Annotated in this window: 44 protein-coding genes and 4 pseudogenes (1 of these 48 running past the window's edge); 21 read left to right on the top strand and 27 right to left on the bottom strand. The window is 69.7% G+C overall.

The features are described 5' to 3' along the window. Positions 1-288 precede the first annotated feature (288 nt). Positions 289-1,680 (top strand): condensation domain-containing protein, encoded by a 1,392-nt coding sequence (locus AB0D57_RS28210; RefSeq protein WP_362078796.1) that lies wholly within the window; start codon positions 289-291, stop codon positions 1,678-1,680. 342 nt (positions 1,681-2,022) lie between these two features. On the opposite strand, the gene AB0D57_RS28215 is transcribed toward AB0D57_RS28210, so the two are convergent. Further along, positions 2,023-3,432, bottom strand: coding sequence for an APC family permease (locus AB0D57_RS28215; RefSeq protein ID WP_362078799.1), 1,410 nt, complete (start codon positions 3,430-3,432; stop codon positions 2,023-2,025). 409 nt (positions 3,433-3,841) lie between these two features. Here AB0D57_RS28215 and AB0D57_RS28220 point away from each other — a divergent pair, with 409 nt between their 5' ends. After that, complete coding sequence (locus AB0D57_RS28220) at positions 3,842-4,690, top strand: hypothetical protein (protein WP_362078802.1); 849 nt, start codon at positions 3,842-3,844, stop codon at positions 4,688-4,690. Between the two features lie 56 nt (positions 4,691-4,746). Here the strand turns inward: AB0D57_RS28220 and mmsA are convergent, their stop codons facing one another. Genes mmsA through iolC form a run of 5 tightly spaced genes read right to left on the bottom strand, consistent with a single transcriptional unit; the run spans position 4,747 to position 10,861 of the window. Next, a complete protein-coding gene (gene mmsA / locus AB0D57_RS28225; protein ID WP_362078805.1) occupies positions 4,747-6,249 on the bottom strand; it encodes a CoA-acylating methylmalonate-semialdehyde dehydrogenase in 1,503 nt (500 codons plus the stop codon). Positions 6,250-6,263: 14 nt separating this feature from the next. Continuing rightward, complete coding sequence (gene iolD / locus AB0D57_RS28230) at positions 6,264-8,147, bottom strand: 3D-(3,5/4)-trihydroxycyclohexane-1,2-dione acylhydrolase (decyclizing) (protein WP_362078809.1); 1,884 nt, start codon at positions 8,145-8,147, stop codon at positions 6,264-6,266. Then, positions 8,144-8,977, bottom strand: coding sequence for a 5-deoxy-glucuronate isomerase (iolB, locus tag AB0D57_RS28235; RefSeq protein ID WP_362078812.1), 834 nt, complete (start codon positions 8,975-8,977; stop codon positions 8,144-8,146). Before iolB ends, iolD begins: the two co-directional genes overlap by 4 nt. A 7-nt stretch (positions 8,978-8,984) precedes the next feature. Further along, the gene (locus AB0D57_RS28240; RefSeq protein ID WP_362078815.1) at positions 8,985-9,914 is read right to left on the bottom strand and encodes a deoxyribose-phosphate aldolase; all 930 of its coding nucleotides are present in this window, start codon (positions 9,912-9,914) and stop codon (positions 8,985-8,987) included. Further along, a complete protein-coding gene (gene iolC, locus AB0D57_RS28245) occupies positions 9,911-10,861 on the bottom strand; it encodes a 5-dehydro-2-deoxygluconokinase (RefSeq protein WP_362078929.1) in 951 nt (316 codons plus the stop codon). Before iolC ends, AB0D57_RS28240 begins: the two co-directional genes overlap by 4 nt. 122 nt (positions 10,862-10,983) lie before the next feature. Here iolC and AB0D57_RS28250 point away from each other — a divergent pair, with 122 nt between their 5' ends. The 3 genes from AB0D57_RS28250 (at position 10,984) to AB0D57_RS28260 (ending at position 13,041) form a co-directional block, all read left to right on the top strand. Then, on the top strand, positions 10,984-11,913 hold the full coding sequence (locus tag AB0D57_RS28250; RefSeq protein ID WP_362078818.1) for a sugar phosphate isomerase/epimerase: 930 nt from the start codon (positions 10,984-10,986) through the stop codon (positions 11,911-11,913). Between the two features lie 258 nt (positions 11,914-12,171). After that, on the top strand, positions 12,172-12,369 hold the full coding sequence (locus tag AB0D57_RS28255; protein WP_362078821.1) for a MerR family transcriptional regulator: 198 nt from the start codon (positions 12,172-12,174) through the stop codon (positions 12,367-12,369). Positions 12,370-12,441: 72 nt separating this feature from the next. Next, complete coding sequence (locus AB0D57_RS28260) at positions 12,442-13,041, top strand: GNAT family protein (RefSeq protein ID WP_362078824.1); 600 nt, start codon at positions 12,442-12,444, stop codon at positions 13,039-13,041. On the opposite strand, the gene AB0D57_RS28265 is transcribed toward AB0D57_RS28260, so the two are convergent. Continuing rightward, positions 13,022-14,056, bottom strand: coding sequence for a zinc-dependent alcohol dehydrogenase family protein (locus tag AB0D57_RS28265; protein ID WP_362078827.1), 1,035 nt, complete (start codon positions 14,054-14,056; stop codon positions 13,022-13,024). The two genes, AB0D57_RS28260 and AB0D57_RS28265, sit on opposite strands and share 20 nt — an antisense overlap. 284 nt (positions 14,057-14,340) lie before the next feature. Here AB0D57_RS28265 and AB0D57_RS28270 point away from each other — a divergent pair, with 284 nt between their 5' ends. Both AB0D57_RS28270 and AB0D57_RS28275 read left to right on the top strand, forming a co-directional pair. Next, positions 14,341-14,580, top strand: a complete 240-nt coding sequence (locus AB0D57_RS28270) for a cation transporter (protein WP_362078830.1) — start codon at positions 14,341-14,343, stop codon at positions 14,578-14,580. 119 nt (positions 14,581-14,699) lie between these two features. After that, complete coding sequence (locus tag AB0D57_RS28275; protein ID WP_362078932.1) at positions 14,700-17,036, top strand: heavy metal translocating P-type ATPase; 2,337 nt, start codon at positions 14,700-14,702, stop codon at positions 17,034-17,036. Positions 17,037-17,653: 617 nt separating this feature from the next. On the opposite strand, the gene AB0D57_RS28280 is transcribed toward AB0D57_RS28275, so the two are convergent. Continuing rightward, a complete protein-coding gene (locus tag AB0D57_RS28280) occupies positions 17,654-18,943 on the bottom strand; it encodes a citrate synthase (RefSeq protein ID WP_362078833.1) in 1,290 nt (429 codons plus the stop codon). A gap of 262 nt (positions 18,944-19,205) precedes the next feature. Continuing rightward, positions 19,206-21,452: an ATP-dependent RecD-like DNA helicase gene (locus AB0D57_RS28285; protein ID WP_362078836.1), complete on the bottom strand. Its 2,247-nt coding sequence runs from the start codon at positions 21,450-21,452 to the stop codon at positions 19,206-19,208. Positions 21,453-21,690: 238 nt separating this feature from the next. Between AB0D57_RS28285 and AB0D57_RS28290 the strand changes: the two genes are divergently transcribed. From AB0D57_RS28290 to rbsD, 5 genes are all read left to right on the top strand, one after another. Beyond that, positions 21,691-22,737 (top strand): LacI family DNA-binding transcriptional regulator, encoded by a 1,047-nt coding sequence (locus AB0D57_RS28290; RefSeq protein ID WP_362078839.1) that lies wholly within the window; start codon positions 21,691-21,693, stop codon positions 22,735-22,737. Continuing rightward, positions 22,734-24,293: a sugar ABC transporter ATP-binding protein gene (locus AB0D57_RS28295; RefSeq protein ID WP_362078842.1), complete on the top strand. Its 1,560-nt coding sequence runs from the start codon at positions 22,734-22,736 to the stop codon at positions 24,291-24,293. The genes AB0D57_RS28290 and AB0D57_RS28295 overlap by 4 nt, the downstream gene beginning before the upstream one ends. Next, positions 24,283-26,232, top strand: a complete 1,950-nt coding sequence (locus tag AB0D57_RS28300) for a substrate-binding domain-containing protein (protein WP_362078845.1) — start codon at positions 24,283-24,285, stop codon at positions 26,230-26,232. Before AB0D57_RS28295 ends, AB0D57_RS28300 begins: the two co-directional genes overlap by 11 nt. A gap of 67 nt (positions 26,233-26,299) precedes the next feature. Continuing rightward, positions 26,300-27,199 carry a ribokinase gene (locus AB0D57_RS28305; protein ID WP_362078848.1) on the top strand — a complete coding sequence of 300 codons (900 nt, stop codon included), beginning with the start codon at positions 26,300-26,302 and terminating at the stop codon, positions 27,197-27,199. Further along, positions 27,196-27,585 (top strand): D-ribose pyranase, encoded by a 390-nt coding sequence (gene rbsD / locus AB0D57_RS28310; protein ID WP_362078851.1) that lies wholly within the window; start codon positions 27,196-27,198, stop codon positions 27,583-27,585. The genes AB0D57_RS28305 and rbsD overlap by 4 nt, the downstream gene beginning before the upstream one ends. A 627-nt stretch (positions 27,586-28,212) precedes the next feature. On the opposite strand, the gene AB0D57_RS28315 is transcribed toward rbsD, so the two are convergent. Genes AB0D57_RS28315 through AB0D57_RS28325 form a run of 3 tightly spaced genes read right to left on the bottom strand, consistent with a single transcriptional unit; the run spans position 28,213 to position 31,348 of the window. After that, complete coding sequence (locus tag AB0D57_RS28315; protein ID WP_362078854.1) at positions 28,213-29,049, bottom strand: sugar phosphate isomerase/epimerase family protein; 837 nt, start codon at positions 29,047-29,049, stop codon at positions 28,213-28,215. After that, complete coding sequence (locus AB0D57_RS28320) at positions 29,046-30,200, bottom strand: dihydrodipicolinate synthase family protein (protein ID WP_362078857.1); 1,155 nt, start codon at positions 30,198-30,200, stop codon at positions 29,046-29,048. The genes AB0D57_RS28315 and AB0D57_RS28320 overlap by 4 nt, the downstream gene beginning before the upstream one ends. Then, positions 30,197-31,348, bottom strand: coding sequence for a Gfo/Idh/MocA family oxidoreductase (locus tag AB0D57_RS28325; protein ID WP_362078860.1), 1,152 nt, complete (start codon positions 31,346-31,348; stop codon positions 30,197-30,199). Before AB0D57_RS28325 ends, AB0D57_RS28320 begins: the two co-directional genes overlap by 4 nt. A gap of 355 nt (positions 31,349-31,703) precedes the next feature. Between AB0D57_RS28325 and AB0D57_RS28330 the strand changes: the two genes are divergently transcribed. From AB0D57_RS28330 to AB0D57_RS28350, 5 genes are all read left to right on the top strand, one after another. Beyond that, positions 31,704-32,753, top strand: a complete 1,050-nt coding sequence (locus tag AB0D57_RS28330) for a LacI family DNA-binding transcriptional regulator (RefSeq protein ID WP_362078863.1) — start codon at positions 31,704-31,706, stop codon at positions 32,751-32,753. A gap of 380 nt (positions 32,754-33,133) precedes the next feature. Further along, entirely contained in the window at positions 33,134-33,808 is a 675-nt protein-coding gene (locus tag AB0D57_RS28335; RefSeq protein ID WP_362078865.1) for an SUMF1/EgtB/PvdO family nonheme iron enzyme, read from the top strand. Positions 33,809-33,946: 138 nt separating this feature from the next. Further along, complete coding sequence (locus tag AB0D57_RS28340) at positions 33,947-34,879, top strand: bifunctional helix-turn-helix transcriptional regulator/GNAT family N-acetyltransferase (RefSeq protein ID WP_362078868.1); 933 nt, start codon at positions 33,947-33,949, stop codon at positions 34,877-34,879. 24 nt (positions 34,880-34,903) lie between these two features. Further along, a complete protein-coding gene (locus AB0D57_RS28345; protein ID WP_362078871.1) occupies positions 34,904-35,704 on the top strand; it encodes a sugar phosphate isomerase/epimerase family protein in 801 nt (266 codons plus the stop codon). Between the two features lie 92 nt (positions 35,705-35,796). Beyond that, positions 35,797-37,095, top strand: coding sequence for an MFS transporter (locus AB0D57_RS28350; protein ID WP_362078874.1), 1,299 nt, complete (start codon positions 35,797-35,799; stop codon positions 37,093-37,095). Positions 37,096-37,159: 64 nt separating this feature from the next. Here AB0D57_RS28350 and AB0D57_RS28355 read toward each other — a convergent pair whose 3' ends face one another. The 3 genes and pseudogenes from AB0D57_RS28355 to AB0D57_RS28365 all read right to left on the bottom strand — a co-directional run. Then, positions 37,160-37,735: a GNAT family protein gene (locus AB0D57_RS28355; protein ID WP_362078877.1), complete on the bottom strand. Its 576-nt coding sequence runs from the start codon at positions 37,733-37,735 to the stop codon at positions 37,160-37,162. 287 nt (positions 37,736-38,022) lie between these two features. After that, positions 38,023-39,261: a 3-phosphoshikimate 1-carboxyvinyltransferase gene (gene aroA, locus AB0D57_RS28360; RefSeq protein WP_362078880.1), complete on the bottom strand. Its 1,239-nt coding sequence runs from the start codon at positions 39,259-39,261 to the stop codon at positions 38,023-38,025. Positions 39,262-39,265: 4 nt separating this feature from the next. After that, a pseudogene (locus AB0D57_RS28365) lies at positions 39,266-39,451 on the bottom strand (EamA family transporter); the annotation flags it as partial. Between the two features lie 336 nt (positions 39,452-39,787). On the opposite strand from AB0D57_RS28365, the gene AB0D57_RS28370 reads away from it, so the two are divergent. Both AB0D57_RS28370 and AB0D57_RS28375 read left to right on the top strand, forming a co-directional pair. Next, positions 39,788-41,623: a glycoside hydrolase family 3 protein gene (locus tag AB0D57_RS28370; protein WP_362078883.1), complete on the top strand. Its 1,836-nt coding sequence runs from the start codon at positions 39,788-39,790 to the stop codon at positions 41,621-41,623. Between the two features lie 165 nt (positions 41,624-41,788). Then, on the top strand, positions 41,789-42,364 hold the full coding sequence (locus AB0D57_RS28375; RefSeq protein WP_362078886.1) for a hypothetical protein: 576 nt from the start codon (positions 41,789-41,791) through the stop codon (positions 42,362-42,364). Between the two features lie 87 nt (positions 42,365-42,451). Here AB0D57_RS28375 and AB0D57_RS28380 read toward each other — a convergent pair whose 3' ends face one another. The 6 genes from AB0D57_RS28380 to AB0D57_RS28405 form a co-directional block, all read right to left on the bottom strand. Further along, on the bottom strand, positions 42,452-43,891 hold the full coding sequence (locus tag AB0D57_RS28380; protein WP_362078889.1) for a S28 family serine protease: 1,440 nt from the start codon (positions 43,889-43,891) through the stop codon (positions 42,452-42,454). Positions 43,892-43,988: 97 nt separating this feature from the next. Then, positions 43,989-44,378, bottom strand: a complete 390-nt coding sequence (locus tag AB0D57_RS28385; RefSeq protein ID WP_362078892.1) for a hypothetical protein — start codon at positions 44,376-44,378, stop codon at positions 43,989-43,991. Positions 44,379-44,459: 81 nt separating this feature from the next. After that, positions 44,460-48,191, bottom strand: coding sequence for an ABC transporter ATP-binding protein (locus AB0D57_RS28390; RefSeq protein WP_362078895.1), 3,732 nt, complete (start codon positions 48,189-48,191; stop codon positions 44,460-44,462). A gap of 119 nt (positions 48,192-48,310) precedes the next feature. After that, on the bottom strand, positions 48,311-49,165 hold the full coding sequence (locus tag AB0D57_RS28395; protein ID WP_362078898.1) for a serine hydrolase: 855 nt from the start codon (positions 49,163-49,165) through the stop codon (positions 48,311-48,313). 251 nt (positions 49,166-49,416) lie between these two features. Continuing rightward, entirely contained in the window at positions 49,417-49,752 is a 336-nt protein-coding gene (locus AB0D57_RS28400; RefSeq protein WP_362078901.1) for a hypothetical protein, read from the bottom strand. Next, positions 49,749-50,072, bottom strand: a complete 324-nt coding sequence (locus AB0D57_RS28405) for a hypothetical protein (RefSeq protein WP_362078904.1) — start codon at positions 50,070-50,072, stop codon at positions 49,749-49,751. The genes AB0D57_RS28400 and AB0D57_RS28405 overlap by 4 nt, the downstream gene beginning before the upstream one ends. 341 nt (positions 50,073-50,413) lie before the next feature. On the opposite strand from AB0D57_RS28405, the gene AB0D57_RS28410 reads away from it, so the two are divergent. Both AB0D57_RS28410 and AB0D57_RS28415 read left to right on the top strand, forming a co-directional pair. After that, a complete protein-coding gene (locus AB0D57_RS28410; protein WP_362078907.1) occupies positions 50,414-52,045 on the top strand; it encodes an IS200/IS605 family accessory protein TnpB-related protein in 1,632 nt (543 codons plus the stop codon). A 44-nt stretch (positions 52,046-52,089) separates the two neighbouring features. After that, positions 52,090-52,617, top strand: a pseudogene (locus tag AB0D57_RS28415) (helix-turn-helix transcriptional regulator); the annotation flags it as partial. A 146-nt stretch (positions 52,618-52,763) separates the two neighbouring features. Here AB0D57_RS28415 and AB0D57_RS28420 read toward each other — a convergent pair. The 6 genes and pseudogenes from AB0D57_RS28420 to AB0D57_RS28445 all read right to left on the bottom strand — a co-directional run. Beyond that, positions 52,764-53,129: a hypothetical protein gene (locus AB0D57_RS28420; RefSeq protein ID WP_362078910.1), complete on the bottom strand. Its 366-nt coding sequence runs from the start codon at positions 53,127-53,129 to the stop codon at positions 52,764-52,766. 550 nt (positions 53,130-53,679) lie between these two features. Then, positions 53,680-53,895: pseudogene (locus AB0D57_RS28425) on the bottom strand (helix-turn-helix transcriptional regulator); the annotation flags it as partial. A gap of 35 nt (positions 53,896-53,930) precedes the next feature. Then, on the bottom strand, positions 53,931-54,269 hold the full coding sequence (locus tag AB0D57_RS28430) for a helix-turn-helix transcriptional regulator (protein ID WP_362078913.1): 339 nt from the start codon (positions 54,267-54,269) through the stop codon (positions 53,931-53,933). Further along, a pseudogene (locus AB0D57_RS28435) lies at positions 54,266-54,653 on the bottom strand (type II toxin-antitoxin system RelE/ParE family toxin). Before AB0D57_RS28435 ends, AB0D57_RS28430 begins: the two are co-directional and overlap by 4 nt. Positions 54,654-55,425: 772 nt before the next feature. Continuing rightward, entirely contained in the window at positions 55,426-55,884 is a 459-nt protein-coding gene (locus tag AB0D57_RS28440; RefSeq protein ID WP_362078916.1) for a hypothetical protein, read from the bottom strand. Between the two features lie 34 nt (positions 55,885-55,918). Further along, a protein-coding gene (locus AB0D57_RS28445; protein ID WP_362078923.1) for a polymorphic toxin-type HINT domain-containing protein crosses the window boundary here: on the bottom strand, positions 55,919-57,671 show its 3' end. The gene runs 5,090 nt beyond the window's last position; only the last 1,753 of its 6,843 coding nucleotides appear in the window; its start codon lies beyond the right edge, outside the window; the stop codon is at positions 55,919-55,921.

The raw sequence follows: 57,671 nt of genomic DNA on the forward strand, positions 1-57,671 counted from the left end.
GCAGCTGCAAGGCGGAGGAGGGAGTGATGGCGGAGCCATCGCGACCGACGACAACGCGGCAGATGTGCGTGCCGGACCCCGCGACGCCGCCCTCCCATTGCCGGTCGGTCCAAGGCGGCGGAACGGCCCGGAGCGGCCTCGACGTCACGCACGATGCGCCGAGCACCGTTGTTCGAGACGCCACTCGATCCACTGAAAACCGGGACACCGCAGGTGAATGGCGTGCGTCGGCCGCACACTGGGCGTTCTCTTGACCGGGTCCGATCCCATCTGCGAACGGAAACGCCCGTGCGAATGACCGACATCCAGCGCTGTGAGGTCCGGCCCGGGCGGCTCGTCGAGTGGGGGCTCTCGCCGGCGACCGTCGGAGCGGCGGCGGGCCTGTCGGAGGACTCGCGGCCACCGGCATACGTCCAGGAATCGCACATCAGAACGGCCCGCTCCGTACGCGAGGACGGCCTGTTCGTACCGACCTGGAGCGGCACGGCCTTCGACATCCCGGGCCGGGTCGACCTCGACGCGTTGCAGGACGCGCTGCACAGCTGGACGCTGCGCCACGAGACTCTGCGCAGCGGTTTCCGCTGGTCGGGAGCCGAGATGCACCGGTTCACGCTCGACGCCGAGGATGTGTCACTGCACCGCGAAGTGATCGGCGACTTCGCCGACGCGGCGGAACTCGTCCAGCATCTCCAGTACCGCTTCGACATCGCGGCGGACGCGCTCGGCTGGCCGAACTTCCTCTACACGGCGGTGGTCCGGGACGACGGCGCGAGCGTGTACATGGCCTTCGACCACAGCAACGTCGACTCCTACTCCATCCAGCGCATCCCCGCCGAGATCGACGAGTTCTACACGGCTGGCATCGAGGGCCGCACCGTGGCAAAGACGCCGGTCGCCAGTTACGTCGACTTCTGCGAGAGCGAGCGGGCGGCCGCGGACCGGATCGACGACACCCACGAGATCGTCGCCCGCTGGCGGGGGTTCATCGACCGGTGCGGCGGGCAACTGCCGAACTTCCCCGTCGACCTCGGCCTGGAGCCCGACGGGGACCTGCCCACCCAGAAACTCATGCGCGAGATGCTCGTGGGCGCGGACGACGCCGCCGCGTTCGAGGCGTACTGCCGTCCCTTCGGCGGGAGCCTGGTCGGTGTCCTGGCCGCCACGAGCCTCATCGCCCACGAGATCGGTGGAGAGCCCGTCTACCGCGCGATCGTCCCGTTCCACACCCGGGTGAAGTCCCAGTGGTCGGACTCCGTGGGCTGGTACGTCGGCGGCGCGCCGATCGAGGTGCCCGTCGCGCAGGACCCCGACTTCCGCAGCACCCTGGAAGCCGTGCGCACCACGCTGCGGACCAACAGGACGATGGCCCGCATGCCCCTCGCCCGTGTCCTGCGCCTGCTCGGCTCGGACTTCCGCCCCACCTCGCCCGACCTGTACTCGATCGTCTCCTTCACCGACGCCCGGTGCATCCCCGGCTCCGATCGCTGGGCCGACCAGAAGGCGTACGGACTGATCAGGGTCTCGTACGGCGACAAGGCGTGCGTCTGGTTCAACCGGCTCCACGAGGGCCTGTGGTTCGGCTGCCGCTACCCGGACACCGAAATCGCGTACAAGAACATGCGGCTGTACGCCGAGCGCCTGCGGGACCTCATCACCTCGGTGCCCCGAGTGAAGGGATGACTGCTGCCGCACGCCGGCTCGTGATCAATACACCTGGCCCGCGAGCTCGGCTGCTACCGAACGCTTGCCCAGTGCTCCACCCTTCAGAGTGAAGGTGTGGGGCATCCTCGCCCTAGCGGCCCGGAGGGCCGGCGCGGACCCGTGAAGCAGGAACCCAAGGTGGTATCGCGAAGCGGTACGGACCGGAATTTCCAGCCCTCGGGCTGGAGAGGACGTCAAGGCATGTGGGTGCTGATCGACACCGAAGCACGTCCCGTCGCCCTCGCCACCTATCGCAGCGCGGGCGGCAAGGACGACGGGACGTGCTCGGTGATGACGTGGGACTTCACGGAGTGAAGTCGCTTACGCCTGCGCGTCCTCCGGGATCGTCACCAGCCACCGGGTCTCGCGGCGCGGCCGCAGGTAGAAGGCCCAGTAGAGGGTGGCGACGGCCGTGATGCCTCCGGTCCACAGCAGGTAGGTCGCCTCCTGCCGGCTCAGGATGTACGCGAGGACGGCGATCAGCAGGAGCGGCATCGCGGGCCACAGCGGCATGCGCCAGGCGGGCGTGTGGGCGTGCTTGCCGCGTCGGGCGAGCAGCGCGGCGACCGCGACCAGCAGGTACATGCCCGTCACCGACACACCGGTCACGCCGTACAGGGTGTCCAGGTTGACGAAGCAGAGGAGGGCGCCGGGGACGCCGACGAGGAGCGTGGCGACCCAGGGGGAGCCGAAGCGGCCGAGCCGCGAGAGGCCCTTGTTGACCGGCTCGGGCCACGCCTTGTCGCGGGCCGAGGCGAACAGCACCCGCGAGTTCTGGATGACCATGACGATGCCCGCGTTGATGATCGCGAGGGCCACGCAGAGGCTGACGAAGGTGCCGACGGCGGAGCTCGACCAGGCCGTGACCATGCCGCTGATGTCGCCGCCGGTCAGGGTCGACAGGTCCGGGGCGCCCAGGGTGATCGCGACGACCGGGACCAGGATGATCACGGACGAGATGGCGAGCGTGGCAAGGACCGTACGGGCCACGTTGCGGCGCGGGTTCTCCAGTTCCTCGGAGAGGTAGACCGCGGTCGAGAAGCCCTGGGTGATGAAGAGGGCGATCGCGAGCCCCGAGACGATCAGCATGGCCGTCACGGTGTCCGTGTTGCCCGCCGAGCCCGCCACCTGCATCGACACCAGGCTCCCGGTGCCGCGCTCGCCGTGCGCGAATCCCAGGACCGCCACGACGGCCGCCGCGATGACCTCCAGGACCAGGAAGACGCCGGTGATCCAGGCGTTGGCCCGCAGGTCGAGCAGGCCCGCGAGAGTGGCGAGCAGCATGACGCCCGCGCCCGCCAGTGACGGGTCGAGGTGCACGATCGGCGCCAGGTAGTCCGCCGTGCCCATCGCGATCACCGGCGGCACGATCATGACGACCAACAGGGAGAGCACGAAGACGAGCCAGCCCGCGAGCCGTCCGGCCAGCGTCGACACCATGGCGTACTCGCCGCCCGCGCTGGGGATGAGGGTGCCCAGCTCCGAGTAGCAGAGCGCCACGGCGATACAGAGCAGCGAGCCGATCGCGATGGTCAGCGCGGTCGCCGTGCCGAGCGAGCCGAACAGGTCGGGCACGACCACGAAGAGCGTGGAGGCGGGCGTCACGCAGGAGAGCGTGAGCAGGGTGCCGCCGACGATGCCGATGGAGCGCTTGAGCTTTTGGGGGCTGCCCGACGCCGTGGCGGCGGCGTCCAGGGCGGCGGTCTCGACAGGGCGGAGCGTGTCGGCCATGAAGCGGTTCCGATCGACTCGGGCGTCAGGTGTTCCGGGCGGGAGCGTTATCGCCTCCGGCGGCTCACGTGGTACGTCTCTTCGTCCGCTCCCGGCGCTGATGGAACCTTGACGGAAACCGTTGCGTCAATGGCTGTTTGCCTACGGAATCCGCAATAGCGGAGCGACACAAGTCACATCGCTTTCGCAGGTCCTTACGCCCCTATATGACAATCACCAGAATTTCACAGACTGTGACCTTGCTTTCTAAGGTCGCAGCGGAAAGTTGCCTGCGCTACCCGTTTCATCACCTCATGACGAGAACCGCAGCCGAGGCCTCGAAATTCACCGAGATTGGTCCGCACTCCGGACGTCTACCGAACGGTAGAGTCCTGCGTCCACAGAAGAAGCACAGCTAGGGGTGGGGCACATGAAGCACATACGGATCGCGGTCTGGGCGGGGGTGGCCGCGGCGGCGCTGGCGGGGACGACCGCGTGCAGCGCCGAGGCCACGAAGAAGACGGCCGAGGCGGTCAGTCACGCCGACACGATCATGGCGGCGCTCACGCGGGCGACGGACCGGACCGAGCAGCTCGGCTCGGCCGAGGTCAAGATGACCACCGAGCTGAACGGCGGCACCCCCATCGCCATGGAGGGCACCTACTCCTGGGGCGACGGCTTCGCGTACGACGTCGAGATGGACACCAAGGCCGCGAAGATGGAGACGCTGACGGACGACCCGTCGATCCGCATGCTGCTCGTGGACGGCGCCTACTACTACGACACCGACCCTCAGCCCTCCGGTCCGCTCAAGGGCAAGGAGTGGATGAAGGTCGACGCGTCAGCCATGTTCGGCGAAAAGGGTGCCCAGGCGCTCAGCGGGAACTCCGGCGCCGGCAGCCCGGCGACCACCATGAAGGGCCTCAAGTACGCGAACGACGTCGAGGACCTCGGCAAGGAGACCCTCGACGGGAAGAGCACGACCCACTACCGGGCCGTGATCGACAAGGACCACATGGGCAAGTTCAAGGACGCCTACGGGTCCGGGAACCAGGACACCCTCTTCAACTCCATGACCGGCGGCTCCGAGTCGATCACCATGGACGTCTGGGTCGGCGCCAAGGACCTGCCGGTGCGCCTGAAGGAGGCGTTCGGCACTGTGACGGTCACCATGGACTTTGAGAAGTTCGGTGCCACCGCCGACGTGAAGGCCCCGCCCGCGGCACAGACCGGTGACGTGACCGAGCTGATGAAGAAGGCTGCCGAGCAGCAGGGCTGAACACGACGGTGCCCCGCCCCTCGTGCGAGGGGCGGGGCACCAGTGGTCGTACGGCCTCAGTGGTTGCGCGGGAAGCCCAGGTCGACGCCGGTCGGGGCGTCGGCCGGGTCCGGCCAGCGGGTGGTGACGACCTTGCCTCGGGTGTAGAAGTGCGTGCCGTCGTTGCCGTAGATGTGGTGGTCCCCGAAGAGGGAGTCCTTCCAGCCGCCGAAGGAGTGGTAGCCGACGGGCACCGGGATCGGTACGTTCACGCCGACCATGCCCGCCTCGATCTCCAGCTGGAAGCGACGGGCGGCGCCGCCGTCCCGGGTGAAGATCGCGGTGCCGTTGCCGAACGGCGAGGCGTTGATCAACGCCACGCCCTCCTCGTACGTGTCGACGCGCAGCACGCACAGCACCGGGCCGAAGATCTCGTCCTTGTACGCGTCCGAGGTCACCGGGACGCGGTCCAGCAGCGAGAGGCCGATCCAGTGACCGTCCTCGTAGCCCTCCACCGTGTAGCCGGTGCCGTCGAGGACGACCTCGGAGCCCTGCGCCGCCGCGCCCGCCACGTAGGACGCCACCTTGTCGCGGTGCGCGGCCGTGATCAGCGGGCCCATCTCGGAGGTCGGGTCGTTGCCGGGGCCGATCTTGATCTTCTCGGCGCGCTCGCGGATCTTGTCGACCAGCGCGTCGCCGATCGAGCCGACGGCCACGACGGCGGAGATCGCCATGCAGCGCTCGCCGGCCGAACCGTAGGCCGCGGACACGGCCGCGTCCGCCGCCGCGTCCAGGTCCGCGTCCGGGAGGACCAGCATGTGGTTCTTGGCACCGCCCAGGGCCTGGACGCGCTTGTGGTTCGCGGCGGCGGTGGTGTGGATGTAGCGGGCGATGGGCGTGGAACCGACGAAGGACACGGCCTTCACGTCCGGGTGCTCGAGCAGGCGGTCGACGGCCACCTTGTCCCCGTGGACGACGTTGAACACGCCGTCCGGCAGACCCGCCTCGGCCAGCAGCTCGGCGACCTTCATCGCCGCCGACGGGTCCTTTTCCGACGGCTTCAGTACGAAGGTGTTGCCGCACGCGATGGCGATCGGGAACATCCACATCGGCACCATGGCCGGGAAGTTGAACGGCGTGATGCCCGCGACGACGCCCAGCGGCTGCCGGATCGAGGCCACGTCGACCTTGGAGGCCACCTCGGTCGACAGCTCGCCCTTCAGCTGCACGGTGATCCCGCACGCCAGGTCGACGATCTCCAGGCCGCGCGCGACCTCGCCGAGCGCGTCCGAGTGCACCTTGCCGTGCTCGGCGGTGATCAGCTCGGCGATCTCGTCGCGGTGGGCGTCGAGCAGCGCGCGGAACTTGAACAGGATCGTGGACCGCTTGGCCAGCGAGGACTGGCCCCAGGTCGCGTAGGCGTCCTTCGCGGCGGCGACCGCGGCGTCCACCTCGTCGACCGTCGCGAAGGCGACCTTCGTGGTGACCGCGCCGGTCGCCGGGTCGGTGACCGGCCCGTACGTACCCGACGCGCCGTCGACGGTCTTGCCGCCGATCCAGTGGTTGACGATCTTCGTCATGACCAAGAACTCCTTCACAGATGGCGGCGTCGGGCGGCGACGTGCCGGTCGTACTCCTCGCGCGCCTTGACCGCCGACGATCGGGTCGCGGTCTCGGCCACAGGTACATCCCACCAGGCCTGGGCCGGGGGCGCCCCCGACACTGTGTCTGCCGTTTCGGTCTCCACGTAGACACATGTGGGAGTGTCCGCGGCGCGCGCCTCGGCAAGGGCCGCCCGCAGGTCACGCACCGTCTTCGCGCGCAGCACCCGCATGCCGAGGCTGGCCGCGTTGGCGGCGAGGTCGACGGGCAGCGGCGCCCCCGTGTACGTACGGTCCTCGGAGCGGTAACGGTACGCGGTGCCGTACCGCTCGCCGCCCACGGACTCGGAGAGGCCGCCGATGGAGGCGTACCCGTGGTTCTGGAGTATGAGGACCTTGATGGCGATCCCCTCCTGCACGGCGGTGACGATCTCCGTCGGCATCATCAGATACGTGCCGTCGCCGACCAGCGCCCACACGGGACGGTCGGGGGCCGCCATCCGCACGCCGATCGCGGCCGGGATCTCATAGCCCATGCACGAGTAGCCGTACTCGACGTGGTACTGGTCGCGTGAGCGCGTCCGCCACAGTTTGTGCAGGTCACCGGGGAGCGAACCGGCCGCGTTGATCAGGATGTCGTCCTCGGTGACCAACTCGTCGAGAACGCCGAGGACCTGTGGCTGGGTGGGCCGAATGTCCGGGTCCTCGGACTCGTAGGCCGCGTCGACCCGGTACTCCCAGCGCTCCTTGTCGTCCGTGTACTCGGTGACATAGGCGGGCTCGGCGCGGTGGTCGTGCAGCATGAGCGCCTCGGTGAGCTCCTCGAGCCCTACGCGCGCGTCCGCGATCAGCGTCTGTCCGGACAGCTTGTGACCGTCGTACGGCGCGATGTTCAGGTTCAGGAAGCGGACGCCCGAGGCGTTGAAGAGGGTGCCGGAGGCGGTGGTGAAGTCGCTGTAGCGGGTGCCGACGCCGATCACCAGGTCGGCGGTGCGGGCGAGTTCGTCGGCGGTCGCCGTGCCGGTGTGGCCGATGCCGCCGACGTCCTGGGGGTGGTCCCAGCTCAGGACCCCCTTGCCCGCCTGGGTGGAAGCGACGGGGATGCGGGTGGCGGTGGCGAGTTCGGCGAGCGCCTCCTCTGCGCGGCTGTGGTGGACACCGCCGCCCGCGACGATGAGGGGACGCCGGGCCTCGCGGATCGTGTGTACGGCGGCGGCCAGCTCGGACGCGTCGGGCGCGGGGCGGCGCACGGACCACGTCCGCTCCGCGAAGAACTCCTCCGGCCAGTCGTACGCCTCCGCCTGCACGTCCTGCGGCAGCGCGAGCGTGACGGCGCCGGTCTCGACCGGGTCGGTCAGCACCCGCATGGCCTGGAGGGCGGCCGGGATGAGCGCCTCGGGACGGGTGACGCGGTCGAAGTACTTCGACACCGGGCGCAGACAGTCATTGACCGACACATCGCCCGCGTACGGGAGTTCGAGCTGCTGGAGCACCGGGTCGGCCGGGCGGGTCGCGAAGGTGTCGCCGGGGAGCAGCAGCACCGGGAGGTGGTTGATCGTCGCGAGGGCGGCGCCGGTGACGAGGTTCGTCGCGCCGGGGCCGATGGAGGTGGTCACGGCGTGCGTCGACAGCCGGTTGGACTGGCGGGCATAGCCGACCGCCGCGTGCACCATGGACTGTTCGTTGCGCCCTTGGTGGTACGGCATGTCGTCCGCGTACTCGATGAGCGCCTGGCCGATCCCGGCGACGTTGCCGTGGCCGAAGATGCCCCAGGTGGCGCCGATCAGCCGCTGCCGTTCGCCGTCCCGTTCGGTGTACTGGGCGGCCAGGAAGCGCACCAGCGCCTGTGCGACCGTCAGCCTCGTCGTTGAGGTCATCGGTATCCCTCTGTGCTTGCAGTGTTGTCTACGTGTTCCGGGTGGAAGCAGATCCGCCATTCCCGCTCCTCGCCCGGTCCCGCCATCACGTTCAGGTAGTACATGGTGTGCCCGGGCGCCGCAATGGACGGGCCGTGCCAGCCGTCGGGGACCAGCACTGCGTCGCCGGTGCGGACTTCGGCGAGGACGTCGCTGCCGCCGTCTCGGGAAGGGAATACGCGTTGATAGCCGAATCCGTTCGGCCCGTCGATCTCGAAGTAGTAGATCTCCTCGAGTTCCGACTCGATTCCGGGCCGGTGCTCGTCGTGCTTGTGCGGCGGATAGGAGGACCAGTTGCCGCCGGGGGTGATGACCTCGACGGCGATGAGCCTGTCGCAGTCGAAGGCGTCGGCGGAGGCGAAGTTGCGCACCTGGCGGGCGCAGGTGCCGCTGCCGCGGTCTTCGACGGGAACCTCCGGCGCGGGGCCGTAGCGGGCGGGGAGTTGGCGCTCGCACTTCGCTCCTGCCAGGGCGAAGCGGCCTCCCGCGCCGGAGGTGATCTGTGCCCGGGCGTCACGGGGTACGTACGCGAAGTCGGTGACCCCCGCGAACACACTGTCCCTGCCCAGGATTTGGAACTCTTTGTCCTCTATGCGAACGGTACAGCCGCCGCTCAGCGGAAGCACGATCCACTCGCTGTCGCCGGTGGTGAACGTGTGTGTGCCGCCCGGCCCGAGCTCCACCACGCGCAGACTGCTGTGGGTCCAGCCGGCGCGCTCGGGGTCGATGTCGAGCGTGTAGTTCGCGTCGGCGGCGGCGCCCTTGGGGACGTACAGCTGGTGGCTGGTCATCGGGTCCTCACAGCAGTCCTACGGCGGTGTCCACGGCGGCGGTCACGTCCCCGTCGGCCGGGTAGAGCAGCGAGCGGCCGACGACCAGTCCCTGCACGGTGGGGAGTTGCAGCGCGCCGCGCCACTTCTCGTACGCGCCCTCCTGGTCCTCGCCGACGTCGCCGCCCAGCAGTACGGCGGGCAGGGTGGAGGTCTCCATGACGCGGGCCATGTCGTCGGGGTTCTCGGTGACGGGCACCTTCAGCCAGGTGTAGGCCGAACTGCCGCCCAGGCCGCTGGCGATGGCGATGGACTTGATGACGGCCTCGGCGCTCAGGTCATTGACCAGCTTGCCTTCGGGGGTGCGGCGGCTGAGGAACGGCTCGACGAAGACCGGGAGCCGACGCTGCGCCATCTCGTCGACGGCTCGGGCGGTGGACTCCAGGGTGCGCAGCGAGCCCGGATCGTCGTAGTCGATGCGCAGCAGCAGTTTGCCCGCGTCGAAGTTGAGCCGCTCGATGTCCTGGGGGCGGTGGCCGGTGAAGCGGTCGTCCAGTTCGAAGGAGGCGCCCGCCAGGCCGCCGCGGTTCATCGAGCCGAGGATCACCTTGTGGTCGAGGGCACCGAGGAGCAGCAGGTCGTCGAGGATGTCGGCGGTGGCGAGCACACCGTCGACGCCGGGGCGGGAGAGGGCCAGGCAGAGCCGCTCCAGGAGGTCGGCACGGTTCGCCATGGCGAACTTCCGGTCACCGACGGAGAGGGCCCCACGGGCCGGGTGGTCCGCCGCGACGATCATCAGCCGGCCGGTGTCGTCGACGAGCGGGCGGCGGGGGCGACGGGCGGCGGCTTCGGCGACGGCCTCGGGGTGATGGGTGCGCAGACGGACGAGCTCGGCGATGTCGATGCCGCCGTGTCTTGCGTACGAGGAGGGGGCGCCCCCTTCGTGTCCCGCCTTCATCGGACCACTCCTGCCGTGAGCGCGTCCTCGACCTCTTCGGGGGTCGGCATCGCGGAGGAGCACTCCAGGCGGGAGGCGACGATGGCGCCCGCGGCGTTCGCGTGCCGCATGATCCGCTCCAGGTCCCAGCCGGCGAGCAGGCCGTGGCAGAGGGAGCCGCCGAACGCGTCGCCGGCACCGAGCCCGTTGAGGACCGTCACCGGGAGGGGCGGGACCTCGGCGGAGGTGCCGTCGCGGTGGACGGCGAGGACGCCCTTGGGGCCCTGCTTGACGACGGCGAGTTCCACACCGGCTTCGAGGAGGGCGGTCGCCGCCGCGTGCGGTTCGCGCTCGCCGGTGGCGATCTCGACCTCGTCGATGTTGCCGACGGCGACGGTGGTGTGGCGCAGGGCCTCGGCGTAGAAAGGCCGGGCCGAGTCGGGGTCCTTCCAGAACATGGGCCGCCAGTCGAGGTCGAAGACCGTCGTACCGGACTTGGCCCGGTGGGCGAGCGCGGCGAGTGTCGCCGTACGGCTGGGCTCCTCGCTCAGGCCGGTCCCCGTCATCCAGAAGATGCGCGCCTCGTGGACGGCGTCCAGGTCGAGTTCGTGCGCGTCGATCTCCAGGTCCGGGGCCTTGGGCCGCCGGTAGAAATACAGCGGGAAGTCGTCCGGCGGGAACACCTCGCAGAACGTGACCGGGGTCGGCAGGCCCGCCACCGGGGTGACCCAGCGGTCGTCGACGCCGAAGCCGCGCAGTGCCTCGTGGAGGTACACGCCGAAGGGATCGTCACCCGTACGCGTGATCACCGCGGTACGCCGTCCCAGCCGGGCCGCGGCCACCGCGACGTTCGTCGCCGATCCGCCGAGGAACTTCCCGAAGGACGAGACCTGCGCCAGCGGGACCCCCGTCTGCAACGGATAGAGGTCCACGCCTATCCGCCCCATGGTGATCAGGTCGTACGCCATCGAGTTCCCTTCGCTTCGGCTGTCCACAGGTCTAGTCCCGCACGGGGAGCCCTGTCAACAGTTTGTCCAGACATTCGGACCAGGCCTTGACACCTCCCCCGGGTCGTCGGAAGCTGACGCCCATGACGTCGTTGTCACCGCAGGCTTCACCTCAGTCCTCACTGTCCCGCATCCGGATCGGTTCGGCGCCCGACTCCTGGGGCGTCTGGTTCCCCGACGACCCCCAGCAGGTCCCCTGGCAGCGCTTCCTCGACGAGGTCTCGCAGTCCGGGTACGAGTGGATCGAGCTGGGCCCGTACGGCTATCTGCCCACCGATCCGGCCGTCCTCAAGGAGGAGACCGCGCGGCGCGGGCTCACCGTGTCGGCCGGCACCGTCTTCACCGGGCTGCACCGGGGTCCCGAGGTGTGGGACGCCACCTGGGCGCACGTCTCGGACATCGCGGCGCTCACCCAGGCGATGGGCGCCGAGCACCTCGTCGTCATCCCGGCCTTCTGGCGGGACGACAAGACCGGCGAGGTGCTGGAGGACAGCACGCTCACGCCGGCACAGTGGCGCGATCTCACCACGCAGACCGAGCGGCTCGGCCGGGAGGTGCGGGAGCGCTACGGGCTGAGCATCGTCGTCCACCCGCACGCCGACACGCACATCGACAGCGAGGAGAACGTCACGCGTTTCCTCGACGCGACCGACTCGTCGCTGGTGTCGCTGTGCCTCGACACGGGCCACTACGCCTACTGCGGCGGCGACAACGTCAAGCTCATCGAGACGTACGGGGAGCGCATCGGGTACCTCCACCTCAAGCAGGTGGATCCGGAGATCCTGGCCGAGGTGCGGGCGAACGAGGTGCCGTTCGGGCCGGCCGTCGCCCGTGGCGTGATGTGCGAACCGCCGTCCGGCGTCCCGGCGCTGGAGCCGGTGCTCGCGGCGGCCCGGAAGCTCGACGTCGACCTCTTCGCGATCGTCGAGCAGGACATGTACCCGTGCCCGCCGGACAAGCCACTGCCGATCGCTCAGCGGACCCGGGCGTTCTTGCGGTCGTGCGGGGCGTAGGGGCTTTGCCTTGAGGCGTTGAGGTGCTGAGGTGCTGAGCCCTTGAGGCCTAATGCGTCACGCGTGTCACAAAAAACACCTCCCTGTCACGCATGTCGCGAGTACGCGGGTCTTCGGTCACACCCAGTCGACAGGCACTTCCCAGCGATCACGCTGCGTCGTTCACGGGGCACAGGCTTTGTGATCGCCAGCGCAGCGCTCGGCTCCCCCGACGGCCGCCCCCGGCCGCCGCCGCGGTGCGCGCAGGGAGGTGCCACCATGACCGACCGTAGGCTCTGGTCGTACAAGGAGATCGCGGCGCACATCAAGGTGCAGCCGGACACCGTACGGTCGTACCGCAAGCACGGGCTGCTGCCCCCGCCCGACCACGTGGAGAACGGAAAGCCCTACTGGTACCCGGAGACCGTCAGACTCTGGGTCGCCTCCCGCCCGGGAAACCGCGGCCGCAGAGACTGAAGCCACAGGCACTCAACCCGCACCCCGTCCCCGCCCAGTGCGCCGGGACGGGGCACGCGGTTCAATCTCGGGATGAGCCCCGCCGACTTCTCCCTCAAACCCGTCCTCACCGGCCAGAAGACCGTTCTGCACCCCTTCACCGAGGACGACGCGATCGGCATCGCGGAGATCCTCAAGGACCCGGAGGTCATCCGCTTCACCTTCGAACCGTCCACCGAAATCACCCCGCAGCGGCTGCGCTCCTGGTACGGCTCCCGCGCCGCCCAGGCCGACCGGCTGGACCTGGCCGTCACCGACCGTGGCACCGGCGAACTCGTGGGCGAGGTCGTCCTCCACGACTGGAATCCGGCCGATCGCAGTTGCACCTTCCGCACGCTCATCGGGCCCCGCGGGCGGGGGAAGGGGATCGGTACGGAGGCCACCCGGCTCATCGTCGGCCACGGCTTCGAGCGACTGGGCCTGCACCGGATCTCGTTGGAGGCGTACACCCACAACCATCGTGCCCGCCGCGTCTACGAGAAGGTCGGGTTCGTGGAGGTAGGCGTGCGGCGGCAGGCTCAGCTGCGGGACGGTGTGTGGGTGGACGAAACGCTCATGGCGATTCTCGCCGACGAGTGGGCGGTCCACCGGGGGCACCCCGAGGGTGGGGCGGTCAGCTCCACGGCTCGATGACCGTCACTCCGGCTCCCGGTGCCGTGCCCATCGCGGCCAGCGCGGCCGGGGCCGTGTCCAGCGGGATGGTGGAGGTGACCAGGAGGTCGGGCCGGAGTACCCCGGCGCGCACCAGCTCCAGCATCCGCGGGTAGGCGTGCGCCGGCATGCCGTGGCTGCCCAGGAGTTCCAGTTCGAGGCCGATCACGCGGCCCATCGGGACCTCGGGGTCCTGGGGCAGCAGGCCGACCTGGACATGACGCCCGCGCCGGCGCAGCCCCCGCACCGAGGCCGCGCAGATGGCCGGGGAGCCGAGCGCGTCGAGGGAGAGGTGGGCGCCGCCGCCCGTCAGCTCGCGCACCGCCTCCGCCGTGTCGCCGACCCGCGAGCCGTCCACCACCTCCGCCGCCCCGAACTTCCGTGCCAGGTCCAGGGCCCGGGGCGAGAGGTCGACGGCGACGACCCGTGCGCCGCAGGCCGCCGCGATCATCACGGCCGACAGTCCCACGCCGCCGCAGCCGTGCACCGCGACCCACTCCCCCGCCGCCACCCGGCCCTGCGCGACCACCGCGCGAAACGCCGTGGCGAACCGGCAGCCCAGGGAGGCCGCCGTAGCGAAGGACAGCTCGTCCGGCACCGCGACCAGGTTCACGTCGGCGTGGTCGAGTGCCACGTACTGCGCGAAGGATCCCCAGTGCGTAAATCCCGGCTGGGTCTGCCGCTCGCACACCTGCTGGTCGCCCGCCGCGCAGGACGGACAGCTGCCGCAGGCGCAGATGAACGGAACGGTGACCCGGTCGCCCGGGCGCCAGCCTGTCACCCGGGCGCCCACCGCCTCGACGACTCCGGCGAGTTCGTGGCCCGGCACATGGGGCAGCCTGATGTCCGGGTCGTGCCCCATCCAGCCGTGCCAGTCGCTCCGGCACAGCCCGGTGGACTCGACCCGCACCACCACCCCGTGATCCGCGGGCGCCGGGTCCGCCACCTCACGTACCTCGGCAGGCTCCTCGTACCGCTCGAACACCACTGCCCGCATCCGTCTCGCCCCTCCACCCGGAGATCACCGTTCCGGGGCGAACGCTAGCTGCGAGCCTCGGGCTTGCCCTGTTCCGGCACCGTGCGAGCGCGGTGCCGGTGAGGGCCGTGCCGCCGCGGCCGGAATGAGCGGCCGGGACGGCGACGGCGGACAAGCGTCACAAGGTTCGGACAAATCGGCTGCATGTGCTCACCGGCGCGGCGTGCCCCTACTTGGAGAAGTACCCCCTAGGGGTATACTTTGGAGTCACCCGAGCCCCACACGCCTCGACGAGGAGCAACGCCATGACCGCGCAGACCGACGCCCCGGGTTCCATCACGACCGTCTACCAGGTGAGCGGTATGAGCTGCGGACACTGTGAAGGCTCCGTCTCCGGTGAGCTCTCCCAGATCGCCGGCGTCAGCTCGGTGACGGCCGTGGCGGCCACCGGCGAGGTCACCGTGGTCTCCGCCGTACCGCTCGACGCGGAGGCCGTGCGCGCCGCCGTCGACGAGGCGGGCTTCGAGCTCGCCGACAAGGCTTGAGCACTCTCCCTGCACATGCCTCTCCACACCGGGCCGTACCGACCAGCTGATACTGGCTCCGTACGGCCCGGCTCAGTCAATGGAGCCCGACCATGACCATCGCAGCACCCGACTCATCCATAGCGGATACGTCAGCGGAGACCTCAGCGGAAACGTCGGCGGCGACGTCACCCACAACGGAGATCGAGCTGAGTATCGGCGGCATGACCTGCGCCTCCTGCGCGGCCCGCGTCGAGAAGAAGCTCAACCGCATGGACGGCGTCACCGCCACGGTCAACTTCGCGACGGAGAGAGCGAAGGTCTCGTACCCGGAGGGGATACGGGTCGCCGATCTGATCGCCACCGTCACGAAGACGGGCTACACGGCCGAGGAGCCCCCGCCTCCCACGCCCTCTCTTGAGGAAACGGCGCCCGCCGAGGACCCCGAACTGGCCTCCCTGCGCGGACGCCTCGTCGTATCCGCCCTCCTCGCGTTCCCCGTCGTCCTGCTGTCGATGGTCCCGGCCCTCCAGTTCGACAACTGGCAGTGGCTCTCCCTGACGCTCGCCGCGCCCGCCGTCGTCTGGGGCGGGCTGCCCTTCCACCGGGCCGCGCTGACGAACGCGCGGCACGGCGCGGCCACCATGGACACGCTCGTCTCGGTCGGCACGCTCGCCGCCTTCGGCTGGTCCCTGTGGGCGCTGTTCTGGGGGCACGCGGGGATGCCGGGCATGCGGCACGGCTTCGACCTCACCGTCTCGCGTACGGACGGGTCGTCGACGATCTACCTCGAAGTCGCCGCGGGTGTCGTCGCTCTCATCCTGCTCGGCCGCTACCTGGAGGCCCGTTCCAAGCGGCGCGCCGGAGCCGCCCTCAGGGCGCTGTTCGAACTGGGCGCCAAGGACGTCGCCGTACTGCGGGACGGTCGTGAGGTCCGGATCCCCGTCGCACAACTCGAGGTGGGCGACCGCTTCGTCGTACGGCCCGGCGAGAAAATAGCCACCGACGGCACCGTCGTCGAGGGCGCCTCCGCGGTCGACGCGTCCATGCTGACCGGCGAGTCGGTACCCGTCGACGTCGCCGTCGGCTCCGTGGTGGCCGGCGCGACCGTGAACGCCGGCGGGCGGCTCGTCGTCGAGGCGACCCGGGTCGGCGCGGACACGCAGCTCGCGCGGATGGCACGGCTCGTCGAGGACGCGCAGAACGGCAAGGCCGAGGTACAGCGCCTCGCCGACCGGGTCTCCGGGATCTTCGTGCCCGTGGTGCTGCTGATCGCGCTCGGCACCTTCGGGGTCTGGCTCGGCGTCACGGGTGACACGGTCGCCGCCTTCACCGCGGCCGTCGCGGTGCTGATCATCGCCTGCCCCTGCGCCCTCGGTCTCGCGACCCCGACCGCCCTGATGGTCGGCACCGGGCGGGGCGCCCAGCTCGGCATCCTCATCAAGGGCCCCGAGGTCCTGGAGTCCACGCGCCGCGTCGACACCGTCGTCCTGGACAAGACCGGGACGGTGACGACGGGACAGATGACACTCCAGGAGGTGTACGTCGCCGCGGGCACCGACGAGGAGGGGCTCCTGCGGCTCGCCGGCGCCCTGGAACACGCCTCCGAGCATCCGGTGGCCCGGGCGATCGCCGCGGGCGCTCAGAAGCGCGCTGGGACGCTTCCCCCGGTGGAGGACTTCGAGAACGTCCCGGGGCTCGGCGTACGCGGGCGGGTGGAGGGCTACGACGTCCGGGTGGGACGGTTCCATGAGGGCGCGCTCCATGCGGGCGCAGGTCACGAGGGGGCGCGTCATGAGGGCGTACGTCATGACGGCGTACTCGCCCAGGTCGCGCTTCCCCAGGAGTTGGCCCGCGCCAAGGCAGAGGCCGAGGCGGCGGGGCGGACGGCCGTCGTGGTCACCCGGGACGGGGTCGCACTCGGCGTCCTGACCGTCGCCGACGCGATCAAGGAGACCAGCGCGCAGGCCGTGCGCGAACTGCGCGCCCTGGGGCTCACGCCCGTCCTGCTGACCGGCGACAACCGGGCGGTCGCGGAGTCGGTGGCGCGTGCCGTCGGCATCGATCGCGCGGATGTGATCGCCGAGGTACTGCCCGAGGAGAAGGTCCACGTCGTCGAGCGGCTGCGGGCCGAGGGGCGGACCGTCGCGATGGTCGGGGACGGGGTGAACGACGCGGCGGCCCTCGCCACCGCCGACCTGGGCCTGGCCATGGGCACAGGCACGGACGCGGCGATCGAGGCGAGCGATCTGACGCTGGTCCGTGGGGATCTGCGGGTGGCGGCCGACGCGATCCGGCTGTCGCGCAGGACCCTGTCCACGATCAAGGGAAATCTGGTCTGGGCCTTCGGCTACAACGTGGCGGCGCTGCCGCTCGCCGCGGCGGGACTCCTCAACCCCATGATCGCAGGGGCCGCGATGGCCTTCTCGTCGGTCTTCGTGGTGACGAACAGTCTTCGTCTCAGGGCATTCTCATGACGACGGAGTAAGAGTCCCCCTAGAGTCCAACGGAAGCCTCACATAAGCTCTTCACAAGGCTCGCGCATCATCCTTACGCTTGGCCCCGGTTGCCTTTTGGGGGCTCTTGCGCATCTTCAGGACATATGCAAGAGACGCAGATCACAGTGATGTGAACGTAACCAACGAAGGGGTTCGTGAGTCTAAGTTGGCGATGCCGGCGACGTCTTGGGGGGCGTTTCTGGCATCGGGGGATGTCTTGGGGGACGTTCCCGGAATTGCGTTGCCGGGGCACGTGCAGCGGGGAGCTTTGAGCGGCCCTCCCGTCGGTACGGGTCCCGGCAGACCGCACCGCAGTACCTAGAGTTTTGCTCGTTTTGCTCACGGCAGCCCCGGAGCAAGCCGCCGGCAAGCTCGCAGCGATTCAGGCGCTGTCCACAGACGCCCGGCCGGATCCCGTGGGGGGAATCCGCACCGGGACAAGGAAAGCGCCCTGACTTCCGGCCCGTGGGGGGACCGGTAGCAGGGCGCTTTCCGTATTTTTTGGGGCTCGGTTCGCCTCCGGCGCGCCCCTTCGGCTCACTCGCCGTAGGGCACCGTCGTTTGGGGTGCCGTAGAAGAACCGCAGGTAACCGGGGTCAGCGGGCCTCGACCGGGACGAAGTCGCGCTCGACCACACCCGTGTAGATCTGGCGCGGGCGGCCGATGCGGGAGCCGGGCTCCTTGATCATCTCGTGCCACTGAGCGATCCAGCCCGGGAGGCGGCCGAGGGCGAACAGGACCGTGAACATCTCGGTCGGGAAGCCCATGGCGCGGTAGATCAGGCCGGTGTAGAAGTCCACGTTCGGGTAGAGACTGCGCGAGACGAAGTAGTCGTCGGAGAGCGCGTGCTCCTCGAGCTTGAGCGCGATGTCCAGCAGCTCGTCGGACTTGCCGAGCGCCGAGAGGACATCGTGCGCGGCCGCCTTGATGATCTTCGCGCGGGGGTCGAAGTTCTTGTAGACGCGGTGGCCGAAGCCCATCAGGCGGACGCCGTCCTCCTTGTTCTTCACCTTGCGGATGAAGGAGTCGACGTCGCCGCCGGAGGCCTGGATGCCCTCCAGCATCTCCAGCACGGACTGGTTGGCGCCGCCGTGCAGCGGGCCCCAGAGCGCCGAGATACCGGCCGAGATCGAGGCGAACATGTTCGCCTGCGACGAGCCCACCAGACGCACGGTGGAGGTCGAACAGTTCTGCTCGTGGTCAGCGTGCAGGATGAGCAGCTTGTCGAGCGCGGAGACGACGACCGGGTCGAGCTCGTACTCCTGGGCGGGGACCGAGAAGGTCATGCGCAGGAAGTTCTCGACGTACCCGAGGTCGTTGCGCGGGTAGACGAAGGGGTGGCCGATCGACTTCTTGTACGCGTACGCCGCGATCGTCGGAAGCTTGGCGAGAAGGCGGATCGTCGAGAGGTGACGCTGCTTCTCGTCGAACGGGTTGTGGCTGTCCTGGTAGAACGTCGACAGGGCACTGACCACCGACGACAGCATCGCCATCGGGTGGGCGTCGCGCGGGAAGCCCTGGAAGAAGCGCTTGACGTCCTCGTGCAGCAGAGTGTGCTGCGTGATCTCGTTCTTGAAGGTGGAGAGCTCGTCCACGTTCGGCAGCTCGCCGTTGATCAGCAGAGAGGCCACCTCAAGGAAGGTGGAGCGCTCGGCCAGCTGCTCGATCGGGTAGCCGCGGTACCGAAGGATTCCCTGCTCGCCATCGAGATAGGTGATCGCGGATTTATAGGCGGCGGTGTTCCCGTAACCGCTGTCCAGCGTCACCAGCCCGGTCTGGGCGCGGAGCTTCCCGATGTCGAAGCCCTTGTCGCCGACGGTGCTGTCGATCACCGGGTAGGTGTACTCGCCATCGCCGTACCGCAGTACTACAGAGTTGTCGCTCACGTCATCCCTCACCGACGTTGTGCCTCTTCTTCGAGGTGCCCTGACTGTCTCTACCATCCCCCATTTGGCCCTGGAGAGTGCACTCGGGGTCGACCATTGGGCCTATTGGCGGCACTGAGTGCCTCCAGCCTGCTCATCCTGCCCCCCTTCGCCCTGGTTCCGGAAGTGCTGTGTGACCTTTACGACGAATTTGATCGATCATTTTTGCCGAAGGGGGCGTCAAGGGGAGGCTGGGGCTCCATCGAGGGGCGGTGGAGCCCCATCAGCCGTGTGAGAGCCGGAAGTCCAGGGCCGTGCAGCGCCTGCCGGCCGACACCGTGCGTACCGCCTGGCCGATCGCCTTGCGGGAGCCGACGAGGACGACCAGCTTCTTGGCGCGGGTGACCGCCGTGTAGAGCAGATTGCGCTGAAGCATCATCCAGGCGCCCGTGGTGACCGGGATCACCACCGCCGGGTACTCACTGCCCTGGGAGCGGTGGATCGTCACCGCGTACGCGTGGGCCAGCTCGTCGAGTTCGTCGAAGTCGTACGGCACTTCCTCGTCCTCGTCGGTCAGCACGGTCAGACGCTGCTCCTCGGCGTCCAGGGCGGTGACCACGCCGACGGTGCCGTTGAAGACGCCGTTCTCGCCCTTCTCGTAGTTGTTGCGGATCTGGGTGACCTTGTCGCCGACGCGGAAGACGCGGCCGCCGAAGCGCTTCTCGGGGAGGTCGGGGCGGGCGGGCGTGATGGCCTGCTGGAGCAGGCCGTTCAGATTGCCCGCGCCCGCCGGGCCCCGGTGCATCGGGGCCAGCACCTGCACATCCCGGCGCGGATCGAGCCCGAACTTGGCCGGAATCCGCCGTGCCGCCACGTCCACCGTGAGCCGGCCGGCCTCCTCGGTGTCGTCCTCGACGAAGAGGAAGAAGTCCTTCATGCCGTCGGTGACCGGGTGCTGTCCCGAGTTGATCCGGTGCGCGTTGGTCACCACGCCGGACTGCTGGGCCTGGCGGAAGACCCTGGTGAGCCGGACGGCCGGGACCGGGCTGTGGTCGGCGAGCAGATCCCGCAGGACCTCTCCCGCGCCGACGCTGGGGAGTTGGTCCACGTCTCCCACGAACAGCAGATGTGCGCCCGGAGGCACCGCCTTGGCCAGCTTGTTGGCGAGCAGCAGGTCGAGCATGGAGGCCTCGTCGACGACCACCAGGTCGGCGTCCAGCGGCCGGTCCTTGTCGTATGCCGCGTCCCCGCCCGGCTTCAGCTCCAGCAGCCGGTGCACGGTGGAGGCCTCGGCCCCGGTCAGCTCGGCGAGCCGCTTGGCCGCGCGGCCGGTGGGCGCGGCGAGGACGACCTTGGCCCCCTTCGCGCGCGCCAGCTCCACGATCGAACGGACCGTGAACGACTTGCCGCAGCCGGGGCCGCCGGTGAGCACCGCGACCTTCTTGGTCAGCGCGAGACGGACGGCCTCCTCCTGCTCGGGCGCCAACTCCGCGCCCGTACGCCCCTTCAGCCACGTCAGTGCCTTGTCCCAGGCCACGTCGTGGAAGCCGGGCATCCGGTCCTGGCCGGTGCGCAGGAGGCGCAACAGCTGGGCGGAGAGGGAGAGTTCGGCGCGGTGGAAGGGGACCAGGTAGATGGCCGTCACGGGCTCCCCGCCGTCGGGGCCGGGGACTTTCTCCCGTACGACACCGGGGTCCTCGCCGTCCTCGGCCGGCGCCGCCAGTTCGGCCAGGCACTCGATGACCAGGCCGGTGTCCACCTGGAGCAGCTTCACCGCGTCCGCGATCAGGCGCTCCTCGGGGAGATAGCAGTGGCCCTGGTCGGTGGACTGCGAAAGGGCGTACTGGAGGCCCGCCTTGACGCGCTCCGGGCTGTCGTGCGGGATGCCGACGGACTGGGCGATCTTGTCGGCGGTGAGGAAGCCGATGCCCCAGACGTCGGAGGCCAGGCGGTAGGGCTGGTTCTTGACGACGGAGATGGAGGCGTCGCCGTACTTCTTGTAGATGCGCACGGCGATCGACGTCGACACCTCGACGGTCTGGAGGAAGAGCATGACCTCCTTGATCGCCTTCTGCTCCTCCCAGGCGTCGGCGATCTTCTTGGTGCGCTTGGGTCCGAGGCCGGGGACCTCGATGAGCCGCTTCGGCTCCTCCTCGATGATCTGGAGGGTGTCCAGGCCGAAGTGCTGGGTGATGCGGTCGGCGAAGACGGGGCCGATCCCCTTGACCAGACCCGAGCCCAGGTAGCGGCGGATGCCCTGGACGGTGGCCGGGAGGACGGTCGTGTAGTTCTCCACCGTGAACTGCTTGCCGTACTGCGGGTGGGAGCCCCAGAGGCCCTCCATCCGGAGCGACTCGCCGACCTGGGCACCGAGCAGCGCGCCGACGACCGTGAGGAGGTCGCCGCCGCCTCTGCCGGTGTCGACGCGGGCGACCGTGTACCCGTTCTCCTCGTTGGCGTACGTGATTCGCTCAAGGACGCCTTCCAGCACGGCAAGCTGCCGCACCCCGTTCCCCGCCTGCTTGGACATGAGCCGACGGTATCGGGTCCGACTGACAGCACCCCGGGCGGAAGGGGGAGCGATCCCGGGGCGGAATGGGAGGCGATCCGGAAAGCGATCAGCGCCCCCGGCCGGAGCTCACGCCTGCGCTCATCCGAGCGCGGTTAATCACGATCTGGTCACGGGGGGCCTTTCGGCTCTTGCCAATTCCCCGTGTAATCGATTCCAATCCTTCGTGTAATCGATTCCACGAGGAGGTGGGGCGATCATGGCGAGCATCAAAGATGTCGCCTTGGAGGCGGGTGTGTCCGTCGCCACGGTGTCCCGCGTGCTGAACGACCATCCGTCGGTCAGCCCGGACGCACGGGCCCGTGTGCTGGCCGCTGTACAGACCCTGGGCTATCGCCCCAACGCCGTCGCCCGCTCCCTGCGCACCGACCAGACCCGCACCCTCGGCCTGGTCATCAGCGACGTACTCAACCCGTACTTCACCAAGCTGGCCCGCTCCGTCGAGGAGGAGGCCCGCGCGCTGGGCTACAGCGTCATCATCGGCAACGCCGACGAACGGCCCGACCTGCAGGACCACCACGTACGGACCCTGCTCGACCGGCGCATCGACGGCCTGCTGGTCTCCCCCACCGACGGCGGCTCCCCCGGCATGCTGGACGCCGCGCGCACCGGGACCCCGATGGTCTTCGTGGACCGCTGGATCCCGGGCGTCGAGGTCCCCGTCGTACGGGCGGACGGGCGTCCGGCCGTGCGTGACCTGGTCGCCCATCTGCACGGTCTCGGACACCGGCGGCTCGCCATCATCACGGGCCCGACGGCGACCACGACCGGCAGCGAGCGCGTGGAGGCGTTCCGCCAGGCGCTGGGCGAGTACGGCATCGAGCTCCCCGAGGCCTACATAGGTCAGGGCGACTTCCAGGCCGACAGCGGGCGCCGGGCCACCGAGCGGTTCCTCGACCTGGCCGAGCCGCCCGAGGTCGTCTTCGCCGCCGACAACCTGATGGCGCTCGGCGCACTGGACGCCATCCGCGCGCGCGGCCTGCGGATTCCCGAGGACATCGCGCTCGCGGCCTTCGACGACATCCCGTGGTTCGTGCACACCGATCCGCCGATCACCGCGATCGCCCAGCCGACGGGCGCGCTGGGCCGGGCCGCCGTACGCGCCCTGGTCGACCGGATCGAGGGACGGACCCCGCAGTCCGTCACTCTCCCCGCCCGTCTCGTCGTACGCCGCTCGTGCGGCGAATCGATCCCGATCCCGACCCCAACCCCGCACTCCCCCGCAACGAACAGGAGTAAGTCGTGAGCAACCAGGACGAGTTGCTGCGCATCGAGGGCATACGCAAGACCTTCCCGGGCGTGGTCGCGCTCGACAGCGTCGACTTCGATCTGCGCCGCAGTGAGGTACACGTGCTGCTCGGCGAGAACGGCGCGGGCAAGAGCACGCTCATCAAGATGCTCTCCGGCGCCTATCACCCCGACTCCGGGCGCGTCCTCGTGGACGGCAAGGAGGTCCGTATCCAGGGGGCGCAGGACTCCGAGCGTCTCGGGATCGCGACCATCTACCAGGAGTTCAACCTCGTTCCCGATCTGACGGTCGCCGAGAACATCTTCCTGGGGCGGCAGCCGCGCCGCTTCGGGATGATCGACCGGAAGACGATGGAGGCCGACGCCGCCGAACTGCTCAAGCGGGTGGGTGTCGACGTGTCCCCCCGCGCGCGGGTGCGGGAACTCGGTATCGCACGCCTGCAGATGGTCGAGATCGCCAAGGCGCTCAGCCTGAAGGCGCGCGTCCTGATCATGGACGAGCCGACCGCGGTGCTCACCTCCGAAGAGGTCGAGAAGCTCTTCACCATCGTGCGCCAGCTGCGCGAGGACGGTGTCGGCATCGTCTTCATCACGCACCACCTGGAGGAGATCGCCGCCCTGGGCGACCGGGTCACGGTCATCCGGGACGGCAAGAGCGTCGGCCAGGTGCCCGCGTCCACGCCCGAGGACGAGCTCGTACGCCTCATGGTGGGCCGGTCCATCGAGCAGCAGTATCCGCGCGAACGCGGGGATTCCGGGGCCGCGTTGCTGACCGTCGAGGGGCTGACCCGTGACGGTGTCTTCCACGATGTGAGCTTCGAGGTGCGGGCCGGTGAGGTCGTCGGCATCGCCGGGCTCGTGGGGGCCGGGCGTACGGAGGTCGTCCGGGCCGTCTTCGGGGCCGATCCCTACGACAAGGGTGCCGTGAAGGTCGCCGGCGCCGCGTTGCGCCGTCATGACGTGAACGCCGCGATGGAGGCCGGCATCGGCCTCGTACCCGAGGACCGCAAGGGCCAGGGGCTTCTCCTGGACGCCTCCGTCGAGGAGAACCTCGGCCTGGTCACCCTGCGTGCGGCGACCCACGGCGGACTCGTCGACCTCAAGGGGCAGCGGGAGGCCGCCGCGCGGATCGCCGAGCAGCTCGGCGTCCGGATGGCCGGGCTCGGCCAGCATGTGCGCACCCTCTCCGGCGGCAACCAGCAGAAGGTCGTCATCGGCAAGTGGCTGCTCGCCGACACCAAGGTGCTGATCCTCGACGAGCCGACCCGCGGCATCGACGTCGGCGCCAAGGTCGAGATCTACCAGCTGATCAACGAACTGACGGCCGCCGGCGCCGCGGTCCTGATGATCTCCAGCGATCTGCCCGAGGTGCTCGGTATGAGCGACCGGGTGCTGGTGATGGCCCAGGGGCGGATCGCGGGCGAACTCGCCGCCGCCGAAGCCACCCAGGACACCGTCATGGCCCTCGCCGTCAGCACGAACACCACCAGCACCATCAGCACTACCAGCACCAGCACCACCAGCACTGAGAAGGAGGCCCCCCGTGGCCACTGACACGCTCAAGAAACCAACGGGCGCGAGTGGCGCCTCGGCGGTCCGCCGACTCCTGCTCGACAACGGCGCGCTCACCGCGCTCATCGGCCTCGTCATCGTGATGGCAGCGCTGTCCGGCGACTTCATGACGACGGACAACCTGCTCAACATCGGCGTCCAGGCGGCCGTGACCGCCATCCTCGCCTTCGGCGTCACCTTCGTGATCGTCTCGGCGGGCATCGACCTCTCGGTCGGTTCCGTCGCCGCGCTCTCCGCCACCGTCCTGGCCTGGATGGCCACTTCGGAAGGCGTCCCGGTCTGGATCGCGGTGCTCCTCGCGATCGCCACCGGCATCGCCTGCGGCCTGGTCAACGGCGTGCTGATCGCGTACGGGAAGCTGCCGCCGTTCATCGCGACGCTCGCGATGCTCTCGGTGGGCCGTGGTCTGTCCCTCGTCATCTCGCAGGGCTCGCCGATCGCCTTCCCCGACTCCATCTCGCACCTCGGTGACACCCTCGGCGGCTGGCTGCCGGTGCCGGTGCTGGTCATGGTCGTGATGGGGCTCATCACCGCGGTGATCCTCGGCCGTACCTACATCGGCCGCTCGATGTACGCGATCGGCGGCAACGAGGAGGCGGCCCGCCTCTCCGGCCTCCGCGTGAAGAAGCAGAAGCTCGCGATCTACGCCCTGTCCGGCCTCTTCGCGGCCGCCGCGGGCATCGTGCTCGCCTCCCGCCTCTCCTCCGCGCAGCCGCAGGCCGCGCAGGGCTACGAGCTGGATGCCATCGCCGCGGTCGTCATCGGCGGCGCCTCCCTCGCGGGCGGCACCGGCAAGGCGTCCGGGACGCTCATCGGCGCGCTGATACTCGCGGTGCTGCGCAACGGTCTGAATCTGCTGTCGGTCTCCGCCTTCTGGCAGCAGGTCGTCATCGGTGTCGTCATCGCCCTCGCCGTCCTGCTCGACACCGTACGGCGCAAGGCCGGGGCCACCCCGGTCGCGGCCGGTGCTTCGGGTGGTGGCAAGGGCAAGCAGGCGGCGACGTATGTGATCGCGGCCGTGGTCGCGGCGGCGATCGTCGGCGCGATGTCCTTCCTGCACACCGGTTCGTCCTCGTCGACGACGCAGAAGGTGGGCCTGTCCCTCTCCACCCTGAACAACCCCTTCTTCGTGCAGATCAAGAAGGGTGCGCAGGAGGAGGCGAAGAAGCTCGGCGTGGACCTGACCGTCACGGACGCGCAGAACGACGCCTCGCAGCAGGCCAACCAGCTGCAGAACTTCACCAGCTCGGGCCTCGGTTCGATCATCGTCAACCCCGTCGACTCGGACGCGGCGGGCCCGGCGGTGCGCTCCGCGAACAAGGCCGACATCCCCGTCGTCGGCGTGGACCGGGGCGTGAACAAGGCCGACACGGCCGCGCTCGTCGCCTCCGACAACGTCGCGGGCGGCAAGCAGGGCGCCCAGGCCCTGGCCGAGAAGCTCGGCGGCAAGGGCAAGATCGTGATCCTGCAGGGCCTGGCCGGTACGTCCGCGAGCCGCGAGCGCGGCGCGGGCTTCGCCGAGGGTCTGAAGGACTACCCCGGCATCAAGGTCGTCGCCCGGCAGCCCGCGGACTTCGACCGCACCAAGGGTCTCGACGTCATGACGAACCTGCTCCAGGCGCACCCGGACATCCAGGGCGTGTTCGCCGAGAACGACGAGATGGCGCTCGGCGCGGTCAAGGCGCTCGGCTCCAAGGCGGGCAAGTCGGTCTCGGTCATCGGCTTCGACGGCACCCCGGACGGTCTGAAGGCGGTCAAGGACGGCACGATGTACGCCTCCGTGGCCCAGCAGCCGTCGGAACTCGGCCGGATCGCGGTCGAGAACGCGCTGAAGGCCGCTGAAGGCGACAAGGTCGAGAAGACGGTGATGGTCCCGGTGAAGGTGGTCACGGCGAAGAACGTGGCCGAATTCACCGGATGACACCGGGGACGGCCGGGCCGCGTATGCCGCCCGGCCGTCCCGTCGTTCTGCTTTAGGGAGACAGTTCATGTACGACTACGACCTCCTGGTCGTGGGTTCGGCCAACGCGGACCTGGTGATCGGGGTCGAGCGGCGGCCCGCGGCCGGGGAGACGGTGCTCGGCTCCGACCTCGCCGTCCACCCGGGCGGCAAGGGCGCCAACCAGGCGGTCGCCGCCGCTCGCCTCGGGGCCCGTACGGCCCTGTTGGCCCGGGTCGGCGACGACGCCCACGGCCGGCTGCTGCTCGACTCGCAGCGGGCAGCCGGTGTCGACACGGCCGGCGTCCTGGTCGGCGGGGCGCCCACCGGGGTCGCGCTGATCACGGTGGACCCGTCCGGGGACAACAGCATCGTGGTCTCGCCGGGCGCGAACGGCCGTCTGGCACCGGAGGACGTCCGCGCGGCCGTCGGCCTCTTCCACACGTCCCGGGTGGTCTCGGCGCAGCTGGAGATCCCGTTGGAGACGGTCGTGGAGGTCGTACGGAATCTCGCTCCCGGCGGCCGCTTCGTACTGAACCCGTCACCGCCGCGCGCTCTTCCCGCCGAGGTCCTCGCGGCCTGCGACCCGCTGATCGTGAACGAGCACGAGGCGCGGGTGATCGTCGGCACGGACCTGGGTGACTCGCCGGAGGACTGGGCGACGGCGCTGCTCGCGCTCGGGCCCCGTTCGGTGGTCATCACGCTGGGCTCGGAGGGCGCGCTGGTGGCCGATTCCGCGGGAGCCGTGCGAGTGCCGTCCATGAAGGTGGAGGCGGTGGACACGACCGGGGCGGGTGACGCGTTCACGGCGGCGCTGGCCTGGCGGCTGGGGCTGGACGAGCCGCTGCCCGTCGCCGCCGCGTACGCGGCCCGGGTCGGGGCGGCCGCCGTCACGCGGCCCGGGGCGCAGATATCCTTCCCGACCGCCGAGGAGGTCGCGTCGCTATGAAGAAGGCCGGAATTCTGAACCGCCATCTGTCGGGCGCGCTGGCCGAACTGGGCCATGGGGACGGGGTGCTGGTGTGCGACGCGGGCATGCCCATACCGCACGGTCCGCGCGTCGTGGACCTGGCCTTCCGGGCCGGGGTGCCGTCCTTCGCCGAGGTGCTTGACGGGCTGCTGGCGGAGCTGGTGGTGGAGGGCGCCACGGCCGCGAGCGAGGTCCGCGAGGCGAACCCGGAGGCGGCGGCGCTGCTGGACGCGCACTTTCCCGCGCTGTGGACGGTCCCGCACGAGGAGCTGAAGTCACTGTCGGCGGGCGCGAGACTGATCGTCCGTACGGGGGAGGCGCGGCCGTACGCGAATGTGCTGCTGCGGTGTGGGGTGTTCTTCTAGGGCCGCACTTTCCAGTGTGGTCGGAAGACTTCGAGGGGCCCGGTCCGTCGACCGGGCCCCTCGGCTTTCCCCTCCCCGACATCAGAACCCCCGCGATCCCCCCGGATCCCCCTCCAGAAGTCCTGATGCCATGTACGACCCACGTGGTGCGGGAAGGGTTGCACGGTCTTCTGAGATTTTTTTCGGCGTGCCGACGAAACGGGGCGGACTTGACGTCCTCTCCAGCCCGAGGGCTGGAGATTCCGGTCCGTACCGCTTCGCGGTACCACCTTGGGTTCCTGCTTCACGGGTCCGCGCCGGTCCGTGAGGACCGGTCTTACCAGACCTCCACAGGCCTGACTTCCCGCCCGTCCGGCGGTAGGTCCGACAACTGCGTTGTCGGACAAGGCGATAGTGCCATGGTTCTGCGGCCCTCCGGGCCGCCAGGGCGAGGATGCCCTGCACCTCCCACCCTGAAGGGTGGAGCACTGGGCAAGTGTTCGGTAGCGTTCCTGCTGGGGACGGATGCTGACGAAGCGGGCGGCGAAGAAGAAATAGGCGAAAAGAAATAACGGCACTGCCCCACCCTGGAACATCCGGGGTGGGGCAGTGCGCGAGCGCGGTGCCGGCTGTCGACGTGCGTCAGCTTCACCGCATCGCGTGCTCCACGAACCGCGCCGCCGTCTCCGCCAGGACCTCGCGGCCGTCCCGCGCCCACAGCCCCTCGTTGAACAGCTCGACCTCGATGGGGCCGGTGTAACCGGCGGCCTCGACGTACGAGCGCCACTCCCGCATGTCGATCGCACCGTCGCCGATCTGGCCCCGGCCGTTCAGGACGCCCTCCGGCAACGGAGTGGTCCAGTCGGCGAGCTGGAAGGTGTGGATACGCCCGCCCGCGCCCGCCCGGGCGATCTGCGCGGGGGCGTTGTCGTCCCACCAGATGTGGTACGTGTCGACGGTGACGCCCACCTGGTCCGCGGGGAAGCGTTCCGCGAGGTCCAGGGCCTGGGTGAGGGTGGAGACGACACAGCGGTCGGAGGCGTACATGGGGTGGAGGGGTTCGATGGCGAGCCGGACGCCGTGCTCCGCGGCGTACGGGCCCAACTCCCCCAGCGCGTCCGCGATGCGCTCGCGCGCTCCGTGCAGGTCCTTGCTGCCCGCCGGCAGGCCGCCGGAGACGAGCACCAGTGTGTCCGTACCCAGCGTCGCCGCCTCGTCGATCGCCGCCCGGTTGTCGTCCAGGGCCCGCGCCCGCTCCTGCGGGTCTATCGCCGTGAAAAAGCCGCCGCGGCACAACGTCGTGACGGACAGGCCCGCGTCGCGGACGAGTTTGGCCGTGGCCTCGACGCCGTACGACTGGACCGGCTCGCGCCACAGGCCGATGCCCGGGACACCGAACTCCAGGCACGCATCGACCAGTTCGGGCATCGACAGCTGCTTGACCGTCATCTGGTTGATGCTGAAACGCTCAAGGGCATTGCTCACTGGGCCACTCCGTACAGTGCGAGCAGGTTCTTCATCCGGGCCTGGGCGAGGGCAGGGTCCGGGAACAGGCCCAGCCCGTCGGCGAGTTCGTAGGCCCGCGCGAAATGGGGCAGCGAGCGCGCCGACTGGAGTCCGCCCACCATCGTGAAGTGGGACTGGTGGCCCGCGAGCCACGCCAGGAACACCACGCCCGTCTTGTAGAACCGGGTCGGGGTCTGGAAGAGGTGGCGGGACAACTCGACGGTCGGGTCGAGGAGTTCGCGGAACCCCTTCACGTCACCCGTGTCCAGCACCCGTACGGCTTTTGCCGCCAGGGGCCCCAGCGGGTCGAAGATGCCGAGCAGCGCGTGACTGAAGCCCTGGTCGTCGCCCGCGATCAGCTCGGGGTAGTTGAAGTCGTCGCCCGTGTAGCAGCGCACGCCGACCGGGAGGCGGCGGCGCAGGTCGATCTCCCGCTGGGCGTCCAGGAGGGAGACCTTGATGCCGTCGACCTTGTCGGGATGGGCGGCGATGACCTCCAGGAACACGTCCGTCGCCGCGTCCAGGTCGGACGAGCCCCAGTAACCCTCCAGCGCCGGGTCGAACATCGGGCCGAGCCAGTGCAGGATCACCGGGTCGGAGGCCTGGCGGAGCAGGTGGCCGTACACGTCGAGGTAGTCCTCGGGGCCCTTCGCGGCCGACGCCAGCGCCCGCGAGGCCATGAGGATCGCCTGCGCGCCCGTCCCCTCCACGAGCGCGAGCTGCTCCTCGTACGCCGTCCGGACCTCGTCCAGGGTGGCCGGGGCGGTGAGCTGGTCCGTGCCGACGCCGCACGCGATGCGCCCGCCGACAGCCTTCGCCTCCGCCGCCGACCGGCGGATGAGTTCCGCGGCGCCCGCCCAGTCCAGGCCCATCCCGCGCTGAGCCGTGTCCATGGCCTCGGCCACGCCCAGCCCGTGCGACCACAGGTGGCGGCGGAAGGCGAGCGTCGCGTCCCAGTCGACGGCGGCGGGCGAGTCGGGGGACACATCCGCGTACGGGTCGGCGACCACGTGCGCCGCCGAGAAGACCGTACGGGCGGTGAAGGGGGCGCCGGTGGTGAGCGCGAGGGGCTCGGAGCGGGGCGTGTAGGCGCGCAGCCCTCCGCTCGCGTCCGGGAGGTGGATGGTCACAGCGCGATCTCCGGTACGTCGAGACGGCGGCCCTCGGCGGAGGACTTGAGGCCCAGCTCGGCGAGCTGGACGCCGCGGGCGCCGGCGAGGAGGTCCCAGTGGTAGGGCGCGTCGGCGTAGACGTGCCGCAGGAACAGCTCCCACTGGGCTTTGAAGCCGTTGTCGAACTCGGCGTTGTCGGGGACCTCCTGCCACTGGTCGCGGAAGGAGTAGGTGGCGGGGATGTCGGGGTTCCAGACCGGCTTGGGGGTCGCCGAGCGGTGCTGGACGCGGCAGTTGCGCAGGCCCGCGACCGCCGAGCCGTCCGTGCCGTCGACCTGGAACTCGACCAGTTCGTCGCGGTTGACGCGCACGGCCCAGGAGGAGTTGATCTGGGCGATCGCACCGCCTTCGAGTTCGAAGACCCCGTACGCGGCGTCGTCCGCCGTCGCGTCGTAGGGCTTGTCCTGCTCGTCCCAGCGCTGCGGGATGTGGGTCGCGGTGAGGGCCTGGACGGAGGTGACCCGGCCGAAGAGCTCGTGCAGGACGTACTCCCAGTGCGGGAACATGTCGACAACGATGCCACCGCCGTCCTCGGCACGGTAGTTCCAGGAGGGGCGCTGCGCGGTCTGCCAGTCGCCCTCGAAGACCCAGTAGCCGAACTCCCCGCGGATGGAGAGGATCCGGCCGAAGAAGCCGCCGTCGATGAGGCGCTTGAGCTTGAGCAGGCCGGGGAGGAAGAGCTTGTCCTGGACGACGCCGTGCTTGATGCCCTTCTCGCGCGCGAGGCGGGCCAGCTCCAGGGCGCCGTCGAGGCCGGTGGCCGTGGGCTTCTCGGTGTAGATGTGCTTGCCCGCCGCGATCGCCGCCTTGATCGACTCCTCGCGGGCGGAGGTGACCTGCGCGTCAAAGTAGATGTCGATGGTGGGGTCGGCCAGTACGGCGTCCAGGTCGGTGGACCAGCGCTCGAGCCCGTGCTGCTCGGCCAGCGCCTTCAGGGCGTGCTCGCGGCGCCCGACGAGGACCGGTTCGGGCCACAGCACGGTGCCGTCACCCAGGTCTAGACCGCCCTGGTCGCGGAGGGCGAGGATGGAGCGGACGAGGTGCTGGCGGTAGCCCATGCGTCCCGTCACGCCGTTCATGGCGATGCGCACCGTCTTGCGTGTCACGTCATTCCCTTCGTACGCGTCCGGCTCCCCGTACGCCCATCGGCGAGCGTTACAGCAAGCGCTTTCTATCTGGTGAGAAGCTAGCCTCTGAGCAGCGGATCGGACAAGACCGTGTGGAAGACGAGTTGTTCGAGCGGGCGAACAGGGTGGGGTGTGGGGCCGTAGGGTCTGCTCGGGCGTTCGCCCGAGAACCTGCGGACGGCACGGGACTGTGGATCTGAGGGCGGATTCAGGCCCATGGGCCCGGTGGGCCTGAAGGCGGTTACAGGCCCACGGACCCTGTGGACCTGAAGGCGGTTACAGGACCTATGTGCCCGCGAGACGAGGACGAGATGCGCGACCGGAGGACGACGAGATGACGGTGACCCTGGCGGACGTGGCGGCTCGCGCGCAGGTCTCCCCCGCGACGGTGTCGCGCGTGCTGAACGGGAACTATCCCGTGGCCGCGTCCACCCGTGAGCGGGTGCTGCGTGCGGTGGACGAGCTGGACTACGTGCTCAACGGGCCGGCGAGCTCACTGGCCGCGGCCACTTCCGACCTGGTCGGCATCCTGGTCAACGACATCGCCGACCCCTTTTTCGGGATCATGGCGGCCGCGATCCAGTCGGAGATCGGGGGGCCCGGGGGCCGTGCGGGCGGGGAGCGGCTCGGCGTGGTGTGCAACACCGGCGGCTCCCCGGAGCGCGAACTGACGTACCTCACGCTTCTTCAGCGCCAACGCGCTGCCGCGGTCGTCCTGACGGGCGGCGCCGTCGAGGACGCGCCGCACGCGGCGGCGGTCGCGGCGAAGCTGCGCAAGCTCGAGGACGCGGGGACCCGGGTGGTCCTGTGCGGGCGCCCGCCCGCGCCCGACGCCGCCGCGGCGATCGCACTCACCTTCGACAACCGCGGGGGCGGGCAGCAGCTCACCGAGCATCTGATCGGGCTCGGGCACCGGCGCATGGGTTACATCGCGGGACCCGAGGAGCGGACGACGACCCGCCACCGTCTGGAGGGGCACCGCGCCGCGCTCGCCTGGCACGGCATCGAGGACGATCCGCGGCACACGGTCCACGGACGCTACGACCGCCGTTCCGGGTACGAGGCGACGCTCGAACTCCTTCGCCGTGACCCGTCGTTGACGGCCGTCGTCGCCGCGAACGACACCGTCGCGCTCGGCGCGTGCGCGGCGCTGCGGGACTCCGGGCTCCGTATCCCGGACGACGTGTCCGTCGCCGGCTTCGACGACCTGCCGTTCAGCATCGACGCGGTGCCCGCGCTCACGACCGTGCGGCTGCCGTTGTCCGAGGCGGGGGCGCGAGCGGGGCGGATCGCGATGGGGCGGGAGGAGCCACCGCCGGGCGGGGTCGCCACGGTGCGGGGGGAGTTGATGGTGCGGGGGTCGACGGGGGGGCCGCGGGTCTGACGGGCCAGCGGGCCTGTGGGCCAGCGGGCCAGCGGGCCAGCGGGCCTGTGGGCCTGTGGGCCTGTGGGCCAGCGGGCCAGCGGGCCAGCGGGCCAGCGGGCCAGCGGGCCAGCGGGCCAGCGGGCCAGCGGGCCAGCGGGCCAGCGGGCCAGCGGGCCAGTAGGCACGGCGGACCCGGCAGGACTGGCTGGCCTGACGGGTCTGTGGGCCGGCGGGTCTGAGGGGTCCGACGGGCCCGGCGGCCTCCTTGCTGCGGTGCGGGAGCCGGGGGCTCAGGGCGCTCTCCCGGCGGGCGCCCGCTGTCGGGGTACGGGGCGCAGGCCCGAGGGAACACCGGACGCACGGCGTCCCTGGGCAGGCGCCGGTACGATCACCTGCCCATGGACGCCGCCGCAGGAAACGAGATGATCTCCATCCCGCCGGGGCGGGTCACGCTGTCGGACCGACGGACGCGGCGCAGCTGGTCGGCTGACCTCGCGCCCTACCGGCTCGCGGCATTCCCGGTCACCCAGGCGCAGTACGCGGAGATCACCGGCCGGCGGCCGAGCACCGTCCATGGGGACCGGTTCCCCGTCGAGGGCGTTTCCTGGTGGGACGCGGTCCGGTTCTGCAACGCCCTGTCCGAGCGTGACGGGTTCGCGCCCGCCTATCACCTCGATGCCGCCCAGGAACGCATCGCATGGGACGCGTCCGCCGACGGATACCGGCTGCCGACCGAAGCCGAGTGGGAGCACGCCTGCCGCGCCGGCACGACCGGACCGCATTACGGGCCGCTCGACGAGATCGCCTGGTACCGCGGCAACTCGCACGAGCGAATCCACGACGTGGGCGGCAAGCAGCCCAACCCCTGGGGCCTGTACGACATGCTCGGCAACGTCTGGGACTGGTGCTGGGACATCTACGACGCCGAGGTCTACGGCAGCTACCGGGTGCTGCGTGGCGGCGGCTGGTTCGACGAGCACTGGAGCTGCCGGGCCTCCGCGCGGCGCCGCAGCCACCCGGCCTACCAGGTCGACGACGTGGGATTCCGCGTCGCGCGTTCCGACGGGCGCTGAACCCGCGTCGCAAGCGGCTTCACCCCGGGGTGTCAAGAATTCCCGGGCTCGTCGTCGCCCCCATGGACGACTGGGTGAAAACGGTCGTACGCTGACACCGCATCTCTGACTGAGTCAACCATCCGGGGTGGATCAGCCATGACCGTTCACGACATCCGCTCGTTCAACCGCTTCTACACGAACCTCATCGGCGCGCTGGACTACGGCCGCCACCTCTACGCCCCGTACACGCTGACGGAGTCCCGCGTGCTGTACGAACTCGCGCATTCACCCCGTACGGACGCCGCCGACCTGCGCATCGAACTCTCCCTCGACGCCGGGTACTTGAGCCGCATCCTGAACAAGTTCGAGCAGGACGGGCTGATCGAGCGGACGCCCTCGGAGCGGGACCCACGGCGCCGCCGGATCACGCTCACGACCCGTGGCCGGGAGACCGCGGACCTGCTGGACGAGCGGGCGCGGGAATCGGTCGGGGCACTGCTCGCGACCGTTGCGGCCGACGACCGCCCCCGGCTCGCCGAGGCGATGCGGACCGTGCGCACCCTGCTCTCCGATGGGCGCCCGCCCCGTCGCGAGGACGTCGTCCTGCGCGAACCCGGCCCCGGCGACCTCGGCTGGATCGTGCAGCGCAACGCCGCGCTGTACGCCGCCGAACACGGCTGGAACGCCGACTACGAGGGGTTGGTGGCGAGGATCGTGGCCGACTTCGCCGAGGACCACGACCCGCACCTCGAACGCGTGTGGATCGCCGAAATCGACGGTCGGCCGGTGGGGTGCGTGATGTGCGTACGGGACGACGCGCCCGGAAGCGCCCGGCTGCGGCTCCTGCTCGTCGAGCCGGACGCGCGCGGGCTCGGGATCGGCGACCGGCTCGTCGAGACCGTCGTCGACTTCGCGCGGGGCGTCGGCTATCGCGAACTCGCCCTGTGGACCAACGACGTCCTCGCCGCCGCCCGCCGCGTCTACCAGCGCCACGGCTTCACCCTCGTCACCGAGAAACCGCACCGCTCCTTCGGCGCGGACCTCGTCGGCCAGGACTGGCGTCTGGACCTGCACGGCACGCCGGAGTGACGTTGCCGGGTAGGGTCCCGGAGCATGAAGCTGGCCTTCTCCACGCTCGGCGTGCCCGGGCTTCCGATCCCCGATGTCGTACGACTGGCGACCACGCACGGCTACCACGGTGTGGAGCTGCGCGCGCATCCCGAGGAGCCGGTGCACCCCGGCATCGGGGCCGCCGAACGGGCCGATGTGGCCGCCGAGTTCAAGGCGTCGGGCATCGAGATCCTGGGCATCGCGGGATACGTGCGGGTGGCGGCGCCGGGCGACGACGAGCCCGTACTCGCCGGGATCCGCGAACTCCTCGACCTCGCACACGACCTGGGCGCCCCTTTCGTACGGGTCTTTCCGGGCGCGGCCCCCGAGCAGAGCGCCGAGGAGGCGGACGCGACGGCGGCGCGGCGGCTCGGCACGGCGGCGGAGTACGCCGCCGACCTCGGCGTACGCATCCTGCTGGAGACCCACGACTCGCACCGCACCGGCGCCGACGCGATCCGGGTACTCGGCCTGGTCGGCCACCGGCACGTGGGTTCGCTGTGGGACGTGATGCACACCTGGCTGGGCGGCGAACAGCCGACGGCGACGTACGCCGCCCTGTGCACCTACCTCGGCTACGTCCAGGTCAAGGACATCGCCTCGGCCGAGGACACCACCCCGCTCCCGCTCGGCGCGGGCGTCCTCCCGCTCGCCGAGTGCGTGGAACTGCTCTCGCGGGCGGGCTGGGACGGCTGGTTGTGCTGGGAGTACGAGAAGCGGTGGTACGAGGGGGCGGCGCCGCTTCCGGAGTTGCTGGGGGCGGGACGGGAGCACCTGGCTCGGCTCCTGAACGAGTCCGCGTAGGGGCGGGGCGTAATGCGGTGGCGATGGTGCGGGGCTGGTGGGTAGCCTCCCGCGGTGATTGAGCATCATCCACCCCGAGATCTGGCTGTCCCATGGGCCTGACGCATACCTTGATCGACGTCCGGCCGCTGCGGACCTCGCCCGTCTTCCGGCGGCTGCTGATCGGCCGGACGCTGTCCGTGCTCGGCAGCATGATGACCATGGTCGCCGTCATGTTCCAGGTCTGGCGGTCGACGCACAGCACGGTGTGGACCGGTGCGGTCGGGCTGGCGCAGGCGCTGCCGCTGATCGCGTTCGGGCTGTTCGCCGGTTCGCTGGTGGACCGGGGGGACCGGCGGCGGCTCTATCTGGCCTCCCAGGCCGGGCAGGCGGTGTGTTCCGTACTGCTGGCGCTTCAGGCCTTCGTCGGGCATCCGCCGGTGCTCGTCGTCCTCGCCCTGGTCGCCGCGCAGTCCGCCTTCGGGGCGGTCAGCGGCCCGGCCGCGGGCACGTTCGTGCCGCGGCTGCTGCCCAAGGACCAGGTGGGGGCCGGGCTGGCCCTCAACCAGATCACCTCCCAGGCGATGCTGCTGGTGGGCCCGGCGCTCGGCGGTCTCCTGCTGGGCTGGGTGGGCGTGGGCGGCTGCTACGTGGTGGACGCGCTCAGCTTCGGGCTGTCCTTCTACGGCGCGTTCGGGCTGCCTCCGCTGCCTCCCGAGGGAGAGCAGTCACGGGCCGGACTGCGCGGCGTCCTGGACGGGCTGGCCTTCCTGGCCGGTCACCGCGTGGTGCGCGGCGCGCTGATCATCGACCTCGCCGCCACCGTGCTGTCGATGCCGCTGAGCCTGTTCCCGCTGGTCAACGCCGAGCGGTTCGGCGACAACCCGCGCACGCTCGGTCTGTTCCTGTCGGCCCTCGCCGTCGGGGGTATCTCGGCTTCGGCCCTGTCCGGCTCCCTCACCCGCCTCGCCCGCCCGGGGGTGGCGATGCTCTGGGGCGCGGCGACCTGGGGGATCTCCCTCGCCCTCTTCGGCCTGATGACCAACCCGTGGGTCGGGCTCGCGCTCCTCGTCCTCGCCGGGGCCGGCGACACCGTCTCCGTCATCTCCCGCAGCACCATCGTCCAGACCCGTACGCCGGACGCGCTGCTGGGCCGGGTCACCGCCGCCGAGCAGATCGTCGGCCAGGCCGGGCCCAACATCGGCAGCCTGCGCGGTGGCCTGGTCGCGGGCTGGACCTCCGGGGTGACCTCTCTGGTCAGCGGCGGCCTGCTGTGCGTGCTCGCGGTGGTGGTCGTGGGCGCGAGTACGCCGGAGCTGCGGGGCTCCGGGTCCGACCCGTCAGCCGATCACCCGGACCCGGACGGCCTTCCCGGGACCGCGTCGGGGTCGAAGGACCTCACTACCGGGTGACCGGGTGACCGCGTGGCGCCCAGCACGACGCCGACCAGGAAGCGGGCGGACCCGACGGTGCCGATCAAAACCCGCCCACCCGCGACTCCAGCCGCTTGCGGCACTCCGGCCACTCCGCCGCCGTGATCGAGTAGATCGCGGAGTCGCGGAGGCGGCCGTTCTCGCCCGGGGCCCAGGAGCGGGACCAGTTGCGCAGGACGCCCTCGAAGCGGGCGCCCACGCGCTCGATCGCGGCGCGGGAACGGCTGTTGCGGGCGTCCGTCTTCAAGTCCACGCGAGCGACACCCCACTCCTCGAAGGCGTGCCGGAACAGCAGGAGCTTGGCCTCGGCGTTCACTCCCGTGCCTTGGGCGGATGCGGCGAGCCAGGTGAACCCGACCTCGATGGCGTCGAGTTGATCGTCCGCCAGCCAGAAGCGCGGCTCCCAGTACGACGTGGCGCCGACCGCTCGTCCCGAGGCGAGGGACACCTGGGCGTACGGTGCGAGCTTGCCCGTCGCGGCCCGGGCGAGCTGTGCGTCGATGTACTCCCCGACCTCGGCGGCCCTGGGCACCCAGGTGAACTCGTACGAGCCCCGGTTCTCCTCCGCCGCCACGGCGAGGTCGGCCGCGTGACGATGACCGAGCGGCTCCAGTCGCACGAGCGCACCTTCGAGAACCGGCCCCTCCAACTGGAAACCCGACACCCGACATCCCTTCGCAAGCAACGGTCGACGACGCGAACTCCGCAGGCGAACGCGGAGACGCGGAAGTCCGGCGAAGTCTGCCGTACACCCCCGAGGCCGTCGAACGAAATTCCCGGCGCCGTCCGGGAGCCCTGGGGCGGCCCGCCGCCGACCGATCAGCCCTGCGGCTCCTGCGGTCCGGCCTCGCCCTCGACCTCGCGCGGACTCGTGCCCCCGTCGTGTCCCAACTGGACCCTGACCATTCAGGATCCGGCCCAGGCCCCGAACGCCTCGTGGAACCCGGGGAACGTCTTGCGTACGCACCCCGGGTCGTCGAACTCGATCCCCGGCACCCGCAGCGAGGTCACCGCGAAGGACATGACGACGCGGTGGTCGCCGTACGTCTTGATGTCCGCGCCGACGGGAGCGGCGCCCGGGTGGATCTCGATCCAGTCGGGGCCGGTCTCCACGCGTACGCCCAGCCTCCGGAGGTTCTCCGCGCAGGCGTCCAGACGGTCGCACTCCTTCACCCGTGTGTTGGCCACGTCCTCGATGCGGACCGGGCCGGAGGCGAACGGCGCGATCGCGGCCAGCGTCGGCATCGTGTCGGAGATGTCCCGCATGTTGACGGTGAGGCCGCGCAGTTCGCCGGTGCCCCTGACCGTCGTCCGGTCGGATGCGGTCTCCACGTGTGCGCCCATGCGCCCCAGTACGTCCACGAAGCCGAGGTCGCCCTGGAGCGCACCCTCGCCGAGTCCCTGGACCGTGACCTCGCGGCCGGTCAGCGCCGCCGCCGCGAAGAAGTAGCTCGCGGTGGAGGCGTCGGGCTCGATGGGGTAGGTGGTGGCGCGGTAGCCGCCGGGTTCGACGACGAAGACCTCGCCGCCCTCGCCCTCGCGGCGTACGGTCGCGCCGAACGCGCGCATCATCGCGAGCGTGATCTCGACGTACGGCGCCGAGACCAGGTCCGTGACGGTGATGCGCAGGCCCTTGCGGGTCAGCGGGCCGAGCAGCAGAAGCGCGGTCAGGTACTGGGAGGACTGGCCGGCGTCCAGCGTCACGTCCCCGCCCTCGACCCCCGCCGCCGCGATCCGCAGCGGGTGGTGCCCCTCCGCCTCCTCGTGCCGCAGGTCCACGCCGAGGTCGCGCAGGGCGCGGGTCAGCGGGGCCAGCGGGCGGCGGCGCATCTGCGCGGAGGCGTCGAAGCGGTAGGTGCCGTGTCCGGCGGCGGCGAGCGTCGGCAGGAAGCGGGCGGTGGTCGCGCCGTCCCGGCAGTACACGTCGGCGTCCGTGGCCGCCGGGCCCTGCGGCCGGCCGTCGACCTGCCAGGCGCGCGGCGTACGGCCGACCCGGTAGCCGAGCCGGGTCAGACCTTCCGCGAAACCCTCCGTGTCGTCGGACCGGAGCGGCCGTACGAGGGTGGTGACCCCGTCGGCCGCCGCCGCCAGGAAGAGGGCACGCGCGGTGATGGACTTGGAACCGGGGATGTCGACAACGGCCATGCCCTCATGCTGGCTCCCCGCCCCGGCCCGGCGCCGGAACGTCCGCCAAATGGACCCCATTCGGCGGTGTCAGCGACGTCAGCGCCACGCCTCCCACCAGCAGCGCCGCCGCTCTCCACCGCAGCGGGCCGATCGGTTCGCCGAGGAACAGGGCCGCCGATGACCTGCCGAAGACCGGGACCAGGAGGGAGGAAACCGGCTGAGCCGGTTTCACCACTCCCGCCCGACACACCCGTACCAACTTCACTGGACCTCCGAAATCCGGGGAACCCGGACCCCCGCCGGTTCGTCCAAAGCGCATGCTGCCGGAGAGTCTCCGCAGAGCGGTGTCGGCCTCGCTGCTGGCTGCGAACGCTGACCACCCTCTCCGCCGCCTGCGGCCGACAGCACGCCGTCACCGGCGCGCCCCCCTCCAACTGCGCCGGTGACGGCCCCTGCCCGGTTACTGTGCACACCCTTGACTGGAAGAAACTTCCCGGATATTCGTGGCTCCTCGGAAGTTTCCTTCACGAGGGAAGGAGCGCACGTGCGCGACTCCAGCACGGGAAGCACCGCACAGCCGTCCAGACGTACCGTTCTCGCCGCCACCGTGGGAAGCACCGCCGCGTTGGCCATCAGCACGACCGCCCCCGCCCGAGCGGCCGATGACCACCACGCCGAAGCGTCACTCCGCTCCCTCGTCTCCCGTATGACGCTGGAGGAGAAGGTCGGCCAGCTCTTCGTGATGCGGGTGTACGGCCACTCGGCCACCGCGCCCGACCAGGCCGACATCGACGCCAACCTCAGGGAGATCGGCGTCAGAACGGCCGCCGAGCTGATCGCCAAGTACCGGGTGGGCGGAATCATCTACTTCACCTGGGCGCACAACACCCGGGACCCCCACCAGATCGCCGCTCTCTCGAACGGCATCCAGCAGGCCTCCCTCGCCCAGCCGCGCGGGCTGCCTGTTCTCATTTCCACCGACCAGGAGCACGGGATCGTGGCCCGCGTGGGCAGGCCCGCGACGCTGTTCCCGGGCGCGATGGCGCTGGGGGCGGGAGGCTCACGGGAGGACGCCCGTACGGTGGGGCGCGTCGGCGGCGCCGAGTTGCGCGCGCTGGGCATCCGCCAGGACTACACCCCGGTCGCCGACGTGAACGTCAACCCGGCCAACCCCGTCATCGGCGTACGCTCCTTCGGCGCCGACCCGGACGCGGTGGCGGGGCTGGTGGCGGCCGAGGTGAAGGGGTATCAGGGCTCCGGTGTCGCCGCCACGGCCAAGCACTTCCCGGGGCACGGCGACACCGCCGTCGACAGCCACTTCGGGTTCCCGGTCATCACGCACAGCCGGGAGCTGTGGTCGGCCCTGGACGCCGTGCCCTTCCGGGCCGCCATCCGCGCCGGCATCGACTCGATCATGACCGCCCACATCATGGTCCCGGCACTCGACCCGGCCGGCGACCCGGCCACGCTCTCCCACCCGATCCTCACCGGCATCCTGCGCGAGGAGCTCGGCTACGACGGGGTCGTGGTCACGGACTCGCTCCAGATGGAGGGCGTACGGACGAAGTACGGCGACGACCGCGTCCCCGTCCTGGCCCTGAAGGCCGGGGTCGACCAGCTCCTCAACCCACCTTCCCTGGACGTGGCATGGAACGCCGTCCTGAACGCGGTGCGCGGCGGCGAGCTGACCGAGGCCCGCCTCGACGAGTCGATCCTGCGCGTCCTGCGGCTGAAGGCGAAGCTCGGGCTGCTGCGCGACCCCTACGTCACCGACGGCGGCGTCGACCGCGCGGTGGGCGTCGCGGCACATCTGAGGGCGGCCGACCGGATCGCCGAGCGTACGACCACCCTGCTCCTCAACCAGCGGGGCCTGCTCCCTCTTTCGCGGCGTTCACAGGTGAACGTCCTCGTCCTGGGTGCCGACCCCGCCTCCCCGTCCGGCACCGACGGGCCGCCCACCACGGTCCTCGCGAGGACCCTCACCGAGCTGGGCTTCGCGGCGACGGCGCTGTCCACCGGGACGGCCCCCACCCAGGCGGCCATCGACAGGGCGGTGGCGGCGGCCAAGGGCAAGGACGCCGTGATCGTCGGGACGTACAACGTGACGGCGACCGGTTCACAGAAGAACCTCGTCGAACAGCTCGTCGCGACCGGCGTCCCGGTCGTCGCGATCGCACTGCGCAACCCCTACGACGTGGCCCACCTCCCCTCAGTGGACGCCTGCTTGGCCACGTACTCCTGGACGGACGTCGAACTGCGCGCCGCCGCACGGGTGATCGCGGGCAAGGTGAAGCCCCGCGGCAGGCTTCCGGTTGCGGTGCAGCGGGCGGACGAACCGGCGCAGGTGCTGTATCCGATCGGGTACGGATTGACGTATTAGTCCTACGTCGCACACCCGGCGCAACACCCCCAAGTAGCGCAAAGCACCCCGCATGTCTGGCGTGTGCCCGTCGCGACGGGTCACGCTGGACCGGGGTATCGGGGGGAAGCCATGCGAGCCAACTCGTTGGGTCGGCGTTCCGTTGGGGTGGTGTGCGCGCTGCTGATGGCCACGATCGCGGGATGCGACCGCTGGTCCGGCGGCTCGGGGGGCGCCGGACCCGGCGCCACGCCGGCGTCGACACAACCCTCGGGGTACGGGGCGGTGTTCCTCGCGATCGACGAGTGCAGCTCCTTCGGCACGACCAGTTTCACGGAAGTGCTCTGCAGCAGCGAACGGGCCGCCGCGCGCGTCATCGCCCGCTACGACGGCAAGGTGGTCGACGGGCCACTGTGCCCGGCGACCACGGACTTCGTCCTGCACATCAGCGAGACCAGGCCCGCCTCGGACGAGAACGGCGACGGCGTGATCCCGCAGGGCTACGCCTGCATGCGCAAACTCGAGCGCCCGCACCCCGGCGATCCGGGCGGCGGCGGAGGCCCCCGTACGATCGTCGGCGACTGCGTCTACAGCTCGGGCAGCGGCCAGGTCCGCGAGACCGCCTGCGACGGCCAGGGGAAGATGCCCCCGGAGTACAAGGTGACGTCGGCGGTCGTCGAGCGGGCCGAATGCCCCGCGTCCACCGAGTTGTACGTACAGCTGGGCGGAGGCAAACCGGTGGGCTGCGCCCGGCCGGTGTGACGACGCCGGTACGGCGGACAAGAGGTCCTGTCCACCGCACCGGCGAGCGACCATGACGGCGCGTGGTCCGGCGGCGCCGAACCCGCGTTACGGGCGCAGCGACAGTTCGCGGTCCGCCTCGTGGCGGTCCAGCTTCGCGTCGAACTTCGCGAGCGGCTTGGCCGCCGACGGGTTCGACTGGACCGTCGCCGAGGCGACGCCCGCCCACTCCAGGATGCGGGCCGTGGCGAGGGCCTTCTCGTCGGCGACGAGGCCGCCGACGTTGGCGCCGTGGTTCAGGCCGGGGGCCGTGAGGACGTACGAGTCACGCGCGCCCTTGCCGAGGCGGAAACGCTCCGCGCCCCACGGGTCGTTCTGGCCGTAGACGAAGAGCATGTGGTCGGCGTGGTGGCGGACCCAGGAGTCCACGTCCCGCATGGCCGACGGCTGGAACTTCATCGGGATGGAGCGCGGCACGAAGTTCCGCGGCGGCTGGTAGCCGTAGCGGATCAGCTTCTTCTCGATGTGCGGGAAGCCGATCGTGGGCGCGCCGAGCTGTGTGCCCGCCTGGTAGTAGTACGGCGCGTACGGCTCCAGGCCCTGGTCCGTGTAGAAGGAGAACCCGGAGATGGTGTCGATGGAGGTCCAGATCTCCTCGTCCGTGGCGTTCGCCGCGTCCGCGGGGATCGTGTCGCAGTCGGCCAGCAGGCTGTACTGCCAGAAGCCCCACACGTAGTCGAGGACGACCGCCTCGTAGGCCTTGTCGAGACTGCCGACCGTCGTGAACGTGAAGCCGTTCTCGGCCGCGAGCGCCTCGTATCTCTTCTCCAGCGGCTCCCGGCGCACCAGCGCCTCGCGCTGTACGGCGTTCAGCCGGTCGCGGCACTCCTTGGTGCCGACGGTGGCGAAGAAGCGGTCGTACGCCGAGTCCTCGTTGTTCACCACGTCGTTGGGGGCGACGTAGGCGACGACGCCGTCCATGTCTCGCGGGTAGAAACGCTCGTAGTACGTGGCGGTCATGCCGCCCTTGGAGCCGCCCGTGGAGATCCACTTCTGACGGTAGAGCGGCTTGAGGGCCTTGAAGATGCGGTGCTGGTCGCTGGCCGCCTGCCAGATGTCGAGCTTCGTCCAGTCGGCCGGGTCGGGCCGGGACGGGGTGAAGAAGCGGTACTCCATCGACACCTGGTTGCCGTCCACGATCTGGGTCGGCTCACGGCGGCTGGGAGTCGTCGACACGTTGTAGCCGCCGGTGTAGAAGACCGTCGGGCGCGAGGTGTCCTTGTGCAGCACGGTGATGCGCTGCTGGAACGTGCCCTTGGACGGGTGCCGGTGGTCGATCGGCTGGGTGTAGTTGAGGACGAAGTAGCGGTAGCCGGTGTACGGCTTCTCCTGGATCAGGCTCATCCCCGGTATCGCGAGGAGCCGGTCCTTTATGTCCGTGGTGGTCGTGCCGGTGGCCTCCGGCTGGGCGGCGGTGGCCGCCCCGGCCGTGCTCAACGTGCCTATGAGCACCGTGAGCGCCAGCAGCCATCTGAGCGCCTTGCGCATGCACCCTCCCCTGTGAAACAGATGTGCGCTGGAAGCTATCGGAGCAACTCACAGGCGCACCAGGGGAGATGGGGAAAACCCTCGATGGGAGGGCGACTCAGCAGAGGATCCAGCCCGAGCTCACCGAGCCCGAGCCGACCGAGCCCTTGACGCGGACACAGCGATGGCCGGCGTGAACGGTCACCGGGCCCGCGTGATGCCTGAAGCTGCCCTCGTCGACCACCGGCCGGTTGCCGCGCGCCTGCACGCTGACGGACATCGCCCTCGCATAGGGCTTCTGCGTCTTGGGGAGGGTCACGGCGCAGACATAGCCGCCACGCTTGTAGACCTGGACCGAGCCGGTCGAGAAGGACAGCGTACGGACCTTGCGTCCCGAGCAGTACGAGCCGGCCGCCGCGGTGCCCGGGTTCAGCATCGCGAGCAGTCCGGATGCGGTCAGCACGGCCAGGCCGAGCGCCAGGCGCCGACGTATCGCACCACGGTCCACTGTCGTCCCTCCCCGCTCATAGGCGTACTGGTGTACGGACGCAGAACCTACGTCGGATGGTTCCGTTCCCCCGCGGGAGGCTCAGACGGAGGAGCCGACCGGCTCCTCCGGCTCGGACGCTCCCACGAACGTCCGCCACAGCTCCGCGTACTGTCCGTCCAGTTGAAGCAGCTCGTCGTGCGTGCCGTCCTCCGCGACCCGGCCGTGGGCCATCACCACGACGCGGTCCGCACGGGCGGCCGTGGTCAGTCGGTGGGCGACCACCAGCGTCGTACGGCGGCCTGCCAGCCGGTCGGTCGCCTGGTTGACCAGAGCCTCCGTGGCCAGGTCGAGCGCGGCGGTGGCCTCGTCGAGCAGCAGGACGTCCGGGTCCACGAGTTCGGCGCGGGCCAGCGCGATCAGCTGGCGCTGCCCGGCGGAGAGGTTGCGGCCGCGCTCGGCGACCTCGTGGAGGTAGCCGCCGTCGAGCGTGGCGATCATGTCGTGCGCGCCGACCGCGCGGGACGCGGCCTCCACCTCGGCGTCGGTCGCGTCGGGACGGCCGTAGGCGATGGCGTCACGGACCGTGCCCTGGAAGAGGTACGCCTCCTGGGGCACGACACCGAGCCGGTGCCGGTACGAGGTGATGTCGAGGGCGCGCAGATCGGTGCCGTCCACGGTCACCCGCCCGCCGGTCGGGTCGTAGAAACGGGCGACCAGCTTCACCAGCGTCGACTTGCCCGCGCCGGTCTCGCCGACGAAGGCGACGGTCTGCCCGGCGGGGATGCTCAGACGGACCCCGCTGAGCGCCTCCTCGTCGTCGCCGTATGCGAAGTCGACGTCCTCGAAGGCGATGTCGCCGCGCAGCGCGGGCACGTCGAGCGGCTTGTCGGCGGTCTTCGTCGACGTCGGCTCCTGGAGCAGTTCCTGGATCCGGCCGAGCGAGACCGTCGCCTGCTGGTAGCCGTCGAAGACCTGTGAAAGCTGCTGCACGGGGGCGAAGAACAGGTCGATGTAGAGGAGGTAGGCGACGAGCGCACCGGTCGTGAGCGTCCCGGCGTCCACCCGGTGCGCGCCGACGATCAGCACCGCGGCCGCCGCGACCGACGACAGCAACTGGACGAAGGGGAAGTAGACGGAGATCAGCCACTGCCCGCGGACACGCGCCCTGCGGTAGCTGTCGCTGCCCTCCGCGAACCGCTTCCAGCCCGAGCTCTCGCGCCGGAACGCCTGCAGGATCAACAGCCCGGAAACCGACTCCTGAAGGTCGGCGTTGACCACGGACACCCGCTCACGGGCGAGTTCGTACGCCTTCACACTCGCCCGGCGGAAGAAGAACGTGCCGACGATCAGCACCGGCAGCGTCACGAAGACGACCAGCGCCAGCTGTACGTCGATCACCAGCAGCGCGGCCATGATGCCGAAGAAGGTGACGACGGAGACGAAGGCGGTGACCAGGCCGGTCTGCAGGAAGGTCGACAACGCGTCGACGTCGGTCGTCATCCGGGTCATGATCCGACCCGTCAACTCACGTTCGTAGTAGTCGAGTCCGAGCCGCTGCAGCTGCGCGAAGATCTTCAGCCGGAGCGAGTACAGGACCCGCTCCCCGGTCCGTCCCGTCATCCGCGTCTCGCCGATCTGCGCCGCCCACTGGACGAGCACGGTGACGAGCGCGAGCGCGGCCGCGACCCACACCGCGCCGAGGGCCACCTGGGAGACACCCTGGTCGATGCCGTGCCGGATCAGCACGGGCAGCAGCAGGCCCATACCGGCGTCGACGCCGACCAGGCCGAGGCTGACCAGGAGGGGGAGCCCGAAGCCCCGCAGCAGCCTGCGCAGTCCGTACGAGTCCTCGGACGTGACCGCGCGTGCCTCGTCGACACCCGGGGTGTCGGTGGCCGGGGGCAGCGCCTCGACCTGGGCGAGGAGCTCAGGTGTGGCGGGCGTTCCTTCCAGTGCCGTGTCCCGGCGCTCGCGGTCACCCGTCCACAGATGCGAGGTGATCCCTCGCTCGGCGTCGAACTCGGCGTCCAGTTCGTCCCGTACGGAGGTGTCCTCCGCCGGCGCGGCGGGCTGGGCGTGTCCCGGAGAGACTCCGCCGAGCCCGTCCGGGTCCGTGAGCAGCCGCCGGTAGAGCGGGGACCGCTGCTGGAGTTCCTCGTGGGTGCCCAGGTCGGCGAGCCGGCCGCCGTCGAGCACGGCGATGCGGTCGGCGAGGTTGAGCGTGGAGCGGCGGTGCGCGATCAGGAGGGTCGTCCGGCCCTCCATGACCTGTTTCAGCGCCTCGTGGATCTCGTGCTCGACGCGGGCGTCCACGGCGGAGGTGGCGTCGTCCAGGACGAGCAGGCGCGGGTCGGTGAGGATGGCGCGGGCGAGGGCGACGCGCTGGCGCTGGCCGCCGGAGAGGGTGAGCCCGTGCTCGCCGACCTTGGTGTCGTAGCCGTCGGGCAGTTCGGCGATGAAACGCTCCGCCTGCGCGGCCCGGGCGGCCTCCTCGATCTGTTCGTCGGTGGCGTCCGGGCGGCCGTAGGCGATGTTGGCGCGCACGGTGTCGGAGAAGAGGAAGGAGTCCTCGGGTACCAGCCCGATCGCGGCCCGCAGCGACTCCTGGGTCAGCTCGCGCACATCGTGGCCGCCGATGAGGACGGCGCCGTGCGTCACGTCGTAGAAGCGGGGCATCAGCAACGAGATCGTGGACTTGCCGGAGCCGGACGAGCCGACGACGGCGAGGGTCTCGCCCGGTCCGATCTCGAAGCTCAGCCCGTCCAGGACCGGCCGCCCCTCCTCGTATCCGAACGACACGTCGTCGAACTCGACGGTCGCGGGCGCCTCGGCCGGAAGGGTCTTCGTCCCGTCCTGGATCGACGGCTCGGTGTCGATGAGTTCGAGTACGCGCTCGGCACCGGCGCGGGCCTGCTGCCCGACGGTGAGGACCACGGCGAGCATCCGCACGGGCCCGACGAGCTGGGAGAGGTACGAGGAGAACGCCACGAACGTACCGAGCGTGACCTGCCCGCGCACCGCGAGCCAGCCGCCCAGCGCCAGCATCGCGACCTGACCGAGGGCGGGCACGGCCTGGAGGGCCGGGGTGTACTTGCTATTGAGCCGGATCGTGCGCAGCCGCCCCGCGAAGAGCCGCCGCCCGACCTCCCTGAGCTTCCCGGTCTCCTGCTCCTCCTGTCCGAAGCCCTTCACCACGCGTACGCCGCTGATGGCGCCGTCCACCACGCCCGCGACGGCGGCGGCCTGGGCCTGCGCGTACCAGGTCGCGGGGTGCAGCTTGGCGCGGCTGCGCTTGGCGATGAACCAGAGGGCGGGGGCGACGGCGAGCGCGACCAGGGTGAGCGGCAGCGAGAGCCAGGCCATGATCCCGAGGGAGATCAGGAAGAGGAGGAGGTTCCCGATGGTCATCGGGAGCATGAACAGCAGGCTCTGAATCAGCTGGAGGTCGCTGGTGGCGCGGCCGACGACCTGGCCGGTGGACAACTCGTCCTGGCGCCGCCCGTCGAGCCGGGTGATGGTGCCGTACATCTCGGTCCGCAGGTCGTGCTGGACGTCGAGGGCGAGACGGCCGCCGTAGTAGCGGCGGATGTAGGTGAGGACGTAGACGACGACGGCAGCTCCGATGAGCGCGCCCGCCCAGGGGGCCATGCTGCGGCTGTGGTCCCCGACCACGTCGTCGATGATCACCTTCGTGATCAGCGGGACGACCGCCATGACGGCCATGCCGGCCAGCGAGGAACCGAGCGCGAGCAGCACGTCCTTCGGATACCGCCACGCGTACCCGGCGAGCCGCCGTGCCCAGCCGCCCTTCTCGCCCTGCTGCGCTGCCACGCCGGTGCCTTCCGTAGATCTCACTCCGCCGGAAGACACCAACGCTCAGACAAGCGGATTTCATCCCTCCGCAATAAACGGCAGACGTGCGCGCAGGGAGTTCAGGGAGCGCAAGGGCGTCAGCTCGCGGCGAGGTCCTTGTGGATGACCTTGGCGACGCCCTGGATCGTGTTGATGCCGTAGTTCATGGTGCTGTTGCCGTGGGTGAGCACGGTGATCATGTAGTCGTGGCCGCCGCCCTTGAAGGTGCCGACACTGTGCACACGCCAGCCGTGTGTGGACCGCGACAGCCAGCCGTTCTTGACGTGTACGGAGACGCCGGAGGGCACCCCGGCCGGCGTGCCCCAGCACTGCGAGGAGATGACCTTGCCCATCAGCTTGAGGATGTACGCGCGGGAGTTGTCGCTCAGTACCGAGTTCTTGGCGGTGATGAGCCGGAGCAGCTTCTGCTCGTCACGGACGGTGATCTGGGTGAGACCCCAGTAACCATTGGCTCCCGGCTTGGTCTGCGTCATCCCGGCGGCGGTGAGGAAACCCTTCACCTTGGTCACGCCGAGTTGCTTCCACAGCGTGCTGGTGGAGGCGTTGTCCGACTTGGTGATCATGGCCGTGGCGAGGCTCTGCTCGCGGCTGGTCAGATACCGGTTGTGCTTCTTGGCATCCCACAGCAGCGTGGCCAGAACGGTGACCTTGACGACGCTGGCGGAGTCGTAGGCCGTACTGCCGCGCAGACTGCAGCTCGTTTTCGTCGTACGGTCGTACAGGCCGACGGCGACCGTGCCCTTGCGGCTCGTGAGCGCCGCGGTGATGTCCTTCTGCAGCTTGGCGGCCAGGCCCGCCTTGCTCGACGTACAGCTGACCGTGGGCGTCGTGGCCGCGGCGGCGGGCGCGGCGGCGGCCACCAACGGCACGATCACCCCGGCACCGAGGCCCGCCGCGAGCACCCGGGCACGCCGAGATGTTCGGTGAGTCATGGAGGCTTCCCATCCCCTTGAGCGATACGAATGCGCCAGGACGCACTCGCCTCTCATGACTCGCCAGAATGGCCGAAAGTTGTACGTTCGTTCACAGAAAGAGGGGCAGGTCACAGAGTGACCTGCCCCTCACCGCGGACGGACCGGCATCCAGTCGAAGCTCGCCGTTGGGCATGAAGGCGACGACGACGGCCTCCCGGCATGCGAGGTGATCTCCACCCCGACTCCGAACCGCGATGCGCGGGGCCGGATCAGGGTCCTGACTCACGGCCGTCGGTATCGTCCGGGTCGTCGTAGGCGGGCGCGGGAAGGCGGGCGCCCCGGCTCTCCGCGATGCGGTGGACGTCGCACAGCGCCTCGGCCATGCGGGCCACCAGGAAGCGGAGTTGCGCAGAGGTCACGTTGCTGTCGTCGAGCATGTCGGCGGCATGGTCGAGAAGTTCGGCGGACATACCGAGCTGCACGCTCTCGATGGTGTCGGCGACGCGGGAGAGGTAGCCGGTGCCGTCGCCGACGAGGTAACACGGCTTGCCCTCCGGGCCTGACCACGGGAGCAGGCGCGCCGTCTCTGCCCAACTGCCGATCACGCCGTCACCTCCACGCCGTGGATCAGGCGCGGCCCGATGTCGACGCCGTGCACGGCGAGCCACAGGGCCCGTCGCCGGGCCCGCTGCCGCCGTGCCTCCTCGCGTCGCTCATGGGCGACGAGATAGGGGCGGACCATCGCATTGTCCTCACCCCGTAAGGGGCGGGACCCGGCGCGACGGGCAGTCCGCCCATAGACGTACGAGGAGGTCGGGCGCCGACGCGCGGGAGCGGTGGCGGTGACCGTGCGGCGACGGCGTCCCGACCCGGGTAGCAGAAGCCGCAGCAGCAGCTCGAAGAGGCAGGCGATACGGTGACTCATGTCGTCAACTCCGTGGGTTTTGTTGATGGCCACGCCCCCGGACCGGTCGCTCGGTCGCGGGGGTATCGCGTTGTGTAGCGATCCACACACAGAGTGAGACGGGTCGGGCTAGGCTCGCCAGGGGGTCTGGAGCTGCTGCCGCTGAAGTGTGCTCAAGAGTGTTCTGGTGAGCAGGAGCGAGCCCCGATGGTCTGTGTCGTGCCGCGAATGGCGGCCATGGCATCGATCCTTCAGGAGGGAACTGATGTCCTCGTATCGAATGCGTGGCCTTTGCGGGTGGTGCTCGTTGGATGTGGCGACGGGGATCTGATCTTCAGGTGGAGCCGGGCGGGGGTGAACAGGTGGGTGGGCTGAGGGAAGTGGCGGAGCCGTTCGTCGTGTCCGGTCCGACCGGTGTGGCGGTTCGTACCCGGGTCAAGCACCTGACACCCGAGGACGAGAAGATGCTGCGCCTGGTCGGCGTGCATCTGGGCGGTCTCGCCTCGAAGGACCTCAAGACGCGCTGCCAGGACGGCCTGGAACACTCCGCCGACACCTGGGCGGCACGTAAGCGCGATCTGACCCCGGCCTCGTCGTCGCGGTGGGCCGGGACGATCACCAAGGCGTCGCACGACCAGTGGGCGCTGGCTCGCCGCTGCCAGCTCACGCACATCCAGAACCTGGAAGCGGGCATGAGGGCCATCGAGCACCGGCTGTCCCTGCCCGTCGGGCAGAAGGGCTCCAGGCGGGCGCCCGGGGGCTACCGGTCCCAGCAGGAGTGGCACGCCAAGGCTCGTCGTCTGCACGTGCTGGAGGACCGGCTGGCCGCCGCGCGGGCCGACCGCGCAGCCGGGCTCGTGCACGTCGTGCGCGGCGGCAAGCGCCTGGCCCGCACCCGGCACCACCTGGACGCCGCCCGGCTCACCGAGCCGCAGTGGCGCCGACGCTGGGAGGCCGAGCGCTGGTTCCTCGCCGCCGATGGCGAGTCCGGGAAGCGGCACGGCAACGAGACGATCCGGGTCAGCCCCGAGGGCGAGGTGAGCATCAAGCTGCCCACACCGCTCAGGCATCTGGCGAACACCCCGCACGGCCGGTACGTGCTCGCCTGCCGTGTCACGTTTCCCCACCGGGGACAGGAGTGGGCCGACCGCCTCGCAGCCAACCGGGCCGTGGCCTACCGCATCCACCTGGACGTAGGCCGGGACCGCTGGTACCTGACCGCCTCCTGGCAGATCCCGCCCACCCCCACCATCCCCCTGGCCGCCGCGCTCGCCGACGGCGTGATCGGTGTCGACATGAACGCCGACCACCTCGCGGCCTGGCGTCTCGATGTCCACGGCAACCCGACCGGTACCCCGCGCCGCTTCTTCTACGACCTGTCCGGCACCGCGCAGCATCGCGACGCCCAGGTCCGCCACGCCCTCACCCGGCTGCTGCACTGGGCCCGGGCCTGTGGCGTGAAGGCCATCGCCATCGAGGACCTGGACTTCACCGCGGAGAAGACCCGCGAGAAACACGGACGCAAGAAGCGGTTCCGCCGGCTCATCTCCGGCATGCCCACCGGCAGGCTCCGCGCCCGGCTGACCTCGATGGCCGACCACACCGGCATCGCGATCATCGGAGTGGACCCGGCCTACACCAGCCGCTGGGGCGCCGAGCACTGGCAAAAGCCCCTCACCAGCAACACCCGCAAGACGACCCGCCACGACGCGGCTGCCGTGGCGATCGGAAGGCGCGCTCAGGGATATCCGATCCGGCGACGGACGGCACCGCCCCCTGCTCACCGGAGCGATGAGCAGGGGCATCGGACCGTCCAGGCCCGACCGGGCATCCCCGGGCGTGAGGGACCCCGCCCCCGCATTCCCGGACCACGGACACGATCCGTGCGCACCGGATGCGGAGTGAAAGCGGGGGACCAGTGTGCCCAACACCGTTCGGGGCACGCGGCTGAGCACGGGCCCTGGCAACAGGACTCACTCCCGCTCAGTCTTTAGGAACGGTGGAGTGTGACCAGGCATTTGTCGCAAGGGAGTTGGCCATGAGCAGCACGTACGGCGACTGGCTGAAGCAGCAGCGCGAGACGGCGGGGCTGACGCAGCAGCAGTTGGCCGATTCGGCGATCATGACCCGCTCGCACATCGCGCACATCGAGGCGGGCCGTCGCATCCCTTCCAAAGAGGACGCGCGCCGACTCGACAAGGCCCTGAACACGGGGAACGTGTTGAGCAGCTTCCTGCCGCAAAGCGACCTTCCAGTCGCTGATCACTTTGAGGCAGCGCGACACCTTGAGCAACAGGCGACAATGATCCGCGAGTTCGCACTCTCGTACGTACCTGGCATCCTTCAGACGCAAAGGTATGCACGTGCGGTTCTGAGCGTCGGCTTCCCGCCTTTGACCGATAAGGAACGTGACAGAGCCGTTGTCACACGGCTTGAGCGGTCAAAGATTCTTGACGCCCCGGCGACACCCGTGGTGTGGGCACTGTTGGACGAGGCTGTGTTGCGTCGCCCGGTCGGCGATCCGGATTCCTCATCCATCATTTCCCTCGTCTTCGGAAAGTCTGATCTCGTCAGATAATGCCTGGTGGAGTTGCTCAAAGAATTCGGCAAGATGGGGTTCCAGGTTTGCCATTTCCCTATCCGCCCGCGGCCCCATCGGAACAAGTCTGATGGGGCCGCTCAGGTTTCGTACGTCAGCACTCACCTACGCACTCAAGCAGACGACCGGCCCGGGTCCGATCCACCGCTAACGAAGGATGCGATGTCACCGAGTGCATCTTCCGCCTGCCCGCCCAGTACGGGATCGTCGAGCAACTCCTCAAGCCGATGGATCACATCGATACCCACCGCTTGATGAATTCTCGCCATGTGCCCCATGCAGGTCACGGCCAGGGCTCTGATCTGAGGATCAACTTCGAGAGAAAGACAGTTGAGCAGAACAGCCTCAACCCGCTCACGGTCCGGATCGTCATACGTCAGCGCCAGTAGCGCCCTGATGGATAGCCCGATGTCCGAACCATCAAGGTCAGACATCATGGCTGCCCGCCAGTTTTCCAGCTCGAGTTGCTCTCGATTCATCACGGGACCTTGATCAGCCCTGCCTTGATTCCCTTGCGCAGCACGGACTACGCCTTCGCCATGCCGGGATCACTACCCATGTCTGTTCGCACATGCCCATGAAAGATCTCATTGGTTCCGCCAGGCACAGTGCAGCCGCAGGGGACCTCGACTGTCCGGTCAAGGATCACAGCATCCCCGTTAGACGGATCGATTCCCACTTGTCGCGGAGATGTGGGCTTGATCTGCACGGAGTTGTCCAGTGCCCCTTGTCCGTCCTGAGGCTCAGCACTGTTTTCGCCACGCGAACTACCCCGCGCCTCGGACCCGTGCTTTCCACCCGCCTCATATTTCTTCTCACCGCAATTTATACACAAGGACCGGAATGGCCCCCGCCAGCACATAGTACGTGTGCGGGCGGGGTCTCCGTCAGCTGCAACTTCGCTGGCCAGGCCCCGATTTGACAGCCGTTCCACGTCCGTGCATGTGCACTGAAGTCCGCCGGTACGCCGTCACTACTGCCGTCGATGGTCTGGACCACTCAGGGAATTCTCGGGATTTGAGATCCACGTCAAGCGGCCTCGTCGTGCGGAGTGAGACTGATGCTCAAGTCAGCTCCAAGGGCACGGGCCAGGCGGCGCAGCATCGGAAGGGTCGGCACCGTTCCGCCGGCTTCGAAGCGGGAGATCTGCGGCTGTTTCATCCCGCACCGCTCAGCCAGCTCGGCCTGGGACAGCCCGAGCTCGGTGCGCCGGTCGTGGACGAGTCTGCCCAGCTCGCGGGCGAGTGCTGTGGAGGCGTCATGCATGGCTCCTCCCGGGTTCAGGCGGCCGGGGTGACGATGGTGACAGTGGGCTCACCCCCAGGGGCGAGGTGCATGTCGACGGTGAGGTCCAAGGCCCGGGCCAGGCGCATGATGACAGCGATGGGCGGCAGTTCGGTGGCGGTCTCGATGCCTTCGATCTCGTCGGTGGTGGTGTGCAGGCGCTCGGCCAGGTCGGCCTCGCTCAGACCGAGTTGCTTGCGCCGGTCGTAGACGGCTTTGCCCAGCGTCATGGCCAGGCTGGCTTCTTCGTAGACGCGGTCATACTCGGGGTCGGCGTCGAGGTGTTCACCGACCAGCTGGCGGTGGCGGCGGGTCCTCCATTCGCTGTGGTTCATCGGTTCTCCTTGAGGTCGCGGCTGTAGAGGTCGTGTTCGGCGGCTGCCTGGTGCTCGGCTTCGCACAGCCGTTGAGCGGCGTGCGCGCGGTCTACTTCGGCCTGCTCGCGCATCTTGGTCTTGCGGAACACGGTGAGCAGTACGACGCGACGGTCGGGTGCGAGCCAGTAGGTAATGCGCTGGTGAGCATCGCCGAGGCGGAAGCGCAGCTCGCGGAGCTTGCCGCCCAGGTGGCGGGAGTGCGGTTCGTCGAGCGTGGTGGGCTGCTCGGCAAGCAGGTCGGCGACGCGTTCGGCCTGCTTGTAGTGAGTGATGTGCGGGAATGTTTTCCCGCCACAGCCGCACCTCCGGCTCGACCTCGACCGAGTACCGTTCACCGTCCATAGCACCGATGCTATATGGCACGGGGTGCGAGAGCGCGACTTCGTAGCTCAGGTCGTGTGCCGTCGCCGCGACCGCAGCAACTCCAGCGTCGCACACCCCAATACTCCCCCTTCATCCCCGACAGGCACCCGCCCACAAGGGGTGCCCCACCACGCCGCGACCCGCGACCACTCACCACGACGAAGCCGCACCCGCACTCGGCCCCACTGCCCCTCGGAGGGAGGGCCGGGGTCTGGGGCAGAGCCCCAGGGTGGTTCGCTGTACGGCTGTTGCGCGCCCGGACCGGCGGGGCCGACGGCAAGCGGGGCGGAGACAGGAGCGGGCGGCGGCCCCGCAGGGCCGGAGTGTGCGCGGCCCGCGACAGCGGGCCGCCTTGATCGAGTAAAGAAACTCTGAACAACTTCGCTACACCGCTGCTCGCCATGCCTCTGCGGCTGCGCGCCCCCGGCAAGACGCAGTGCGCTGTCGGGCCTCGACGACGCGGACGGATCCGCCACGGTGTGCGGCATCCGTCCGCTGACGTTGACGTCAACTACTGCCTCAGACGCTCAAGAAGCCCTGCCGAGCACAAGCTCACCAGGGCTTCCATTCGCTAACCGATACCCGAACGAGTCGACATCCGAGTCAACTGTCGTGGACGGCTGGTGATTCCTGCCCATCGTCGGGCTACCTCCACCGCCTGTGCGACACACCCGTCCTCCGACGTTGCCAGCAGCATTCCAGAAGCCCGCCGGGTCGCGACAAGGCTTCTGGAATGCAACGGAGCCTGAGGCTAGATCTTTACCTTCATCGACTCAACGAATGCGTTCTTGCGCCCTTCATAAAAATCGATGATCCGCTGCTCGATATGCCCTTGCTCCCAAACCGCATCCCTTTCAAGCCCTACACATTCCTGCGGGTCGATAGACCGAGCGCCCCCTACCGAGTCCACCAGTTCGCAATCTTGAGGATTGACGGCGTTCTGCCGAAAGAACCTTGGGATCTCGGGGAGTGCGGCTAGCTCCACCTTTCGCAGAATCTCCCCCCATGCTCCCGATGAGTAGGACTTCTTGTGTACGGCGATCACGAACAGCGGATCTTCAGATGGGTCACCAGCGTCCCCATTCACACCAAGCGCCCCATCCGAATAGAAGGCCACGTACGGACGCGTTTGCATCATGACCGCGTAGGCACACCGATCACCAGGCAATGGAATTTGAAGGACACCGCCGGGCGTAAAGCGGACAGTCACGGAAACCCACCTCTTCCTGATGTCACTACATTACTCATCCTGGCGACCCGAACCTTCGCGTCGCCGCATCTAGGAATACACCTAGCAACGGATTATCTGCCGCTACACCTCGGATGGCATTCCCCGAAGTTCCACCGTCACTCTTGGAACCACCAAAGTGATCGATCAGCTGCTGCTCACGACCTCGCATCGCCTGATACGCCGGATCGCTGTGGCGCTGCTCGATGGGCAGCGTGGCATCAACATGCTTGTCGAGAACAGCGGGACCGAATCCCTTCTCAGTCATGTGGTGATCGCTATCACGTGCTGCCACGATCTGCTGAGGCGTTCCTACCCCACGTGATCGCCCCGTGTAGACCTGGCCCGTGGAGGGGTTGGTCTTCGTGTAAGTCACGTAGGTGACGTTGCAGTTGTGTACAAGAACCGGCGCGGCCCCCGCCAGCACATAGTACGTATGGATGTCCGCAACGGTCAGGTTGTGGACGGTACGCGACTCGGTCCGGTGCCCAACCGCGGTGATGCGTACCAGGGTTCCGGAGCCCGTCTTCAGCCACTGGCCCGGCTTCAGGTCCTTGGCATCAATCCACTTGCCCAGCTCCGGTACCCAGAAGGGATGACCATCCGTTGCCGTGACGGTGGCAGTGGCGGCGCCACGGTCCCCGTCGGTGTCGACGGTGACCTCGACCAGGTGCTTGATGCCCTTGCCCTTGATCTCGGCGGTCACCGTCTTGGCACCGGTCTCACCGGTCTCGGGATCCGTGGCCAGGACCTCGTCGCCGAGGTCGATCTCCTCGATGGGCTTGGTGGAGCCGTCGGCCATCAGCACCAGGGTGCCGGGCGTGAAGCTGTTGTCCACCTTGCACGAGGAGCCTGCGGCGGGAGCGTCGGAGTCCTTGCCACCTCCACTGTCGGACTTCTTGTCCGCGCCGTCGTTCTTCTTGCCGCCGGAGTCGCCCTTCTTGGCCTGGGGCGCCTCCTTGGCCTTGGCCGGCGGCGCGGGCTTGGGAGCCGGTTTGGGCTTGGGAGTGGACGGCGGAGTGACCTTGTCGGCAGTCGCAGCCGCGTCCTTGGTCTTGTCGGCCGCCTTGACCGTGTCCGTCGTAGTGTCGATGGCGTCGACGGCCTTGTTGACGTACCTGGCGCCCTTCGCCGCGGACGCGCCGTAGCCCGCGATCGGGATCGCCGATGCGTAGGACAGGCCCGCGTCGATGTAGTTGCCCTCGGCCGTGTACCAGAGGCCGTTGACCAGGTCGGCGGGCTCACCAAAGCCGGGCACCAGCCCCGCGACGTCGAGGGCGCCATGGCCGATCGGGCTGATCCAGGACTCGCCCCAGTACAGGCCGGTCGGGTCCGGGAAGACCAGCGGGTTGTTGCGGCCGTAGGCGTAGGCGTTGAGGTGCTGCGGATCGGAGACGTCCAGCATCGGGTCGACGGACACGAAGCGGCCGGTAGCCGGGTCGTACTCCCGCGCGCCGAGATGGATCAGGCCCGTCGTCGCGTCGGCGGTACCGCCGACGAAGGCCTTGTCGCCGGGCCAGACGCCGACGGCCGGCTTGGTGCCGCGGACCTCGCCGAAGGGGAGGGTGCGGCGTTGGGTGATCGCCGAGTCGGCGGCCTTGATCGCGAGTTCGGCGGTGCCGTTCTGGCCGCCGACCAACCAGGTCACCCCGGCTGCGGTGCGGACGGCAATCTGGGACCCGCCGTGGGAGTAGTAGCGGGTGCCGGCCAAAGTGTTCTTCGCGGTGTCGAGCCGGATCTCCTGGGTGCCCAGGTACAACGTCACCGCG

The organism is Streptomyces sp. NPDC048275, assembly GCF_040652275.1.
In the GTDB taxonomy this organism is placed as follows: Bacteria; Actinomycetota; Actinomycetes; order Streptomycetales; family Streptomycetaceae; genus Streptomyces.

Bases quoted from the DNA above. Each gene is read 5' to 3' on its own strand.
- AB0D57_RS28215 (WP_362078799.1), bottom strand. From the start codon at position 3,432: ATGGCCGACACGCTCCGCCCTGTCGAGACCGCCGCCCTGGACGCCGCC.
- AB0D57_RS28220 (WP_362078802.1), top strand. From the start codon at position 3,842: ATGAAGCACATACGGATCGCGGTCTGGGCGGGGGTGGCCGCGGCGGCG.
- mmsA (WP_362078805.1), bottom strand. From the start codon at position 6,249: ATGACGAAGATCGTCAACCACTGGATCGGCGGCAAGACCGTCGACGGC.
- iolD (WP_362078809.1), bottom strand. From the start codon at position 8,147: ATGACCTCAACGACGAGGCTGACGGTCGCACAGGCGCTGGTGCGCTTC.
- iolB (WP_362078812.1), bottom strand. From the start codon at position 8,977: ATGACCAGCCACCAGCTGTACGTCCCCAAGGGCGCCGCCGCCGACGCG.
- AB0D57_RS28240 (WP_362078815.1), bottom strand. From the start codon at position 9,914: ATGAAGGCGGGACACGAAGGGGGCGCCCCCTCCTCGTACGCAAGACAC.
- iolC (WP_362078929.1), bottom strand. From the start codon at position 10,861: ATGGCGTACGACCTGATCACCATGGGGCGGATAGGCGTGGACCTCTAT.
- AB0D57_RS28250 (WP_362078818.1), top strand. From the start codon at position 10,984: ATGACGTCGTTGTCACCGCAGGCTTCACCTCAGTCCTCACTGTCCCGC.
- AB0D57_RS28255 (WP_362078821.1), top strand. From the start codon at position 12,172: ATGACCGACCGTAGGCTCTGGTCGTACAAGGAGATCGCGGCGCACATC.
- AB0D57_RS28260 (WP_362078824.1), top strand. From the start codon at position 12,442: ATGAGCCCCGCCGACTTCTCCCTCAAACCCGTCCTCACCGGCCAGAAG.
- AB0D57_RS28265 (WP_362078827.1), bottom strand. From the start codon at position 14,056: ATGCGGGCAGTGGTGTTCGAGCGGTACGAGGAGCCTGCCGAGGTACGT.
- AB0D57_RS28270 (WP_362078830.1), top strand. From the start codon at position 14,341: ATGACCGCGCAGACCGACGCCCCGGGTTCCATCACGACCGTCTACCAG.
- AB0D57_RS28285 (WP_362078836.1), bottom strand. From the start codon at position 21,452: ATGTCCAAGCAGGCGGGGAACGGGGTGCGGCAGCTTGCCGTGCTGGAA.
- AB0D57_RS28290 (WP_362078839.1), top strand. From the start codon at position 21,691: ATGGCGAGCATCAAAGATGTCGCCTTGGAGGCGGGTGTGTCCGTCGCC.
- AB0D57_RS28305 (WP_362078848.1), top strand. From the start codon at position 26,300: ATGTACGACTACGACCTCCTGGTCGTGGGTTCGGCCAACGCGGACCTG.
- rbsD (WP_362078851.1), top strand. From the start codon at position 27,196: ATGAAGAAGGCCGGAATTCTGAACCGCCATCTGTCGGGCGCGCTGGCC.
- AB0D57_RS28330 (WP_362078863.1), top strand. From the start codon at position 31,704: ATGACGGTGACCCTGGCGGACGTGGCGGCTCGCGCGCAGGTCTCCCCC.
- AB0D57_RS28335 (WP_362078865.1), top strand. From the start codon at position 33,134: ATGGACGCCGCCGCAGGAAACGAGATGATCTCCATCCCGCCGGGGCGG.
- AB0D57_RS28340 (WP_362078868.1), top strand. From the start codon at position 33,947: ATGACCGTTCACGACATCCGCTCGTTCAACCGCTTCTACACGAACCTC.
- AB0D57_RS28345 (WP_362078871.1), top strand. From the start codon at position 34,904: ATGAAGCTGGCCTTCTCCACGCTCGGCGTGCCCGGGCTTCCGATCCCC.
- AB0D57_RS28350 (WP_362078874.1), top strand. From the start codon at position 35,797: ATGGGCCTGACGCATACCTTGATCGACGTCCGGCCGCTGCGGACCTCG.
- aroA (WP_362078880.1), bottom strand. From the start codon at position 39,261: ATGGCCGTTGTCGACATCCCCGGTTCCAAGTCCATCACCGCGCGTGCC.
- AB0D57_RS28375 (WP_362078886.1), top strand. From the start codon at position 41,789: ATGGCCACGATCGCGGGATGCGACCGCTGGTCCGGCGGCTCGGGGGGC.
- AB0D57_RS28380 (WP_362078889.1), bottom strand. From the start codon at position 43,891: ATGCGCAAGGCGCTCAGATGGCTGCTGGCGCTCACGGTGCTCATAGGC.
- AB0D57_RS28395 (WP_362078898.1), bottom strand. From the start codon at position 49,165: ATGACTCACCGAACATCTCGGCGTGCCCGGGTGCTCGCGGCGGGCCTC.
- AB0D57_RS28405 (WP_362078904.1), bottom strand. From the start codon at position 50,072: ATGAGTCACCGTATCGCCTGCCTCTTCGAGCTGCTGCTGCGGCTTCTG.
- AB0D57_RS28420 (WP_362078910.1), bottom strand. From the start codon at position 53,129: ATGAATCGAGAGCAACTCGAGCTGGAAAACTGGCGGGCAGCCATGATG.
- AB0D57_RS28430 (WP_362078913.1), bottom strand. From the start codon at position 54,269: ATGAACCACAGCGAATGGAGGACCCGCCGCCACCGCCAGCTGGTCGGT.